Here is a 57,671-nt window from a genome sequence, read left to right as displayed (position 1 = left end):
TATGGTTTTCCTGTCTGTATTTATGGTCAATTTATTTTACGCCGTGATGGCCCCGTCCTTCACATGGTATGACCTTATCATCGTGGGAACGGATGCGGTTCTCAGCTTTATGCTGACACTCGTTTTTACGCAGGCCATTCCATTATTTACGTATCGCAAAAAGACAAGCCAGCTCAAAAATGAGGAAATTTTGTGTCTGATCATTTTACTGGCCTCTGTGATGACGGGAGCGGTAGGATGGACGATTCACTCACTGTCTGTCGATCATGTGCTATCTCGCTATTTGGTCTTGGTGTTCGCCTTGGTGGGGGGCGCTTCGCTAGGTGCTTCGGTCGGTGTGATTACCGGTTTAATTTTAAGCTTGGCCAATATGTCTGCGATTGTGCAGATGAGCTTGCTCGCATTTGCCGGTTTGCTGGCAGGGATGCTGCGTGAAGGGCGAAAAGGCGCAGTGGCGCTAGGGATGTTGCTAGGTTCCTCAATTCTGACGATCTATTTGGATGGGACCGGGGACGTGCTGACATCAACCTGGGAGAGCTGCGCGGCGATTCTATTATTCTTAATGACCCCAAAAAGTTTCTTTAAAGCGGTTTCTACCTATGTTCCTGGTACGCAGGATCACGCCAAATCCCAGCATGAGTATGCCAAAAGGGTCCGTGATCTCACTGCCGAGCGGGTAACGAAATTTTCCCGCGTATTCAGTCAGCTATCCCGCAGCTTTCACCAGATATCTGCGAGTGAGAGCGCGAAGTCGGATGGTGAAATCGAGCATTTTATGAACGCTGTGGCGGAGGGAACATGTGCCTCCTGCTTTAAGTGCGAGCAGTGCTGGGACGGAAAGTTTATGCAAACTCATCAGTATATGACGGAAATGATGAGTGCGATTGAGGAGAATCCGGATTTGGAGCCGGAGCAGATGCCGCCACAGTGGAGCAAGGCGTGCGCCAAGACGGGCGCGGTGCTGCAAGTGATGAAGCAACAGTATAGCCTCTACCAGCATAATATGCAGTGGAAACGCCAAGTATACGACAGTCGTCAGCTTGTTGCTGACCAGCTATCTGGCGTGTCACAGATTATGGAGGATTTGGCGCGGGAAATTCAGCGTGAAGGGCAAACGATGCATCGGCAGGAGGAACAAATACGAGAGGCGCTTGATCGGCTGGGCTTGTCCATACAATCCATTGAGATTATTAATCTGGATGCAGGCCAAGTAGAAATTGAGATTGTCCATGCCTATACAAGGGGATTCGACGAATGCCGGAAGATCATTGCTCCACTGCTGTCGGACATATTGGACGAGCATATTGCTGTGATGCGCGAAACGGCGGCAGATCGCCGCCAGGGATTGGCCACGGTCATGTTTGGCTCCGCCAAAACGTATGAAATTGCCACGGGAGTAGCAAGCGCTGCCAAAGGAGGGGATTTCTTCTCGGGAGACAGCTACAGCATGATGGAGCTGGGGAACGGAACCTTTGCGGTCTCTTTGAGCGATGGCATGGGCAACGGAGAGCGGGCGCAGCAAGAGAGCAGTGCGGCGCTTAATATTTTGGAGGAATTACTGCAATCCGGCATGGATGAGAAACTGGCGATCAAGTCGGTCAACTCGGTCCTGATGCTGAGATCACGCGAGGAAATGTATGCTACGGTCGATATGGCGCTGATTGATCAGTATACGGCCCGGACGACATTCATGAAAATTGGGTCAACGCCGAGCTTTATTAAAAGAGGGGAGGAGGTCATTCCCGTATCTGCTAGTAATTTGCCGATTGGCATTATACAGGATATTGAAATTGATCTGGTGTCGCTTCAATTACAGCCGGGTGATATTTTGATCATGATCACAGATGGCATATACGACTCGCCGGGTTATGCGGTAAACAAGGAAATATGGATGAAGCGCATGATTCAGGAAATTGAAAGCGATGACCCGCAGCAGTTGGCCGACTGTCTATTGGAACGAGTTATTCGCTACCAGCAAAATCAAATCTATGATGACATGACGGTAGTTGTTAGCAAAATAGATCATTTCCGCCCAGAATGGGCCACGCTTCATGTACCGGGTATGAGCTGGATGGAGCGCCCGCGTACGGTTAGCTGAATAGACATTGCCCGGGAAATTCCGCCTCCATTTTAAAAATCCGTATTCTTCGTTTGAATCGTTCCAGATTCGGCAAAGATAGAATCTATCGGAATAGATTACGAGGAAGCGGGAGGTCAAAAAGCTATGAAGCAAATTTTGATCATTACAGACGGATGCTCTAATGTGGGTGTCAGTCCGGTCATGGCGGCGGCTCAGGCTTTACAGGAAGGCATTACGGTGAACGTAGCCGGAGTCATAGATTACGGGACGATTGGTGAGCTTGGAAGTACGGAGATTCAGGAAATCGCTAAAGCGGGAGGAGGTTTTAGCCAAATTGTAGGCACGAAGCAATTGGCGCAGACCATGCAGATGATGACGCGCAAAACAGTGGTTCAAACGATTCAGCAGGCGGTTAATAGAGAGTTAACGCATATTTTGGGTGAGGGGGGCGCCCGGCATATCGGTGAACTGCCGCCGGCCAAACGGGCACAGGTGGTTGAGGTGATGGATGAACTGACAGAAACCAGCGCTTTGGAAATTGCTTTGCTCATTGATGCCAGTGCGAGCATGAAGCCCAAGCTGCCTGCCGTAGAAGACAGCATTCGGGATTTGCTGCTCAGTTTACAGTCCAGAAGCGGGCCTAGCCGTATTTCTGTCTTTCATTTTCCGGGGGGACGGATGGGTGAAGATGCGGTCATGGATATTGGTTGGACCTCTGAACTTAGCCAGGTCAAGTCGATATTCGGCCGTTTGCGGATGAAGGGGGCGACTCCAACGGGTCCAGCCATTTTACAAGTGATTGATTATTACCGATATGTTACACTAGGGGAACAGAAAGATATGGAAGAATCCTATGGCAAAGGAGAAGGGATGCTCGGTGACTACGTCGTCTGATCCCGTTCTTGCACCCGGAACGGTCATCAAGGGCAAGTGGAAGCGGAGCAGCTATGTCATTCAGCGACTGCTGGGCCGGGGGGCGAACGGAACTGTATATTTGGTAAAAGAGGCACAGGCAGATCGACAATTTGCTCTGAAAATGGGGAAGAACACGCTTGATCTGCAATCAGAGATTAACGTGCTGACCACATTGCAGTCGCAGGGAACCCAATCCGCTCTCCAGCAAAACGGACATCCATCCTTTTTGTTCGAGGTGGACGATGTATCCTTGCGTAGCGGTGGGGAAATACCCTTTTATGTCATGCGATACGTCAAGGGAGATCCGCTTCATCGTTTTGTGGCGCTCAAGGGAGCGGAATGGTATGGTGTGGCTGGAACTGGCATACTTAATCGTTTGGCTGATCTGCATCAGGCAGGATGGGTATTTGGCGATTTGAAGCCTCAAAATATTTTGGTCAATGCCTATGGAGAAGCCGAGTTGATTGATTATGGCGGGGTGTCCCTTGCGGGACGGAGCGTTAAGCAATTTACAGAATGGTATGACAGGGGATTCTGGAATGCGGGCAGTCGAAATGCCGATTCACAGTATGATCTGTTTGCCTTCGCCCTTCTAACTATTCATATATTGGAGGGCGAATCGTTAAAAGTAGCTGCGGGCAGGCTGCCACAGCTACGTAATACGGCGGAATTGACCATCATCATTCGCCGTAGCCGTGTATTACGACCCTATGCCGAATGGCTGGTGGGTGCAGTGCGTGGAGAATATCCCGATACCCGTGTGGCGGCTCGTTCCTGGTCGCGTCTGGCTTCTGCGCATGTCAGGCAATCGTCCGTGAAAAGAGGAAATCCGCGCTGGCTGGGATATGCTTTCACGCTCTCGCTTTTGCTGCTTGCCGGAGCGCTCTGGATTGCGCTAAGGTAGCGGCAGGACTTACATAAGATAACAGATGATCATCATTTTTACGGTCGGCAGAAAAGAGGGTCGTGAATGGGAACAACAAAACCGACCGGTGTTGTACAGGAAGTGCTCGCCCTCGCGCGAGATCATTCGCTGTGGAGCCCCGGAGACCGCATCGTGGTTGCTGTATCCGGAGGGCCGGATTCGGTGGCCCTTTTGCACATTTTACATGAGATATCCGTCGTACATATGCCTTTGCAGTTGATCTGTGCTCACGTCCATCATGGCTTCAGGCCGGAGGAATCGGATGCGGAGGCTGAGGAGGTACGCCACATGGCTCGGAAACTTGATGTTCCGTTTGAAATGATTCGGGTTGATGTGCCCGTTTATATGAAGGAGAGCGGCAAGGGGCCGCAGGAAGCGGCTCGCGAGCTGCGCTATGCCTTTTTGCATGATACGGCTGCAAAGTGGGCGGCACAGCATATTGCGATGGCTCATCACGGGGATGATCAGGCCGAAACCGTTCTTCTGCACTTGCTGCGCGGTAGCGGCCCGGCGGGTCTGGCGGGTATGCGGCTGACACGCAAGGAAAAAAATGTGCAACTCATTCGCCCGTTGCTACGTATGTACAAGGCTGACCTGATCGAGTTCTGCAAGTTTCATGACCTTTCCTATGTAACGGACAGCACCAATTTATTATCGAAATACCGCCGTAACGCCATTCGTATGGATGTGCTTCCTTTTTTGGGGCAATATAATGAGCAACTGACACCGTCCCTGAACCGGCTGGCCGAAACGATGGCTGAGGAAAATGATTTTATGGAGGCATCCACGCTGGCGGTGTACGAGGAACTAGTACACTTGGATAATGGCAGGCATATGTTTTCCATTGCTTCCTACCGCAAGTTATCCGTTGCTTTACAACGGAGGTTGATTAAACTAATATTAAATTATCTGCCTTCGGACAGTGAAAATTTAGATTTTCGTAAAATTGAGACCGTTCGACTGAGGCTTCTCCAGGAACGGCCGTCCACGTGGAGTTTGGACTTGGGCGGCGGTGCGGTTGGAATCCGCGAATATGACCAAGCGGTTTTGTTTAACCGTACGCAAGGCGTTATGGGCGAATGGTGCTATGGACTGGACGTATTGCCTATTTCCGGTGAGCTTGAATTGCCTGAGGCGGGTGGTGTACTTCGGTGGCGAAGAACTTCCTATTCGGATGGACCCAATCCGCCGAATGAGGAGGAAGCGTGCTTCGACGCGGATGAATTAGCCCTGCCTTTGACAATACGCTCGCGATTACCTGGAGATACCATGTATGTAATGGGATTAAACGGAAGAAAAAAGGTTAAAGATATTTTCATTGATGAAAAAATACCTCCTTCGCTGCGTCCCATTATTCCCGTCGTCTGCGACCACTCCGGAGCTATTCTCTGGATTCCGGGCGTGCGGCGTTCTGTACATGCCGCGGTGCAAAAGCACACGTCTTCGGTTATATACATGTCATGGCAAAGACAGGAGAGTCCAGGGCATCGGTAATTGCGCAGGAATGGCTTTCATAGTATAAACTTAGGAGGTTTACACCGTTGCAGAATGATATTCAGGAAGTATTAATCAGCGAAGAAGAAATTCAGAGTAAAATCAAGGAATTGGGCGCACAGCTCAGCGTGCAATACGAAGGAAAGAATCCGTTGGTGATCTGCGTGCTGAAGGGTGCGTTTATCTTTATGGCGGATTTGGTCAAAGCTATTACAGTACCATTGGAGCTTGATTTCATGGCTGTATCCAGTTACGGTGTGTCCACCAAATCATCGGGCGTCGTTAAAATTATTAAGGATTTGGACGCTTCGGTTGAAGGACGCGACGTTCTGATCGTCGAAGATATTATCGACAGTGGCCTGACGTTGACTCATTTGATTGAATTGCTTAAGAACCGTAATGCCAATTCGGTATGTGTCGTAACCTTGTTTGACAAACCTGCCCGCCGGACGGTTAATCTTGAAGCTGATTATACCGGCTTTACTCTTCCGGATGCGTTTGTTGTCGGTTATGGTCTGGATTATGCCGAGCACTACCGGAACCTCCCATACATAGGGATTTTGAAGCCGGAAATCTACACCAGCTAATCTCAGCCTCCAGTCCTAGGACTAAATAGGGTCCTTTGTTGAGAAGGGCTTATAGGCTATGGTAAAATAACTTAAGTGTTTCGAGAGGAGGTAGGGGATGAATCGGTTCATCCGGAATTCTGGTTTTTATTTGATTCTTTTTTTAGTTGTGGTGGGCATCGTTCAGTTTGTCAGCAACAGTAACGAAGCCTCCGATCTCCCTAGATATGACCAATTACGGCAAGAGGTTAAAGCTAATAATATCTCTAAAGTAACGGTCCAATTTGACGGTTACGCCTATCTTGTAACCGGTGCATATAAGAAGCAGCCGGCTAATGCCAAATCCACCAATTTTTCTGTGTATGTTCCGCCAACGGACTCTGCTTTAACCGAATTGGTTAACGCTAGTGAAACGAACGGGTTTGAATACGTACAGAAGAAAATGGAAGGCGAAAGCATTTGGCTAACGTTCTTGACTTCTATTGTTCCTTTGGTGATCATGTTCCTGTTGTTCTTCTTCCTGTTCAATCAGGCGCAGGGCGGTGGCGGCAAAGTTATGAACTTCGGCAAGAGCAAAGCCCGTCTTTATAACGAAGAGAAGAAGAAAGTTACCTTCGAAGACGTGGCAGGAGCCGACGAAGAGAAGCAAGAGCTTGTTGAAGTCGTAGAATTCTTGAAGGACCCGCGTAAGTTCGCAGCTGTGGGCGCCCGTATTCCAAAAGGTGTCCTGTTAGTGGGCCCTCCGGGTACTGGTAAAACACTCTTGGCAAGAGCTGTTGCAGGCGAAGCCGGAGTACCGTTTTTCAGCATTTCGGGTTCTGATTTTGTAGAAATGTTCGTCGGTGTCGGCGCTTCCCGTGTACGGGATCTGTTCGAAAACGCGAAAAAGAACGCACCATGTATCATTTTCATTGATGAAATTGATGCTGTCGGACGTCAACGTGGCGCTGGATTGGGTGGCGGACATGATGAACGTGAGCAGACGCTTAACCAATTGCTCGTTGAGATGGATGGATTCGGAGCGAACGAAGGTATTATCATCGTAGCTGCAACGAACCGTCCGGATATTCTGGATCCGGCATTGCTTCGTCCGGGACGTTTTGACCGTCAAATTACAGTTGATCGCCCAGACGTTAAAGGTCGCGAAGCTGTGTTGTTTGTACATGCACGCAACAAGCCATTAACTAAAGATGTTAAAATGGATGTTATCGCGAAGCGTACAACAGGCTTTACAGGCGCTGATCTGGAAAACCTGTTGAACGAAGCTGCGTTGTTGGCAGCCCGTCGTGACCGTAAAGATATTTCGATGCGAGAAGTGGATGAAGCGATCGACCGTGTTATCGTAGGTACAGAAAAACGCAGCCGCGTAATCAGTGACCGCGAGAAACGGATTGTAGCTTATCACGAAGCAGGCCATACGATTATCGGCTTCTTCTTGGAAAATGCCGACATGGTTCACAAGGTAACGATAATTCCACGTGGACGCGCAGGCGGATATGTCATCATGCTTCCGAAGGAAGATCGCATGCTGACGACCAAGCAGGAATTGCTGGACAAAATCACTGGTTTGCTGGGTGGACGTGTATCCGAGGAACTGTTCATTGGTGAAATCGGAACGGGTGCCTACAGTGACTTCCAACAAGCAACAAGTATCGCACGCAGCATGATCGTGGAATACGGTATGAGTGAGAAACTCGGTCCAATGCAGTTTGGCACTTCGCAAGGCCAGGTATTCCTTGGACGGGATATCGGTCATGAGCAGAACTACAGTGATCAGATCGCTTATCAGATTGACCAGGAGATGAACCGTTTCATCACCGAGTCTTATGAGCGTGCCAGAGAACTCCTGACCAAATATTCCAAAGAGGTTCATTTGATCGCCCAAACCTTGCTGGTTGAAGAAACTCTGGAACTTGAGCAAATTAAACGTTTGATCGAGACAGGTTCTTTGGACGGCAGCACGAATGAGGGAGAAGGTACACCGGAAAATGGTGAGCCTGTGATCGACAACATCGGAGACGTTCGTGTACGTATTCAAGGCAAGGATGACGAGCCAAAGAATACAACAGACCAACCGAATGATATTCCTAATCTGCAAAAGCCAGAGGACGGTAATAATTCGGGCAACTCTGGTGGCACTCCACCGACAACAACCTGATTATCAGGTTGACAGTTGAATAAGCGTAGATGAAAGCTCCGGAAAACCAGTAACTATTGGTTTTCCGGAGCTTTTTAAATACTGGAGAAATAGCTGAGGCGATTTGACAGACGGAGGAACGTTGTGTACATTTATTGATAAATAAACGGCTGTTTGTGTGCTTGACTATAAAAGCTTTCTGCCGCTGTAATCGACTTTCAATTCTTTTGAACATATACCGTGAGCGCATACTGTACAACCTATGGTGTGCGCTATTCTCTGTGAAACAGGTGAAGGCATGATTCCAAGATATCTGGTTGATTTTGACGTAGCGGAATTGCCCAAATTTGAAGCCGACGTGATGATTATCGGCTCCGGCATTGCGGGTTTATACACGGCCATTAAGGCTGCGGAGAATCGGCGGGTATTGCTAATTACCAAGAAGACATTGTTGGAAAGCAACACCCGGTATGCACAAGGCGGCATCGCCGCTGTCACTTCGGATGAGGATGCACCAGCTTATCATATTCAAGATACCCTGATTGCAGGTGCAGGTCTGTGTGAACCGGAAGCGGTCAGGGCGCTTGTCCATGAGGGGCCAGGCGGTGTGCAGGAATTAATACGTTTAGGGACTGCCTTTGACCGAGAGAATGGCGAGCTTGCGCTGACACAGGAAGGCGCACATAGCCATCGGCGCATCTTGCACGCAAATGGGGATGCCACTGGCTATGAAATTGTTCGTGCATTGTCAGAGAAGGTCGCTGATCATCCCGCTATCGAGGTGTGGAACGAGCATATGGTGATCGACCTGATGACCGAGCATGGCGAGTGCATCGGCGCTCTCGTTCAAAAGCCGAATGGCGAACGATTATATGTCACTGCGAATGCAACGATTTTATGCTCTGGGGGCGGCGGACAATTATTTCGATATACGACCAATCCGGATATCGCGACCGGAGACGGGGTTGCTATGGCATATCGCGCCGGGGCAGCTGTGCGGGATATGGAATTTATACAGTTTCATCCGACAGCGTTGTGCCATCCGGGTGCTCCAAGATTTCTGATTTCCGAAGCCGTGCGGGGTGAAGGGGCTGTGTTGCGCAATATTCATGGAGAGCGTTTCATGGAGCAGTATGATTCCCGACAGGAACTCGCACCAAGGGATATTGTAGCTCGTGCAATCGTTCATGAGATGGAGCGTACGCAGGCTGCGTTTGTATACCTTGATATTAAACATGAACCGTCTGAACGGATCAAGCAACGGTTTCCAACCATTTATCGGACATGCCTTTCCTATGGTCTGGATATAACGGCGGACTGGATTCCCATAGCCCCCGCTGCGCATTATATGATGGGCGGCGTCCAGACCAATTTGCATGGAGAAACCACCCTTGCACGCCTGTTCGCATGTGGTGAGGTGTCTTCCACTGGTGTACACGGGGCTAATCGTTTGGCGAGTAATTCGTTATCTGAGGCGGTCGTATTCGGCAGCAGGATTGTCGAGCGGTTACATTCTTTACCGCCGCTGGCCGGTCATACGCTGATATCCTACGATGACAACCGCGTGGACTCTCTGGCTTCGTCTATCATAGAGCAGCAGCTCAAGCTGCAAGAAACAATGGTTCATTATGCCGGAGTCCGTCGGAATGGGGAGGGGTTACAAGCAGCACTGGATCAGCTACGGGGGCAGTTGTCCGTTTTCAGCGCTGCCCTGACCAGCCGGGAAGAGATCGAATTTGCCAATTTGCTCACTTGTGGTCTGCTGGTCACGGATGGGGCGCTGCTGCGTGAGGAAAGCAGGGGAGCACATTACCGTGAGGATTTCCCTATAGCAGACGATGGCGTATGGCGCAAGCATGTCCAGCAGCGACGTGAGCAAGGGATAACGGAGGAGTACGTTCATGACATCTAACAGCGAGCATTATGGAGAATTTAGCGGGTATCAGGAAGAACTGACAGCACAAATTCGCAGTTGGCTGCGAGAAGATACAGGATCGGGTGATGTGACCACGCGCTGGACCATCGAGCCGAATCACCAATCCAAGGCGGTAATCCATGCCAAGGAGTCTGGCGTTGTTGCGGGCTTGCCCGTGGCAGAACTCGTATTTCGGGTCGTAGACCCCTCGCTGTCCTTCACTCCACTGGTGACTGATGGGCAGTGGATTGAGCAGGGAACTGTTCTGGCAGAAGTGACAGGGAGTACCCATGCGATTCTGACGGGAGAACGTTTGGCTCTAAACTTGATTCAGCGGATGTCGGGCATTGCGACGCGAACCAAATCCTTTGTTGATCAGCTTCAAGGACTCTCGACGCGCTTGGTGGACACACGGAAAACAACACCAGGGCATCGGTTGCTTGAAAAATACGCTGTTCGTGTGGGTGGCGGTTCCAACCATCGGTTTGGCTTGTATGATGCCGTTATGATTAAGGATAATCATATCAAGGGTGCGGGTGGGATTATACAGGCGGTGACCCGGGCACGTACCCATATTCCGCACACGATGACGATTGAAGTAGAGACGGAAAATATGGAACAAATTCAGGAAGCGCTGAATGCCGGAGCGGATATTATTATGCTGGATAACATGTCCGTTCAGGACATGAAGGAAGCAGTTCGTTTCATTCGGGAACAAGCTCCACATGTCAAAACGGAAGCCTCAGGCAATGTATCGCTGGATACGGTGCGTGCGATGGCTGAGAGTGGCGTAGATGTGATTTCTGTAGGCAGGCTGACGTACTCTTTTCGTAATCTGGATATCAGCCTTGACCTTAACGCAAAGAAAGATAGGTGACACCGATTGATTCTTGTAGTGGATGTGGGCAATACCAATATTGTGCTGGGGATGTATCAGGGGCGAGAGCTGCTGCATCATTACCGGATCAGCACCTCCAGACAGGCTACCGCAGATGAATATGGCGTGCTCATACATAATCTTTTTAGTATGGGCGGCGTATTGAAGGATGATATTAAAGGGGTCATTATCTCCTCAGTCGTTCCACCGCTGGTTCATGTGTTGGAGGAAATGTGCGACAAATACATAGGCAGAACACCCCTCATCGTCGGACCGGGAATCAAGACCGGTCTTAATCTGCGTTATGAAAATCCGCGGGAAGTAGGGGCTGACCGGATCGTGAACGCGGTTGCTGCTGTCGAGCGGTATGGTGGTCCTCTGGTTGTGGTCGATTTTGGAACGGCGACGACGTTTGATTGTATTGATGATAAGGGAAACTACCTGGGTGGGGTCATTGTGCCGGGTATCGGGATATCGACGGAGGCGCTGTATCAACGAGCTTCCAAGCTGCCTCGCATTGAACTGGAAAAACCCAAGAAGGTCATCGGCCGCAATACGGTTCATGCTATGCAAGCGGGGATCATTTTCGGTTATGCAGGGCAAGTGGACGGTATTGTGGAGCGCATCAAGGAGGAAATGCAGGCAGAGCCTACGGTTATTGCTACCGGAGGTCTTGCCGAGTTAATTGCCTCGGAGACACGGAGCATTCAGAAAGTGTTGCCGATGTTGACGCTGGAAGGATTGCGTATCATTTACCAACGTAACGCTGAATAAAAATAGATATAAGCTGCCGCCGAGGCCAGCCGGAGATGAAACCGGTTTGGATTGGCGGCGTTTTTCGTCTATACTGAAATATGTTACGTTTTTGAACGATTCGCGTGATCTGTAGATACAGGTTATTTATATAGCAGAAAATCATGCTTTGTAGTTATGCGGGAACACTTACTAACGAAAATAACAGCATATAGCTGCTCTGAGAATAGGAGAGGAACTCAATATGGAAAAGAAACAGGATCGACTTATTCGTGGTACAGCTATGGATGGAAGGGTCAGAGCCTTTGCGGTTCGGACAACAGAACTGGTGGAGGAACTGCGGAGAAGACATGATACGTATCCTACTGCCACCGCCGCTTTGGGACGAACGCTTACAGCGGGTGCCATTATGGGTTCTATGTTAAAAGGTAAAGAGCGACTGACCGTTCAAGTTAAAGGTGACGGTCCAATCGGACAAATCGTCGTTGATGCCAACGCTGTAGGTGAGGTGCGGGGCTATGTGTCCGAGCCGCATGTACATTTGCCGAGTAATAGTATGGGCAAACTGGATGTAGCAGGTGCTGTCGGAACAGAGGGCTTTATTCATATCATCAAGGATTTGGGGTTAAAAGAACCCTATCGGGGCAGTACCCCGATTATTTCCGGCGAGCTGGGTGAGGACTTCACCTACTATTTTGCTAAATCTGAGCAGACACCTTCAGCAGTGGGTTTAGGCGTGCTGGTGGATACCGATAACTCGGTTATCGTGGCAGGCGGATTTATTATTCAATTGCTTCCGGGCTTGGATGATGATGAGATTACGGCCATCGAAAATGCAGTCGGCTCCATTCCGCCAGTTACAGCTCTGTTGGATCAGGGTTTAGAGCTTGATGAAATGCTGCGCTGGATGCTGCCGGACGTTCGGATTCTCGACGAAATGGATATTCATTTTCAATGTGAATGCACGCGAGAGCGTGTGGAAAAAACATTGATCAGCTTGGGAGAAAGCGAATTGGAGCAGCTGATTGAGGAAGAGGGACAGGCCGAGGTCGTGTGCCATTTCTGTAATGAGGCTTATCAGTTTAATAAAGATGAATTGCAAAATCTGTTAGATCAAGCCAAAGCCTAACCGGATGGGCGGTGTGAGCGATGACTACACGGGAGAAAGGATTATGGACGGCTGTCATTATCCTGACCGTCAGTGTCGCCGCCTTGGGTGGTCTTATCATGCTTCGTGGGCTGTTAAAGCCGGGTGATGTAACCAAGGGCGACGGCGATCATACTGTGGCGGAAATGGGTCAGGAAGGCATATCGGAGGAGCAGTGGATTGCGGAGCTGAAAAAACGCTATGGAGCCACTACACTGTTACAAATGCTAAACCGCAAAGTTGTGGAGGCGGAGGCTGGGCGTCTCGGTATCAAGGTTACCCAAGAGGATTTGCAGCAGGTTTTGGAGCAGGATAGCAAAGGGTATGCTTCGAATCGCGCCTATTTTGAGGAAATGCAGCAACAGTTTGGCTTAAATCCGGATGATTTGCGGAGTGAGGCGGAATACCGGATTGGGTTGGAGAAAATAGCCACACAGGGTATTCAGGTTCAGGAAGCTGATATTGACCAGTACTGGAAGCAGCACCCGGAGGAATTTGCAGTCGGCAAGCAGATCAAGCTGGCAGCTATATACGCGACCCAAGCGGAGGAAGCTGAGATGCTGCTGGAACGGGTCAAGCAGGGAGAAAGCTTTGATACACTGCTTCAAGAACATTCCAGTCATCTTTTCGGCAAAGACAAAAGTGGACAGCTGGGATGGGTGGACGAGTATGATCCTTTTCAGCCGCAAGAGATTATGGAGGCAGCGAGAGAGCTAAGTTCCGGTGATGTTGCTGGTCCCATTGCGGTTAACGAGGGTTATGCCGTCATTTTTGTACAGGATATCCGCCTGGAAGCTCCCACGAACGAACAACAGATTCGACAGCAAATTCGTCGCTCGCTTGCACTCGCTCAAGCTGCTCCTCTGGAAGAGGTAGAGAAAAGCCTGCGTGATAAATACGGAGTACGGATTTTGCCCGGAAAAGATATGCCATCCATTTCTCTATAAACAGAGTGAGCGATTCTTGGATTGAAGGAAGCGCGATGCTGAAAATCAGAGCTTGAGGAGTCGTGTTTTTTATGGCTCGTATTGACAATGGATTTGAAGATTGTTATGATTATCGTGGAAAACCCACCTTTTTTATCGGAAATTAAAATCAGGATTGTTTAACAATGTGATTCTGCAAAAAATTAATATAACATTCAATGTCAGGGAGGAACTTATCATGGCTAAAGTCGTCAATAACGTTACCGAACTTATCGGGGAGACCCCTCTCGTCCGTCTTAACCGGATCGTACCGGAAGATAGCGCAGAAATTTATTTGAAACTGGAATACCAGAACCCGGGGTCCAGTGTAAAAGACCGCATCGCGATTAGTATGGTGGAAGAGGCCGAACGCGAAGGACTGCTCAAACCAGGCGGTACGATTATTGAAGCTACCAGCGGTAATACAGGAATCGGCTTGGCCATGGTTGCAGCCGCGAAGGGCTACAAGGCAGTAATCGTTATGCCAGAAACAATGAGTTTGGAGCGTCGCAACTTGTTGCGTGCTTACGGAGCAGAACTTGTGCTGACACCCGGATCGGAAGGCATGAACGGATCTGTTAAGAAAATGGAAGAGCTGCTGAGTGAGAATCCGGAGTATTTTGCTGCCGAGCAGTTCAAGAACAAAGCCAATATCAAAATTCACCGTGAAACGACAGGTCCTGAGATCGTGGAAGCCATTCGCTCCATTGGCGGCAGTCTGGACGGTTTTGTAGCAGGGATTGGTACAGGCGGTACTATTTCTGGTGCAGGGGAAGTGCTTAAGAAAGAATTCCCTGAAATCAAAATCGTTGCTGTAGAGCCGGCTGCTTCTCCAATCTTGGCTGGTGGTAAGCCAGGACCCCACAAAATTCAGGGAATTGGTGCCAACTTCATTCCTGAAATTTTGAACCGTGACATCTATGATGAAATTATTCATGTAGAAAACGATGAAGCTTTCGAAGTTGCGCGTACAGTAGCCAAGGAAGAAGGCATCTTGTCAGGTATTTCCTCCGGTGCGGCTGTTCATGCAGCTTTGAAACTGGCTAAAGAATTGGGCAAAGGCAAGCGCATTGTTGTCATCGTTCCAAGTAATGGTGAACGTTACCTGAGTACGCCACTGTATAATTTCGAACTGTAATTACGTTGTAATTGTGTATACTATATGTAAGGAGTCCCTCATTTCCCTGTTGTCAGGGGGGTGGGGGATTCTTTTTAAAAATTAGCATACAGAACTTTGCGCAAAGTAAGGGAAGGGGAAGCACACGCATGAAATCGACAGCTAGAGTAACGGAGGCACAGTGGCAGGCCTGGCAGAAGGAAGAATGGAGTATAATCCCATATATTGCTGAGTATCAGTTACCTGCGGACGGTTTACCGTTATCATGGCAGAAGGCATGGGAGAATTCGTCACCCTATGCCTTTTTACTGGAGAGCGCTAAAGGCGGGAGATACACCTATCTGGGCTTAAATCCGGTTGCTTTATTGGAAGGTAAAGGGGAACAGGCAGTCTGGACCGATCTAAAAAGCGGCAAGCGTGATCTCATACAAGGTCAGCCCCTGACAGTCATGAACGACTGGATCGCTCCCTACCGTGCGCCGCGCGTACCGGGTATTCCTTTTTTCACTGGAGGCTTTGCTGGTTATCTTGGCTACGATGTAGCTCGCTCACTGGAGCGCCTACCGATACAGGCAGCAGACGATACAGGCATACCGGACTATGTATGGATGCAAGTAAACGAGCTATGGATCTATGATCATGAGGAAGCCCGTATTTATTGCGCTATTCATACACCCGCACCTGTTCACTTGGATACCGTCAGTAGTAACACCGTCAATGTCGATGATGTCGCTTTGGATCAGCAGAAAGCCATACTTTCCGAATATTACGCAGAAGCTGTCCAGCGTGCAGAACGTATGCTGACCCAGTGGGAGAACATCATACAAGCCGGAGCATCTGACCCTGCTTATATTCGCCGTTGCGCAAGACTTGCCGAAGAAGAGCTGTTCGCTACTCATCATGAAGCAGAAGGCTGGAAAGCAGCTTTCAACCAAGAGGACTTTGAACACGCCGTAAAGCGCGTGCAGGAATACATTGCACAAGGTGACGTATTTCAGGTAAACCTGTCGATTCGTCAGCAACGTACGCTGGCAGCCCAACCTGAGGATATCTATGAGTGGCTTCGCCTGCTGAACCCTTCCCCTTACATGGGCCTGCTGCGTATGCCGGATTTACGAATCGTCAGCGGTTCGCCGGAATTGTTGGTTAAGCTGGAAGATGGACGCGTCAGCGCACGTCCCATTGCAGGTACGAGAAGGCGAGGACTGACACCGGAAGAGGATAGCGCTATGGCTGCCGAGCTGCTATCGAGCGAAAAAGAGCGTGCCGAGCATATTATGCTCGTCGATCTGGAACGTAATGATATCGGCCGGATTGCTGAATACGGAACGGTGCATGTGCCGGAGTTGCTGACTGTCGAGTACTATTCGCACGTGATGCATCTCGTTTCTCAAGTAGAGGGCAAGCTGGCCGCGGGTCGTACCGCTTTAGATGTGATTGCTGCTACCTTTCCGGGGGGAACCATTACCGGAGCGCCCAAGGTGCGTACTATGGAAATTATTGAAGAATTAGAGCCTGTCCGGCGTGGTCCTTATACAGGGTCCATGGGATGGATTGACTATAACGGCAATATGGAATTAAATATTATAATAAGAACACTAGCTGTCAGAGGCAGCACAGCCTATTTACAGGCAGGTGCAGGCATTGTCATTGACTCAGACCCGTACAGGGAATATCGCGAGTGCCGAAATAAGGCAAGAGCCGTCATGAAGGCAGTACAATGTGGTGAAGAAGAAGCCGCTTTGAGCAAGAGCGGTATCACAGGAGGGTGAGTCGTATGATTTTGGTGATTGATAACTATGATTCGTTTACGTACAATCTTGTTCAGTATTTGGGTGAGCTTGGCGAGGAAGTAACCGTAAGACGGAACGATGAGATTGATCTGAAAGGCATAGAAGAGTTGGCGCCAGAGCATATTCTGATTTCGCCAGGTCCATGCACGCCGAATGAGGCGGGAATATCGCTGGACGTGATTAGCTACTTTAAAGGACGGATTCCGATCTTCGGCGTTTGTCTCGGTCACCAGGCCATCGGACAGGCATTTGGCGGCCATGTCATCCGGGCTGAACGACTCATGCACGGCAAAACATCACCGATTCTCCACCATAATACATCGGTATTTGAAGGCTTGCCTTCCCCGTTCACAGCGACCCGGTATCATTCTTTGCTGGTGGAGCGCGAGAGCCTGCCTGAATGTCTGGAAATTACCGCTGAAACTGCGGAAGGTGAAATTATGGGCTTGCGGCATAAAGAGTTTGCCGTGGAAGGAGTTCAGTTCCATCCGGAGTCCATCATTACGGACCACGGACATCAACTGTTACGCAATTTCCTGAAACGCAAGGTAGGCGTCTGATTCATGAAATACATCGGAGTCAATGGCGTCCTCACGGAAGCCGCAGATGCCGTGATCCACGTAAGTGATCACGGCTTTTTGTACGGAATAGGCCTGTTTGAAACCTTCCGTACCTACAAGGGAGTTCCGTTCCTGCTTGATCGCCATTTGCACAGACTGGCAGAGGGCTGCCAGATGTTGGGCATTCCTTTTCAACGGGACAAGAACCAGCTTACCGAGCATATCCACAGTCTGATGGTCGCGAATGGTCTGAACGAAGCATATATCCGCTACACCGTGTCTGCGGGCGAAGAGATACTCGGCTTGCCGTCTGGTGACTATACGCGTCCTAACCATATTTTGTTCGCCAAGCCGTTACCCGCTACGCATATAGAAGCTGTGGGAACGACTGCCGTATCGGCGCTTCAGTTGTTGCGAACTCCGAGAAACACGCCCGAGGGCGAGATTCGTTTAAAGTCGCTCCATTATATGAATAACATTCTCGCCAAGCGAGAGCTTCAGCAGTACGTCACTGCCGTCCAGCATAAGGCTGAAGGCATGATGCTTACGGCAGACGGTTTCCTGGCAGAAGGAATGGTCAGCAACCTGTTTTTTGTCCGAAACGGTACGCTGTACACCCCAGACCTGTCCACAGGTATCCTGTCAGGGATTACACGTGGACTCATTCTAGAGCTGGCGCAAGCGAGAGGTGTCCACTGTGAGCAGGGTCTATACCGTTGGGACGAGCTGCGACTGGCTGATGAAATATTTATGACGAATTCCATACAGGAAATCCGGTCTGTGAACCTGTTGCTGGAGCCGGATGGAACGACGCACCGGTTATCCGATGCCCGGACACAGACCGGTTCCATAACCGCTCTGCTGTTACACGATTACAGAGAGAAAGCAGGGATAAATTGAATATACCGACCATTTACCGACGAAGCTATCAGATGGGCGATGCCGAGCTTACGCTCGGAAATGCCACTCAGGTGATGGGTATACTGAACGTGACTCCGGATTCATTTTCCGATGGCGGATTGCACAATAGTCTGGAGATTGCTGTTTTACATGCCTTGAAACTGGTGGAGGATGGAGCCGATATTATTGATATTGGCGGGGAGTCTACCCGGCCGGGGCATGATCCGGTAGGTGTGGAAGAAGAGCTGGCCCGTGTCATTCCGGTAGTACAGGCTATTCACCGTATTGCTCCTCACATTCCATTGTCCGTGGATACTTACAAAGCTGAAGTAGCCCGGCAGGCCCTTGAAGCGGGTGCGCATATCATCAATGATGTGTGGGGATTTAAGGCAGATCCTGACATGGCACATGTAGCTTCACAATTCGATTGTCCTGTCATTTTAATGCATAATCGTCATGACCGTAACTATAGCGATTTAATACCTGATATGATTGATGATTTAAAAGGAAGTATCGGATTGGCGCTGGATGCGGGTGTACGTGCGGAACAGATCATTTTAGATCCCGGCATCGGGTTTGCCAAAGATTACGACGAAAATATCCATGCTATGACTTCTCTGGATACGCTAAGTCAGTTGGGTTATCCGCTGTTATTAGCGACGTCACGCAAAAGATTTATCCGTACAGCGCTGGATTTGCCTGTAGATGATGTAGTTGAGGGTACAGCAGCTACTGTCGCCTTTGGCATTGCTCAAGGCTGTCAGATTGTGCGTGTACATGATGTTGCGCAAATCAAACGCACGGTACGGATGTGTGATGCGATGGTGTACGGGTCCAAAAATGCACTGAATTATGATGGTTAGAAGACGCTGCATGAATGATTTGATCCTGCGATCGCTGTTGCAACGGGATTTTTTGAATTGGTAAAGCATGTAGAGGTAAAAATCCCGTTAGGTATATGCTTACGATGTAGCTTTTCTTTGAAAAGCTTTCAGGCGAGCGCTACGCTTCTTCGGATTCAAATAATTCGCTACGCTACTGCCTGCATAAAGTCACTGCATTTTCAGAAAAAAATTTATTATAAAAAAATTTAATTAAAAAAGAGGGGCTTATTACCGATGGATAAAATGGTTTTGCATCGCATGGAGTATTATGGATATCACGGTGTTTTTCCGGAAGAGCGCAAGCTGGGACAGCGTTTCTACATTGATTTGGAACTGGAGCTTGATCTGCGTGAGGCGGGCGAGCAAGATGCATTGGACAAAACGGTTAATTACGCTGAGGTGCATTACACCGTTAAAGATATTGTAGAAAAGGAATCTTACCAATTGATTGAAGCTTTGGGCGAACGTATTGCATCTTCCTTACTGGACACTTATACTAGTGTCAATGCACTGACTGTCAAAGTCACAAAGCCGCATCCGCCGTTCGATATTCATTTTGAGGGCGTGACGGTTGAGCTTTATCGCGCAAGAAAGTAGGAACGGTACATGAACGCACATTCGACCTCTGAGGCATCAGAGGCTTATATTGCTTTAGGGGCTAATTTGGGGGATCGTGAGCATACCCTGTATGAAGCCATCACGGCGCTGGACGAACATCCGGGTATACGGGTGCTGCGTTGCTCCAGCCTGTACGAAACAGAGCCTGTCGGGTATCTGGATCAGCCTTCTTTTCTAAACATGACAGCAGCCGTATCCACAACACTTGCTCCAGAAGAACTTCTGACCTTCATGTTAGAAGTAGAGAGCCGTCTGGGTCGAGTAAGACATATTCCTAACGGTCCGCGCACCATTGATTTGGATTTGTTATGGATGGAAGCGGTGGAGCTCGCTACAACGGATTTGGAGCTTCCTCATCCCCGCATGCTGGAGCGTGCTTTTGTGCTTGTCCCATTGGCTGATATCGTTCCGAATCAAGATCCATCCGGCCTATACAGTATCGTGCATACCGCATTGAAATCATTGGATGGAAAGGACGGCATACAGTTTTGGAAAACATGCAGCTGGCACAACGGCTTCGCGCCTTTCGGAAGCTAAAAGGATTTACGCAGCAGGAGTTGGCTGAGCGAACTGGCATATCCTTGGCCGTACTGGGTGCTGTGGAACGGGGCAACCGAACAATAGAGCCTGACATGCTGAACCTTATTGCCCAAACGCTAGAAATTGAAGTCCGGGAACTGACGGAATGACGATAAGTACACCATATACAAGTATGAATAAAGGAGTGAACAGAGAATGTTGAAAATCGGCGGTATTGAAATGAAAAACCAGGTCGTCCTGGCTCCGATGGCGGGCGTGTGTAACCCTGCTTTCCGTCTGATTGCCAAGGAATTTGGCACAGGCTTGGTATGCGCAGAAATGGTTAGCGACAAGGCAATCATTCACGGTAACAAGCGCACTCGTGAGATGCTGTTCGTAGATGAGCGCGAGAAGCCGCTCAGTCTGCAAATTTTCGGGGGAGACCGTGAATCCTTGGTGGAAGCGGCGAAGGTTGTGGATCAGGAGACGAACGCAGATATTATTGACATCAATATGGGCTGCCCGGTTCCCAAGGTAACCAAATGTGATGCGGGTGCCCGCTGGCTGCTTGATCCGAATAAAATTTATGAAATGGTATCCGCAGTCGTGGAATCCGTTAGCAAACCTGTTACCGTGAAAATGCGTATTGGATGGGACAGCGAGCATATTTATGCCGTAGAGAACGCCCGCGCCGTAGAACGTGCCGGAGGGCAGGCTGTCAGCGTACATGGTCGTACACGGGAGCAATTGTATACGGGACATGCGAACTGGGATATTATAAAAGAAGTTAAAGAAGCAGTTTCCATTCCTGTAATCGGAAACGGGGACGTGGCAACACCGGAAGATGCCCGCCGGATGCTGGATTTGACCAACTGTGACGGTGTTATGATCGGACGCGGCGCTCTGGGTAATCCTTGGATGCTGTACCGTACGATTGAGTATTTGCAGACAGGTGAGCTTTTGCCTGATCCTTCAGCGGAAGAAAAAATCCGCATTGCCATTCTGCATATGGACCGTCTGGTGGCATTGAAGGGTGAAGCTGTGGCTGTCCGCGAAATGCGTAAGCATCTGGCCTGGTACCTCAAAGGACTTAGAGGCTCTGCACGTATTAAGGACGTTGTTATGGAAGAAACGAAACGTGATGATATGGTACGTATTCTGGATGGCTTTGTATCCGGACTACACACGGTAGCAAATGATGAACATTCCACAGAGGCTGTTTCTCCTGCCGCCGTTGCGCAATAAGGAAGCTGTTTCTGCCTCTGTATGTGATTGACTTTTCCAATTACTTGCCCTATAATCGTTCAGTATAAAATCTTGATGTATGCTACAAATTGTATGCAGCTCTCAAGACAACAGCAGGAAATGTTCTCATTCCCTCAGAGTGGCATATTATGTTTTGAAAGCGTGCATTCCGATGCACTTTTAAACTTTTCCCATGACAGGAGAATCGGTTAAGATGAGCGATAAAGAAGTCATTCTGACACAGGAAGGTCTTAGAAAGCTCGAAGATGAGCTTGAGAACTTGAAGTCTGTCAAACGCCGTGAAGTGGCGGAACGGATTAAGGTAGCTATCGGATACGGGGATATCAGTGAAAACTCCGAGTATGAGGATGCGAAGAATGAGCAGGCTTTCATTGAAGGCCGTGTAATTACACTGGAAAAAATGCTACGCAATGCCCGCATTATCAATAGTGATGAAATTGAAACTGATGTTGTGGGAGTAGGCGCAACCGTGACCGTTGAGGATATGGAATTCGGAGATGTTACAGAGTATGCGATCGTAGGTTCAGCCGAATCGGACCCACTACAGAATAAAATCTCCAATGAAAGTCCGCTTGGCAAGGCAATGCTTGGTAAGAAAAAAGGAACTGTTGTGGATGTTACCGTTCCAGCAGGCGTTATACAATATAAAATCGTGGATATCAAAAAATAAGACACGGACTTTGGAATTGAATGTAAAAGCTTCCTTGGGGAAGCTTTTTTTCTCACACCCGGACGGACCCCGGCCCGTCTATTCATATTGAAGGAGCTGATTTAGCACCATGTCGGATGAAACTACTAACCAGGAACCTCAAGAAAATCGTGAGGAACTAAGCGAACTGCTGCAAATTCGCCGCGCCAAATTGGACGAGCTTCGCTCGTTGGGCATTGACCCTTTTGGTCGTAAATACATACGCACAGCTGAGGCGGGTGTACTGCTAAGCAAGTATGACAGTCTGACTAAGGAAGAACTGGAAGAAAAGAATATTGAAATTAGCATTGCAGGCCGTATTATGGCCAAACGGGTTATGGGGAAAGCCAGCTTTGCCCATGTACAGGATCTCAGTGGACGTATTCAAATCTATGTTCGTCAAGATACCGTGCCGGAAGCCAAATACAAAGCATTCGGTATTTTGGATCTGGGCGACATTGTGGGGATTAAAGGCGTACTGTTCAAGACCAAAACAGGCGAGACCACCATTAAGGTGCTGGACCTTGAGGTATTGTCCAAATCGTTGTACCCATTGCCAGAAAAATATCATGGTCTGAAGGATGTTGAGCTGCGCTACCGTCAGCGCTATGTCGATCTGGTTATGAATCCGGAAGTACAAAAAACGTTCATTACACGTTCCCGTATTATTCAATCTATGCGCCGTTATCTGGACTCGCTCGGTTATTTGGAGGTTGAAACGCCAACACTTCATTCCATTGCAGGCGGGGCGGCGGCCAAGCCGTTTATTACACATCATAATGCACTGGACATGCAGCTATATATGCGTATAGCCATTGAACTTCATCTGAAACGACTGATTGTCGGCGGATTGGAGAAAGTATATGAGATCGGTCGCGTTTACCGTAATGAAGGTATTTCCACTCGCCATAACCCTGAGTTCACGATGATTGAGCTGTATGAAGCGTATGCTGACTACCAGGACATCATGCAATTGACGGAAAACATGGTGGCTCACATTGCGCAAGAAGTGCTTGGCACACAGCGTATTCATTATCAGGGCCAGGAAGTGGACCTGACGCCGCAATGGCGCAGAGTATCTATGGTTGATGCGGTTAAAGAAGTAACAGGCGTGGATTTTGGCGCACAATTGAGCAATGAAGAAGCTCATCGCCTTGCGAAAGAGCATAAAGTGCCGGTAGAGCCGCATATGACCTTTGGACATATTCTGAATGCCTTCTTCGAACAATTCGTAGAGGAAACACTTATTCAACCGACCTTTATTACCGGGCATCCGGTTGAAATCTCGCCATTGGCGAAGAGAAACGAACAAGATCCACGCTTTACGGATCGCTTCGAGTTGTTTGTTGTAGCTCGTGAGCATGCTAACGCATTCACTGAGCTGAATGATCCGATTGACCAACGTCAACGTTTTGAAGCACAATTGCTGGAACGTGAGCATGGCAATGACGAGGCTCATGAAATGGATGATGATTTTATCCGTGCCTTGGAATACGGCATGCCGCCAACAGGCGGACTGGGCATCGGCATCGACCGCTTGGTCATGTTGCTGACGGATGCTCCTTCCATTCGCGATGTACTGCTTTTCCCGCATATGCGTAACCGTACAGTAGAATAACATAACATTATGAATATAGAGGATCAGCCGGGCTTCCCGTGTCTTGTTCCTCTTTTTCATAAGAACGGATGGAGAGAAAACTTCTAATGAAACGCAGCGTCAAGCTTGCCCGGTTTGCGTCGCCTCCTTTTATATTGGTCATCGGATACTTGCTGATTATTGCATTGGGCACTTTGCTGCTGATGCTTCCTATTTCCAATCATAGTGGACATGCTCCGCATTGGATTGATTCGCTGTTTACGTCCGTTTCCGCTGCTTGTGTCACCGGATTAGTCGTAGTAGACGTTAATTCAACTTATACGATGTTTGGAGAAACGGTCATCATGGTGCTGATGCAACTGGGCGGTCTGGGTTTTATGACCCTGGCGACCTTGTTTGCATTGCTGTTGGGGCGACGGTTATCGTTGAAAGATCGGCTGCTGCTAAAGGAAGCGATTAATGCCGACAGCATGGAAGGAATTGTGCGCATTATTCGCAAGGTGCTGATTTTTTCTTTTACCATTGAGGCGATAGCTGCTGTAGTCATGGCTTTGCGGTGGATGAGGGAGATGCCTGTCGGACAAGCGATATATTATGGAATATTCCATTCGGTTTCTTTGTTTAACAATGGAGGATTTGATCTGTTCGGAAGCAGCTTCCAACAATATTCCGGAGACTTTGTATTCAATATGATTGCATCCGTGCTTGTCATTTCAGGGGGATTGGGCTTTCTTGTACTAAGTGATCTGTTCGATTTTCGCCGCACCCGGAGACTGAGTCTTCACTCCAAAATGGTGTTAAGTGTGTCGGGTGGGCTTATTGTGATTGGTGCGCTGGTCATATTTATTTTTGAGTTTACCAATGCACGAACCTTGGGCTCAATGAACTGGGAAGAAAAAGTGTACGCATCTGTCTTTCAGTCCGTTTCCACTCGATCATCGGGTACCAGCACAGTAGATATCAGCGGGTTAAGGCAGGCCAGCCAGTTTTTTATTATGTTGCTGATGATTATCGGTGCTTCTCCGGGCTCCACCGGGGGAGGAATCAAAACGACTACGTTCCTGCTGATGGTTGGCGCCCTAATTGCCGTCATGCGGGGACAGAAGGAAATTGTGTTCTTTCGCCACCGGGTTCCTAAAGATATTATGATGCGTGCGCTGACCATTATTGTATTGGCGCTATTCATCTTCTCCATTGTGGTCGTGCTGCTCTTAATGACAGAGGATGCGCCTTTTCTCTCACTTGCGTTTGAGGCTGCCTCTGCGATCGGAACGGTGGGCATGTCGGTAGGTGTGACCCCGGGACTGTCTGATGCGGGAAAGCTGATTATTTGTGTGACCATGTTCATTGGCAGAATTGGGCCGCTTACGATCGCTTATGCCATTCGTCCACGCTCCACCAAGACGCTATACCGTCGTCCCGAAGGGCATATCGTAATTGGATAGCTCAATAGTGTAAAAAGATAAAAGATGCACCCGTGCTGATTGACACGGGTGCATCTTTTTTCATTTTGCATCATCATCGTCTAATGTGCAGCATATCATGAAAAGTATCCAATTTGAGAAAATGAGGCACCATGGACTTGACAGAGACTATTTTTTTGTAGAAAAAAGGCTATTTGTTTCCTTTTATGTAATTATAGACAAGATACTAGGAATATTATGTATAATATTGTATGATAGTGGGCATGGAAGGGGGATAGCTGAGGGAAACACCAATTTCTAATTTGAAAGGAATCATCTATTATGTATTTATTCATTATTAGTGCTGAAGTTTTATTCTGGGTTTTTGTTGTTTTAGGGTTGATCGCAAGATATATGTTTGGCTTAAAGAAATTAGGCGGTCTTCTTTTACTGTGTACTCCTATTATTGATGTCCTGTTACTGATTGCGGTGTTTATCACGGTGAGCAGCGGCATGGAGATTACGACTGCTACTGGCCTGGCGGCTTGCTATCTTGGCATTACGGTGGCATTTGGTCATAGGTTAATTAAATGGGCAGATGTGCGGTTCTCTCATTGGTTTGGCAAGGGGCCGAAGCCCGAACGCAAATATGGCGCTGCTCATGCAAAAGAGGAACGGACGGGGTGGTTGCTTCACCTGTTGGGCTGGGTCATCGGCAACGCTCTGCTGTTTGTTATCATTGTGTATGTAGATGATCCACAGCGTACGGTTTCCTTGGAAGGCATTATGAGTACATGGGCAATCGTTCTGGTAATCGACTTTATTGTTTCCTTTAGCTATACTTTGGCTCCAAAGAAAAATAAGGCGTAGCCCTCAGCACACTCGGATGAAATAAGACCGATCAATCAGGATGTTCAAATCGGAAGGGACATTGATGGTAAAAAATGAAGTTGTCACTTCCGGTAGTTTGCTGAGTCCGTCGCTATTGTGGGGAGCCAAAAATAATATCTTTACACTACTCTCGCTTTGACAGTCACCTCATTTTTGCCTCTCTACCTTTTCACTCGTATGGATTCCTTCCGATTTGAACACAGACCAACAGAAGCAGTTCAGATTATTTTTTCGTGAGCTGACAGACAGCATGCATCATGTGTTCTCCTGACCTTTTTAAGAAGGAGAGTAATAAGATGATTTTATGTCTTGTAAATATTTATGAATTTTAGGTGAATTCTTGAATCTGCGTAAAACGTCGATTGTTTAACTTTGGCAACTAACATGATAATATTCCAGAAAAGATTACATATGTCTATATATGTAGGCATACGAAATTAAGTTGTTTTTTTGTCGAAAAATGTAAATAAGAAAGGTGGTTTCTGTGGCAGCACTGCTGAGTGGTAAGAACATTTTGATTATGGGCGTGGCTAATAACAGAAGTATTGCCTGGGGGACAGCTCAATCTTTAGCTGCTGAAGGAGCACAGCTCATTTTTACTTACGAAAATGAGAGGGTTGCAGAGCGGGTACTAAAGCTCGTTGAAACCATTCCGGGAGCACTGGTCTGTCCTTGTAATGTACAAAGCAATGAAGAGCTTGATGCGTTGGCGGATTTTCTAAAAGAAAAAGTAGGCGTGTTGCATGGTTATTTTCACAGTGTCGCCTATGCTAAGGCTGAGGATTTGGATGGCTTGTTCGTTGACACTTCTCGCGAGGGATTCGCCGTTGCACAAGAAATCAGTGCCTATTCTCTGGCTGCTGTATCCCGTCGAGTATATCCACTGATGACAGAGGGTGGAAGTATCGTCACCATGACGTATATTGGCGCGGAACGAGCGATCAAAAATTACAACGTTATGGGTGTGGCGAAGGCTTCACTGGAAGCCAGCATGCGCTATCTGTCGAATGATCTGGGCACATATGGCATTCGTGTAAATGCGATTTCTGCTGGTCCGATACGGACCTTGGCTGCCTATGGCATTAAGGATTTTAACACAATGCTCAAACATATTGAAGAAACTACGCCCCTACGCAAGACGGTTGATACGTCCGAAGTCGGAGATACGGCGTTATTCCTATTTTCCCATTTATCGAGAGGCATTACGGGTGAAGTTATTCATGTAGATGCTGGATACCATATTACGGGGATGTAAGGAGGGAACGTTGTGCTTATAACGCATACGGATTGCCGGATTATCTCACCTGAAGGAATTATGACTAGGGAGCGTCTGGAGCGAGACGTTACGATCTTCTCCCGGATGTTGACTCTTAGAGGAATTTCCGAAGACGGTAGAGTGATTCTGAAAGCGGCCAATTCCTATTGGTTTGTTGTGTCTCTGTTCTCCCTGTGCAATATTGCTGTTTCAGTGACTGTGGTGGACGAGCAGACTGTGCTCGATGAGGTGGCCCAAATCTATGATGAAGCGGGTGCCTGTTGCATCCTTACGGATTCCGATTTAGAACTTCCTCATGCTCTCGTTATTCTGATTCAAGATCTGATTCAAGAAGAAGCAGTACACCCGGATTGGGTGGGAGAGCCAAAGCTTGAAGCCCTCGACTTTAACAAGTGGTGCGAGAGGCCAGATGCGCTCATTCTGTATTCTTCAGGTACGACGGGAAAACCCAAGGGAATCGTGAAAGCTGGTTCAGCTTTTATGGAGAATATCAGGCATTCCATACACGCCATGAACTACCTACCGTCTGACCATATGCTCCCCGTTGTGCCTTTCTCTCATTTTTATGGAATCTCACTTATCTTCTCCTGGTGGTTAACCTCATGTTCTCTCATCATCTGCAATCCAAAAAACCTCTGGAGCATCATTGCAAGTATTACAAAAGACCGGGCGACGGTCGTAGACGCTAACCCCTCTGCTTTTTACACCTTGTTGCGTATGCTAAACCGAAAACCCGAACAACTGGAAATGGTCAAGGAAGCTCCGGTGCGCATGTGGTGCGTAGGCGGTTCCCCACTTACCCAGGACCTCGAAGAAAAATTTAACAACATATTTGGACAGCCCTTGCTGAATGGTTACGGTCTTTCTGAATTGGGCAACGTTACGCTGGGGACGCTGGAGTGTCCACAAGGTTGTGGCAAGCCGTTGCCGGGTGTGGATCTGAAAATACTAGATGCTGCTGGCGAGCAGCAGGCGGACGGCATCGTAGGCGAAGTGTGGATACGCAGTGCCGGATGCATGGAAGGCTACCTGAATCGTCCAGACCTGACGCAGTCGGTTCTTCAGGACGGCTGGTTCAAGACGGGCGATCTGGGCTACCTGGATGACGAAATGCTGTATGTCATTGGTCGCAGCGGTAAGACGTTCAACCGGATGGGCTATATGGTATCTCCGGTCTATATCGAGGATCGGATTGGTTCGCTAGGTTACCGATCCTGCGTGATTACCTTGGAGGACGAGGCGAAAGGAACATTGCTTGTTGCATTCATCGAAAGCGAATCCTCGCAGGCTTTGTCTGTACTCCGCAAAGAGATGAATCGGGTACTTCCTTCATACATGTTTCCCGATCTTTTGCTTCCGCTCGCCCATTTTCCTTTAAATCGCAATGGAAAAGTAGATCGGCTGGAGATGGAGCGCATCGCCCTGGAGAAAGTTGCTTCTCGCAAAGTATAGCAAGATATTTACCAAAACCGCATATAGGAAAGGGAGAATGTGCCATGAGTATAAATCCAGAATTGGCAGAAAACACACTGTTTTTGGAAAGGCATGAATCTATTCTGAAGTGCCTCAATTATTTGATTGAAAATCGGCAGGAAGTGATGGATATTCTCACGCAATTTTCATCCTATCGGGCCGCCAATGCAGAAATTGACTCCACGATCCTCACACTTCAAGGTGCTCTGCAAGAAGTGCAGACCTATCAGCCAAGCTGGCAACGTTCTATGGCTGTATTCATGCCTTCCAACGTCGTTTTATATTCCTATGCATTATACCTCTTGATTCCGTCCCTTTACGTTGAGAATATAGACTTTCGTCCTTCTTCTCACGTAAACGAGTACGTCAACATGCTGCATGAAAAGCTTCAGGCTGTACATGGATTACCCATTTATATTCGTAAGGTTAGCCAGAGAGTTTTCATGGAAAATTCCGTTTTGCCAGCTGATATTGTGGTGTTCACGGGTAGCTATACCAATGCGGAGAAAATCAAAAAACAGATTCGAAAAGAACAGCTCTACATCTTTTACGGACAAGGGATAAATCCTTTCATCATTGGACCTGATGCCGATCTGGAGCTGGCGGTTACCGATGTGATCCGAATGAGATTGTTCAATTCTGGATAGGACTGCCTGGGACCCGACATCATTCTGGTGCATCAAGATGTGACGGAGAATTTTAAAAACTTGCTAATTGAGCGGCTTGACCAACTGGTGTTTGGAGCCAACAATGATCCGAACGCGAGCTACTCCCCTATTTTCTATAAAGACACGCTGTATTCGGTTTCGGAATATTTTAATACGAACGATAAGTTTATTATTTACGGCGGTGGCATTGATTTCCGTACGAAAAAGATGGAGCCGACGATTGTATATAGCGAGCTAGATCAGGATTTGGAGATTATTGAGTATTTTTCACCGGTCTTCAACGTGGTTAGCTACCGAGACGACGAGCAGCTAATCAAGCGTATTTCCTCCAGCTATTTCAGTGAACGTGCGATGGGCTGCAGCTTATACGGGTCTGATCACCTGACCGACGTCCTGCGAAAGAAGCACACGCTGACCATTAATGAGACGCTTGAGGATGTGGATCAGGGCAATAAGCCCTTTGGTGGCTATGGCACGATGTCGAACTATATTTTTTACGATTTTAAGCTCGTTTCGAAGCCCATTTTGATTTCAGAAATTGTCGCAGAATATTTGTCGGAAAAGAGGAGTTTGGTATGACTGCGAGTTTATTCCCTTGGGATGCCATCATTGGCTACTTAAAAACGGCTGGAGTTCGGCATCTCTTTGGATTACCAAGTGATGATCTCAATATCGTATCGTCACTCCCTTCGTCGGGTATGGATTTTATTCTGTGCAAAGATCAGCGTAATGCTGTGTTCATGGCAGCAGGCTATGCACTCACAACCAACCAGATGTCCGTATGTGTTGTAGGTAAAGGCCCTGCGCTTAGTAATACACTCACGGGGCTGCTGGAAGCGAAGAACCTTGGTGCTCCGCTTTTACTTTTGGCGCTTGGCACCGGAGGGGACAAGCTGGGTACCCGATCCTTTCAGGAAGCCGATCAAATCTCACTCGTGAAGCCGCTTGTAAAATGGGCTTATCGTGTCGAGCATGTAGATCGGCTTGTATGGGCGATGGAGCGGGCAGCCTTTTTGGCGATCAATGGAGCACCGGGTCCTGTCTATATCGAACTACCCGAAAACCTGATGGACCAGCCTGTGTCAACAGGGTTTCAGTTTACCCCACCAGAAAAGCTGTCGTGCTCTCCGTCTCGTCGGGAGTTGGATGCATCGTGGGGAATTATTGAGAACGCCCGCAGGCCACTCATTCTAGTCGGAGGCGGAATGAAGTCAGGTACAGGTGATGTGATTGAGCGGTTTGCTAACCAACATGGAGCGGCCTTGTTCGCAACCGCCTCGGGACGGGGTGTGGTTGATGAAGACCACGAACTCTTCTGTGGTGTTGCGGGACTCTATACGGATCTTAGTCTAAGACAAATCTGGAAGGATTCTGATGTGGTGATCACGCTGGGCAGCCGCTTGGAAGAGACGGCTACTTTCGAGTGGGATATTTTGCTACAGGATACACCTTTAATTCAAGTCAATGTAAATCTGGAGGATTTTGCACACGAATACAGGGGTATCAAGGTACTTGGTGATGGATATGCAGCGGTGGAACAGTGGCTTGAACGGCGCGGGCAGAAGCCTGATGGAGTGTGGATTGAAACGATCAGGAACTGTAAAGAGAAGGCTTTTTCTAACCGGGCTATTCATCTGGAGGAGCTGAAAAAAGCTCCTGGAATCCACGTTCCAGAACTGCTGGACATGATTCAGACGGAGTTTCCTGAAAATCTGGTGCTCCTTCAAGAGAATGGATTACAGGATATGTGGTCCTATTTTTATCCATATTTCCGCTTTGCCCACGGCTCTCTTTCGATTGTTCCTAGTGATCAAACGAGTCTTGGATTCGGTGCGGCGGCTGCTCTGGGAGCAAGCGTGGCAACACAACGTCCAGTAGTGGCACTGGTAGGTGACGGTGCTTTCAATCTCTTCTGTTCGGATTTTATGACGGCGGTGGAGTATCAAATACCGTTAATCTATCTCGTACTCAATAATGGTGGCTATGGTTGGTTGCAGAATCAGATGAATTATAAGCATCTCGCAGGACAGTCCCTCCCGTTTGTTTCTGAGGCGGCTAAGACAGGAATTCAAATTCCCCAGTATGAGTTTGTGGAAAGCCTTGCAATTCGGAGTAAGGGAGAGGCACGGGAACAGCTTCAGCTTGCTTGGCAAAAGTATCAGGAGAACAAGCTTGTGGTCGTCGAGGTATATGCTGATCTTGCGGATGTGCATGAGAAAATCAGTCATGTGTATGGCGACTTTCCTCTCTACGAGCAACAGGCTTCCAAGAATTAATTTCAGCGAAGGACGTGGGTACAGTGAGAAGACGTGTTGTGGTGACAGGACAGGGAGTCGTAACGCCGGTTGGGCTTAATCTTTCAGATTTCTGGAATTCACTGTTGGAAGGAAAGAGCGGAATCGGACCTGTCACTGCTTTTGATACAGCGGACATTCCGACGAAGATTGGCGCACAGGTTACAGGCTTTGATCCGTTGCAATATATGAGCAAGAAGGAAGCTAATAAAGTAGCACAGTTTACCCAATTTGCCTTGGCGGCTGCCCGTCAGGCAGTCGAGCAATCGAAATTAGTGATTGACGAGCGGAATGCAGGCCGCGTGGGTGTTATTGTCGGCTCTGGAGCAGGAGGCCTCGACGTCATAGAGGAGAACTACAGGAAATTAACAGAGCTTGGCCCCAAAAGGGTTTCTCCTTATTTTGTTTCCTCGATGATGATTAATTCTGCGCCTGGCGAAATCTCCATTGCTATCGGAGCCAAGGGACCTTCTTTTGCTGTGGTTACGGCTTGTGCCACAGGAAGCAATGCCATTGGTGAGGCATTACGTACGATCCAGTACGGCACGGCAGATGTTGTGGTCGCTGGAGGAGCAGAAGCCAATTTTAGTCAGCTTGATTTGGCATCTTTTGCGAATATTCATGCTCTTTCCAGACGAAATGAGGAGCCGCAGAAGGCCAGTCGCCCGTTTGATGTGGACCGCGATGGATTCGTCATCGGTGGAGGAGCAGGGGTCTTGGTGCTGGAGGAGCTGGAGCATGCCTTGAACCGAGGGGCCACCATTTTGGCCGAAGTTGCAGGTTACGGATGTACAACCGATGCGTATCATATCACGGCTCCAGATCCCTCTGGCTCCGGCCCGGCAGAAGCGATTAACATCGCACTGCAGGATGGTGGCTTGACACCGCAGGAAATCGACTATGTCAATGCCCACGGTACGAGTACGCCATTTAATGATCGTATGGAGATTAATGCTATTCAAAAAGTATTCGGGGAGCATGCCCCCCGTTTGGCGATATCGTCTATTAAATCCATGACTGGTCATTTAATGGGCGGTGCAGGGGCAGTCGAATTAATTGCGACTGTGCAGAGCATGATTCACAGCAAAGTACCACCGACACTCAATTGCGACAATCCTGAAGCTCCTGAATTGAATTTTGTGCCGCATGTATATCAGGAACGCGAGGTCCGTGCGGCGATTAGCAATTCATTTGGTTTCGGGGGGCACAACGTCTGTCTTGCTGTTCGCAAGTGGGAAGGGGTATAAGCCTGTGAGCGAAGAGCTAATCCATATCCCGGATGTGCTTCCGCACAGGTACCCGTTTCTTCTGCTGGATGGCGTGACTGGGTACGAAACATCGCAATGGGCGAAGGGGTACAAGCTTGTCACCTGGAGTGAGTGGTTCATTACAGACACTAACCCATACATGCCTCCTATGTTGATTGTGGAGTCGCTTGCACAATTAGCGGCATTCGCTGCAATTGATAAAAAAGGTATTTCATACCTGACTAGCCTCAATGGAATTCGATTCCACAGCTTGGCGAAGCCTGGGGACCGAATTGATCTCTATTTTGAAGTGATCAAGCGTCGGCGGGGCTATATTCTCGGAAGCGGTCGGGCCTCCGTAGGGGATCGATTGGTGGTTGAGGCGGAAGAAATTGTTTCACTGGATCAATGACGGGGTGGAAGCGCACGTTAAACTGTCCTTTTGTCCTCCTGACTGCCAGGTGCAGCGGGAGGATATTCACATCATGGAATAGGAGTGAATGAGATGAATGACATGCAGTTATATGATTTAACAAATGCGCAGAAGCGTATATGGTATACCGAATTACTCTACCCAGATACGTCAGTGTCACAGCTTTCCGGTACAGCTAAGATGAAGGGGCATATCCATATCGCTGCCTTCATGCAGTCCATTAATTTGATTATCAAACAGTATGATGCGTTCCGCATTCGTATTACCTCAGTGGATGGAGTGCCTCAGCAGTACGTCGTTCCTTATGAAGAGAGACAGTTGGAGTGCCTGGATCTTACCCACTATGAAAGTGTATCTGAGGTGGAAGCCTTACTTGAGCAACACAAAAACAAACCCTTGCCCCTGCTGGATTCTGAGCTCTTCCAGTTTTTAATTGTGAAGATTAGCGAGGAAGAGTATTGGATTAATATCAAGATGCACCATATTATTTCTGACGGAATATCAATGGTGGTCTATGGCAATCAGCTGACAGCGTTTTACATGGAGATCATTCAAGGAAATGAACCGAAGCTGGGCGACGATTGCTCGTATATTCAATATATTGCAGATGAGAATGCATACGAACTTTCTGACAGATACCAAAAGGATAAGGCATACTGGATGGATAAATTTTCTGATTTGCCTGAGCTTACGGGTTGGAAGTCATATAATCCGTTATCTTTAAGCACCCACGCTGTTCGGGAGCATTTTACCGTACCAGAGGTGCTATATCACGGGCTACAGGCATTTTGCCAACAGAACAGGATTTCTCTGTTCCAGTTCTTCATGGGTGCGATGTATATCTACATACACAAAATGACGAATCAGCCGGATGTAGTGATTGGAACTTCGTTCGCTAACCGGGGGAACAAAAAAGAGAAGCAGAAGATAGGTATGTTCGTCAGCACGGCTGCTGCCAGAACATACGTCGAAAAGGATATGGATGTGTTGAGTTTCCTGCAGGATGTAGCCAGAGATCAGATGTCAGTCCTGCGGCATCAGAAGTATCCATATAATCAGTTAATTCAGGATCTTAGAGAAATGCATGGTAACAAGGATATTCAGCGACTTTTTGGCGTTTCAATGGAATATCGTCTTATCAATTGGGTTGATTTGGATGATGTGCGTATTTTGACGGATTATGATTTCTGCGGGGACGAAGTGAACGATTTCGTGCTTCATATCGTGGAGATCCTGGATGAAGGCGAACTGGTACTGGATGTCGATTATCGGACGGAGCTGTTTGAACGCAGTGAAGTTAAGGACATGGTTTCCCAGTTGCTTACAATCACCGAGCAGATCATTCATTCGCCTCAGCTTTCTATCGCAGAGGTAAACTTATTGGGCGAACCAGAAGAGCAATCCATTTTGGCTCTTTCGGAAGGCGCTGCAGTCGATTATCCACGTGAGAAGACCATCCATGGCTTATTCGAAGAACAAGCCGAGCGCACCCCAGATCACGTAGCCGTTCAGATGGACGAGCAGAGCATTACATACCTAGCTCTAAACGAGCAGGCTAACCAGCTTGCGAGATATTTGCGCTCCGAGGGAGTAGGGGCAGATACGCTCGTAGGGATTATGGCTGACCGTTCCTTGGAGATGATCATCGGCATGTTGGCCATTTTGAAAGCAGGCGGTGCCTATGTACCGATTGATCCCGATTATCCCGAAGAACGTATCCATTATATGTTGGAGGATTCAGGTGTCCGTCTGTTGCTCACCCAAAGCCATCTATGGGAGAGCACCGCTTTTGACGGAAAGCTTGTGAGTTTGGACGAGGCTGCAACGTATACAGGAGATGCTTCCAATCTAGAGAGTATTTCGGGACCAAGCCATCTGGCCTATGTGATCTACACGTCGGGTACGACCGGCAAGCCGAAGGGCACGCTGATTGAGCATAAAAATGTAGTTCGACTGCTCTTTAACGATAAAAATGTATTTGATTTCAGCTCTCAGGATACGTGGACACTGTTCCATTCGTTCTGCTTCGATTTCTCCGTATGGGAGATGTACGGAGCGCTTCTTTACGGAGGGAAATTGGTGATAGTTCCATCTCTCACAGCCAAGAGCCCAGCGGCTTTCCTGGAGTTGTTGAAAGACAACCAAGTCACCATTTTAAATCAGACGCCGACGTATTTTTATCAGGTGCTACAGGAAGAGTTAACGCACTCTTCGACAGAGCTTGGCCTTAGAAAAATCATTTTTGGTGGAGAGGCCTTAAGTCCGTCTCTTCTGAGGAACTGGCGGGTCAAGTATCCTGATGTGCAGCTGATTAATATGTACGGAATTACGGAAACAACGGTCCATGTCACCTACAAGGAAATCACGGAACATGAGATTGAAGCGGGGAAAAGCAATATTGGCAGAACGATCCCCACACTTAGCGCTTACATTCTCGATGAGCAAAGACGCCTGCAGCCTGTTGGGGTTCCGGGAGAGCTATACATTGCGGGGGACGGTCTTGCCCGTGGGTATTTGAATCGGCCGGATTTGACGTCTGAGAAATTCGTAGAACATCCGTATCGGGCGGGAGAGCGGCTGTACCGAACTGGGGATCTTGCTCGTTGGTTGCCTGATGGCAATATTGAATATTTGGGGCGGATCGACCATCAGGTCAAAATTCGCGGCTACCGAATTGAGCTTGGCGAGGTAGAAGCCCAAATTCTCAAGGCTCCGAACGTACGGGAAACGATTGTCCTCGCACGGGACGACGAACAGGGCCAAAAATTGCTGTGCGCCTACTATGTAGCTTCCAGTGATCTTTTGCCAGGGGAATTGAGGTCTCAGCTGGCAGCGGAACTCCCAGCTTACATGATTCCTTCTTATTTTGTCCGGCTGGAGCAAATGCCGCTTACGCCAAATGGCAAACTGGATCGCCGCGCGTTGCCGGCTCCTGAAGGCAGCGTACAATCCGGCGAGGCATATTTGGCTCCGAGAACTGCTGTGGAAGCTCAGATGGTACTCATCTGGCAAGATATCTTGGGAGTTGCCCGCGTCGGTGTCAGAGATAATTTCTTTGAAATTGGGGGTCACTCTTTGCGGGCAACAGTGCTCGTTTCACGGATTCACAAAGAATTGGGATGTAGCATTTCGCTGCGTGAGGTGTTTCAGTCACCTACGGTCGAATCCTTGGCGCAACTTGTGAAAAAACACATACCGACCATGTACGAATCCATCCCACAGGCAGCGGAAAGCGAAGCTTACCCAGTGTCCTCAGCGCAAAAGCGGTTATACGTGCTGAGACAGATGGATGGAGGAGAGCTCAGCTACAATATGCCAGGGGCCTTCATAGTGGATGGACCGTTGGATCGTACTCGGCTGGAGTCCGCGTTCCAGGCACTGATCCAGCGCCATGAATCCCTGAGAACCGGCTTTTATATGCAGGATGGAGAGCTTGTTCAGCGTGTGCATAGGAATGTGCCGTTCGCGTTGAACTACACAGAGGCTTCGGTGGTTGAGGCGGATACGCTCATTCACAGCTTTATTCGTGCCTTTGATCTGAGCCAGGCTCCATTACTGCGTGTTAGCTTGGTGAAGCTCGAGGAGGAGCGTCATCTGTTGCTGTTTGATATGCATCACATCATTTCAGATGGGGTTTCTATTCAAATATTGATAGAGGAACTTACTCATTTGTATCAAGGAGAACAGCTACCAGAGCTGCACATCCAGTACAAGGATTATGCCGTATGGCAACGGGAACAGTCAGAGAACCAATGGCAAGATCTTGAAAAATATTGGCTGCAAACCTTTGAAGGGGATTTGCCGGTATTGGATTTGCCTACAGACTTCCAACGACCTTCGGTTCGGAGCTTCGAGGGTAGCCGAATTGATTTTACATTGGATGAGTCTGGAAATAAGGCGATACAAGAGCTTGCATCCCGTACAGGTACTACACTGTATATGGTATTGCTGGCCGCTTATTCGGTACTACTGCACAAATATACAGGACAGGAGGACATCGTCGTAGGTTCTCCAGTGGCCGGAAGACCGCAGGCTGAGCTTGAGGGCATCATCGGAATGTTTGTCAACACACTGGCTTTGCGCAGCTACCCGGCGGGAGATAAGACCTTTCAGGATTATCTTCTGGAAATCAAGGAAACGGCGCTCAAGGCGTTTGAGCATCAGGATTACCCTTTTGAAAAATTGGTCGAAAAGCTGGGCGTAGGACGTGATGTCAGCCGCAATCCACTCTTTGATACCCTGTTGGTATTACAAAATACCGAGCAGGAAGAGCAGGATATGGACGGAATGCGCTTTACTCCTTACTTGATGGACACCGTCACAGCCAAATTTGACCTGTCCCTCAATATAGAGGAGAAGGGGTCAAAATTAGCCTTTGGCCTCGAGTATAGTACGGCTTTATATCGGCGTGAAAGTGTAGAGCGACTTGCAACGCACTTGCTCCGGGTTCTGCACGCAGTCGCGGCCAATCCTCAGTTGCAACTGGCCGAGATTGAAATGATCACACCGGAGGAGAAGGTACAGATCGTTGAAGTATTTAACGCGACATCGGCTCCTTATCCAAGGGACAAGACTATTCATGAGCTGTTCGCAGAGCAAGTAAAGCGTACACCGGAGCAGACGGCGCTTGTATTCGGCAACGTCCAGCTAACGTATCTTGAATTGGAAGACAAGGCGAGCAGACTGGCCCAAACACTGCGTCGCTTGGGAACGTTGAGGGAGCAGCCTGTGGCCGTGATGGGCGGACGAAGCATCGAGATGGTCATTGGTATGCTCGCCGTGCTTCAGGCAGGTGGAGCCTATGTACCGATTGATCCTGATTACCCGGAAGATCGGGTTCGTTATATGCTTGATGATTCCAACGCCAAGCTATTATTGGTGCAAAAGGGCGAGCTTATAAGTGTAGACTACGGTATACCGATTGTCGATCTTAGCAGTGAAGAAGCCTATGCAGCTGAACCTGCCCAGCCAGAGACTGCTCAGGGATCGCAGGGGCTTGCCTATGTCATCTATACATCGGGTACGACGGGTAGACCGAAGGGCGTTATGGTTGAACACCGAAACGTGGTCCGTCTGGTCAAAGAGACCAACTATGTGGAGCTGAATGAATCCACACGAATTTTGCAAACAGGAGCCGTGGCCTTTGATGCTTCTACATTCGAGATATGGGGGGCGTTGCTTAACGGTGGACAGCTTTATTTCGTAGAGAATGACGACATTCTGATTGCTGATAGGCTCAAAGCGGCTATTGCCAAGTATGGGATTACGACATTGTGGCTTACTTCGCCGCTTTTCAATCAGCTTTCCCTGCAGGATGAGTACCTGTTTAGAGGGCTAAAAACATTGTTAGTCGGCGGTGACGTACTGTCCCTATCTCATATGAACCGTGTAATCGAGGCTAATCCTGATCTTGTCCCTATCAATTGCTATGGTCCGACAGAGAATACGACCTTCTCCACCACCTACAAGATTCCGGGTCGTGCCGAAGGGGTCGTGCCGATTGGTCGCCCAATTAGTAATTCGACCGCTTATGTGGTCAATGGATCGCTTCAATTACAGCCCATTGGTGCTTGGGGTGAACTAATTGTCGGTGGTGAAGGTGTAGCGCGCGGATATCTCAATCGTCCTGATCTCACAGCAGAAAAATTTGTCCCTAGTCCTGTCAAGGACGGAGAATCATGCTACCGAACTGGCGATTTGGTACGCTGGCTTCCAGATGGGAATTTGGAGTTTAAAGGAAGAATTGATGAGCAGGTCAAAATACGCGGTTACCGCATCGAACTCCCTGAAATCGAGGCCCAACTGGCCAAGGTGGAGTCAGTAATCGACGCCGTAGTGGTCGTTCGCGCGGATGAGCTTGGAGAGAAGCAGCTTTGCGCTTATTATGTGGCGGATCGTACGCTCACGGCAGGCGAAGTACGTCTTTCCCTATCGCAGGTACTTCCGGGCTATATGATTCCATCCTACTTTATCCAGATGGATCGTATGCCATTAACGTCAAATGGAAAAGTGGACCGCAGGTCTCTGCCGGCCCCTCAAGTAGGCGCACATACAGGACGGAAGTATACAGCTCCTCGTACACCGGCTGAAGAAGCTTTGGCATCTGTCTGGCAAGGGGTACTGGGTGCCGAACAAGTGGGTATCCATGACAATTTCTTTGAATTGGGCGGAGACTCCATCAAGGCCATTCAGGTGTCGTCACGGTTACTGCAGGCCGGCTATCGGTTAGAGATGAAGCAGCTGTTCAAATCGCCAACCATTGCCGAGCTAGGCGCAGAAATACAAACAGCTGTGCATATGGCTGAACAGGGAGTTGTGCGTGGAGCGACTCGCTTGACTCCAGTCCAACAGTGGTTCTTTGGACGGAAGCAGGCAGAGCCTCATCACTTCAATCAAGCGGTTATGCTATATCGTGAACAGGGGTTTGAGGAAAAGGCCTTGCATCAGGTGCTGAGAAAACTCGCTGAGCATCATGACGCCCTTCGCATGGTTTTTCGTCAGACAGAGCATGGCTACGAAGCTTGGAATCGTGATCTTGAAGAAGGAGAGCTTTATAGCCTGTTCACCGCTGATTTACGGAATGAATCCGATCCGGTTGCAACCATTACAACGCTGTCGGATGACATTCAGCGCAGTATCCATCTGGCAGAAGGTCCTCTGCTGAAGCTAGGGCTTTTTCATTGTCAGGATGGAGACCATCTCCTGATCGTGATCCACCATTTGGTGGTAGACGGTGTATCCTGGCGGATTTTGTTTGAGGATATCGCAGCGGGTTATGAACAGGTGACTCAAGGACAAGCGTTGACATTCCCGCAGAAGACGGATTCCTTCCGTGATTGGGGAGACGCCCTTGCCCGTTATTCGGAAGGTCCTGAAATCGAGATTCATCGGGCGTATTGGAGAGGGCTGGAGGATCAGTCACTCGAACAGTTGCCGAAGGATATTGCTGTGGAAAGCCTTTTATTGCGGGATAGCGAAGTGGTAACAGCACAATGGACTGTAGAAGAAACCGATCAATTGTTGAGAAAAGCCCATCGTGCTTATCAAACAGAGACGAATGATCTGCTATTGACGGCTCTTGGCATGGCGGTATCCAAGTGGTCTGGCATTGGGAAGATTGCTGTGAATCTGGAAGGGCACGGTCGTGAGCCGATTATACCGAATATCGACATCACCCGTACCGTCGGCTGGTTTACAAGTCAATATCCAGTGATTTTAGACTTGGGAGATGACCCGGAAGTGGCAGCCTTGATCAAGTCTGTGAAAGAGGGGCTACGCCGAATTCCGAACAAAGGTATTGGCTACGGGTTGCTCAAAACGATGGCAAGTCAGTTGGATGAAGACAGCTCCAGCTTGCAGCCTGAGATTTCTTTTAACTATCTGGGGCAATTTGATCAGGATTTGCAAGGAAGCTCGTTACAGATTTCGCCTTATCCGACCGGAAGCGCCCAAAGCTTGTTAGAGGAACCAGCCTATACGCTAGATATCAATGGCATGGTGACGGATGGGGCCCTTTCTCTGACGATTACTTATAACGGAAAACAGTATAAGTCATCTACGATGGAACAACTCACTGGATATATTGAAGAAAGCCTGCGAGAACTCCTACTGCATTGTGTAACCCAAGAAAAAACCGTATTGACACCAAGCGACGTGCTTGCGAAGGGTCTAAGCATTGCCGATCTGGAGGAGCTTTCTAAGCAGACCAGCCACATAGGCGATATTGAGAATGTATATAGTCTGACACCGATGCAGAAGGGCATGCTGTTCCATGATATGTTTGAGCCGCATACAGGTGCTTATTTTGAGCAGGCTGCCTTTGACTTTAAGGGTAGCTTTGATCCGGCTGCCTTTGGACACAGTCTCGATGCCTTAGTGGAGCGTCATGCCATCCTGCGCACGAACTTTTATAGCGGATGGGGCAACGAGCCATTACAGGTTGTTTTTCGGCACAGAGGGGCCAAACTGGTGTACGAAGACGTACGGGAGATGGACGCAACGCAGCGCGAAGCTTATTTGAAGACATTTGCTGCGAAGGATAAGGAACAGGGCTTCAACCTGGCTGAAGACGAGCTTCTCCGTGTATCAATTTTACAAACAGATGAAGAGAGCTTCCGCCTCTTATGGAGCTTTCACCACATCGTCATGGATGGCTGGTGTGTTCCGTTAATTACGCAGGAGGTATTTGAACACTATTTTGCCCTCCTGGAAGGAAGAGAGCCGCAGCTGGCAGAGGTTCAGCCGTACAGTCGATATATCGAATGGCTGGAACAGCAGGATGAAGCAGTTGCGTCCAACTATTGGAGCCGATATCTGGCCGGTTACGAGCAGCAGACGCTGTTACCTCAAGTCGGTGGAGCAAGTAAGGGAGAAGGCTATGTAGCAGAAAAGCTGAATTATCCTCTCAGCAGGGAACTGACTGAGCGCCTTGAAAAGGTGGCCAGGGATGCTCATGTCACGATGAATATATTGCTGCAATCCATATGGGGCATTGCACTTCAACGCTATAACGGTAGCCGGGATGTCGTGTACGGAAGTGTAGTATCAGGCAGACCAGCAGAAATTCCGGGCATTGATCGGATGATTGGTTTGTTCATTAATACGATTCCCGTTCGTGTGAAGACGGAGGAGAATCTCCCCTTCTCCGTTCTGATGAAGCGGCAGCAGGAACAATATATGGCTTCTCATATGTATGACACCTACCCGTTGTTTGAGATTCAGGCTCAGACCGATCAGAAACAGGATTTAATCTCACATATTATGGTGTTTGAAAACTATCCCGTTGAGGACGAGGTAGAGCGTCTGGGTGGTGGCGAGGCTGACTTTGAGATTGAGGACGCCGAGCTTTTGGAGCAAACGAATTACGATTTTAATTTAATTATCCTCCCTGGCGAAGAGATGAGATTGCTTTTCCAGTACAATACACTTGTTTATGATCAAGTGACGATTGAGCAAATCAAGGGACATCTGGTTCACCTCATGGAACAAATTGTAGAGAACCCCGCTATTTCCGTGGATGCTCTAGAATTAGTCACGCCGCAGGAGAGAGAACAGATTCTGAACGTATGGGGAAATACGAAGGGCATTTACGAGCACTGTAACACGTTCCACGGGCTGTTGGAGGAACAGGCGGGACGAACGCCGGATGCGACTGCCATTTGGTTCGAGGACGAGATGCTGACCTATGCCGAGCTCAATGCAAAAGCCAATGGATTGGCGAGAAGGCTCCGTACTCAGGGAATCAAGACGGGAGATCTGGTGGGACTGATTGCTGAACGGTCGCTCGAAATGATCGTTGGAATCTACGGCATTATGAAAGCCGGGGGTGCCTATGTTCCAATCGATCCAGAGTATCCGAAAGAACGAGTCAGTTACATGCTTGAAGATTCCGGGACGAAGCTGATCCTTACACAGGCCCGTCTCTTGGAGCATCTCGGATGGACGGAAAATGTTTTGCTGCTGGATGAACCATCGACCTATGATGATGACACCTCGAATTTGGAGGATACTGCTGGCCCAGATGATCTGGCTTACGTGATCTACACTTCTGGTACGACGGGTCAGCCTAAGGGCGTATTAGTCGAGCATCGGGGACTATCAAATCTTTCGGACGTATATGGGGCACACTTCGAAGTTACACCGCAGGATCGGATCGTCCAGTTTGCAAGCCTGTCGTTCGATGCATCGGTTTCGGAAATTTTAACGGCGCTGAGCCAAGGGGCTGCTCTGTGCATCCCTTCTGCACAAGACATTTTAGATTATGCCTGGTTTGAGCAGTTCATAAACGACAAGGGGATTACGATAGCGACTCTGCCACCAGCGTACGCTATCCACCTTGAGCCGGAGCGCCTGTCGGCACTGCGATGCCTGCTTACTGCAGGATCGGCCACATCTGTCGAGTTAATTGAAAAGTGGAGAAAGCATGTACAATACTTCAATGGCTATGGCCCAACGGAGGACTCCATCTGCACCACAATCTGGTCCGTTCCGGACAGTGAGGAAGCACTGGAAGCTGTATCTATAGGCCGACCTATTGCTAACCATAGCGTGTACATCTTGGATGACCATTTTAGATTGCAGCCTGTCGGCGTAGCTGGAGAGCTATGCATTTCGGGTATCGGGTTAGCACGGGGGTATCATAACCAGCCTGAGTTAATGGATGAGAAGTTTGTGGACAATCCGTTTGCTCCAGGAGAGCGTATGTATCGGACGGGTGACCTGGTTCGCTGGTTACCGAATGGAACCATCGAGTACTTAGGTCGAATAGATCACCAAGTCAAAATTCGCGGCTATCGGATCGAGCTGGGCGAGGTAGAAGCACAAATGCTCAGAGTGCCGTCCGTTCAGGAAGTCGTGGCCATGGCTGTAGAGGGCGATGACGGCTATAAAGATCTATTCGCTTACTTCGTAGCCGCTCAGAAACTTGAGGTATCCGAGCTCCGGGCAGTTCTGTCGGAGATGGTACCCGGATATATGATCCCTTCCCGCTTTATGCAACTGGAGGACATGCCTCTGACGTCGAACGGAAAAATCGATCGAAAAGCGCTGCAGGGCGAGCGTGGATGGGCAGCGGCTTCATCGGAGGCTCCAAGGACACCTGTGGAAATCCAATTAGCCGGAGTCTGGCAAGAGGTGCTGGGTGTAGAGAGCGCGGGATTGAAGGATAATTTCTTCCATTTTGGAGGTCATTCACTGCGTGCAGCCCTGCTAGTCTCACGAATTCGCAAGGAAATGAATCGCGAGATTAGTCTGAGAGAAGTGTTCGAGTCTCCTACTATTGAAGGATTGGCTCATGCCATTGAGGGTTATACACCGCTGAATTTCGAAGAAATTCCTACAGCGGGAGCGAGAGAGCATTACCCATTGTCCTCGGCTCAAAAACGACTGTTTATTCTAAGTCAGCTGGAAGGTGGAGAGCTGAGCTACAATATGCCGGGTATCCTTACGGTTGAGGGAGCTTTGGATCGGGAACGGCTGGAGCAGGCATTCCGTCGTCTGATTCGTCGCCACGGTTCACTGCGTACCCGTTTTGTGACCGTTAACGGTGAACCTGTACAGCAAATCCTGCTGGATGTTCCGTTTACTGTGGAATATGCGGAGTTGAGCGAGGAAGAGGCAGGAGCTACCCTTCAGCAGTTTGTCCGTCCTTTCGATCTAGGTGTAGCTCCATTGCTGCGGGTCGGCCTCATTCGAATTGCACATGAGCGCCATTTACTATTGTTTGATATGCATCATATTGTCTCAGATGGGGTTTCTATGAATATTCTCATAGAAGAGTTTCTCCGCTTCTACCAAGAGGAGGACGTATTTCCTGCGCTACAGATCCAGTACACAGACTATGCTGTATGGCAACAAGAGCAGCTCGGAAGCGAGCGTCTTAAGGCCCAGGAGGCTTACTGGCTGGATGCTTTCCGGGGAAGCTTGCCAGTGCTGGATTTGCCGGGAGATGAAGTTCGTCCTGCGGTGCGAAGCTTTGCGGGCGATCGGATCGATTTCCAGATTGATTCTTCTCTGAGTGCTTCACTCCAGGAGCTGGCTACCCGAACGGGTTCCACTCTGTTTATGGTGTTGCTGGCAGCCTATACGGCGCTCCTGCACAAGTACACGGGTCAGGAAGATGTCATTGTCGGTTCACCTGTAGCAGGAAGATCCCATGCGACACTTGAAGGCCTCATCGGTATGTTCGTCGGCACAGTGGCACTGCGCACTTATCCGGAAGGAGAGAAGCCTTTCGAGACTTATTTGCAGGAAGTGAAGGAAACAGCGCTGCGGGCCTATGAAAACCAGGATTACCCGTTCGAGGAGCTGGTAGAAAAGCTGGAGCTTCAGCGTGACCTGAGCCGTAACCCGCTATTTGATACCATGTTTGTCCTGCAAAATATCGAGCAGGGAGAACAAGAAATAGAGGGATTGCGTTTCACTCCTTACGATAATGTACATCCGGCTGCCAAGTTCGACCTCACGCTGACCGTGAGTGAAGCAGACGGGGCATTGAACTGCACGCTTGAGTACGCGACTGCGATCTACAAGCAAGAGACTGCTGAGCGGATGGCAGGCCACTTTGTACAGCTTATTCGGAAAGCCATCGCCAATCCGGCACTGCCGTTGTCATCCCTTGATATCGTGACACCTCAGGAAAAATCAAAGCTGATGAAAGCGCCGGACGAAGCCAAGGCAGATTATCCTCGTGACAAGACGATCCATGCGCTGTTCGAGGAACAGGCTGCACGTACTCCGAATGCAGTGGCAGTCGTATGTGAAGATGCAGCCTTGTCCTACAGCGAGCTGAACGAGCGGGCCAATGGGCTTGCCAGAACGCTGAGGGAACGTGGTCTGCAACCAGACGGTTTGGCTGGAATCATGGCGGATCGTTCCCTTGAAATGGTGGTCGGAATTTTAGCCATCTTGAAGGCAGGCGGGGCCTATGTCCCTGTGGACCCTGAATATCCAGAGGACCGCATTCGCTTTATGCTTGAGGATTCGGGAGCCAAGCTACTGCTGACACAAGCGCATCTGGAGCAACGTGTCTCCTTCTCCGGGGACATCGTAAGACTGGACGAAGTGGCTTCCTACAAGAAGGATGTCTCAAACCTGAAGCCTGAAGCTGGACCGGAGCATCTTGCCTACGTCATCTACACATCGGGTACAACAGGCAAGCCAAAGGGAACGCTGATTGAGCATAAAAATGTAGTTCGCTTGCTCTTCAATGATAAAAATATGTTTGATTTTGGTCCTCAGGATACGTGGACACTGTTCCATTCATTCTGTTTTGACTTCTCTGTATGGGAAATGTACGGGGCATTGCTGAACGGAGGACGGTTGGTCATCGTTCCATCGCTTACTGCGAAGAGTCCGGATTGTTTCTTGCAATTGCTTAAAGATCAGAAGGTCACCGTCTTGAACCAGACGCCGACATACTTCTACCAGCTGCTACAGGAAGAGCTTGGTCATCAGGCGGCAGAACTGAGCCTCCGCATGATTATCTTCGGTGGAGAGGCATTAGCCCCGGCCCTGCTCAAGGACTGGAGAACGAAGTATCCGCAAGTGCAACTCATCAACATGTACGGCATTACCGAAACGACCGTGCATGTAACATATAAGGAAATTACAGAGCTGGAAATTGAACAGGGTCGCAGTAATATCGGCACCACGATTCCGACGCTGCGAGCGTACATTTTGGATGAACAACGCCGTCCACAGCCGATTGGCATTCCGGGTGAACTCTATGTGGCGGGCGTAGGCCTGGCGCGAGGCTATCTGAACCGACCGGAATTGACGGAAGAGAAGTTTGTCGCTCATCCGTTTGAAGCAGGCGAGCGTATGTACCGCTCGGGTGACCTGGCGCGTTGGCTGCCTGATGGCAGCCTGGAGTATTTGGGACGGATTGACCATCAGGTAAAAATCCGTGGTTACCGTATCGAGCTGGGCGAAGTGGAAGCGAAGTTGCTCCATGCTCCGTCTGTAAGGGAGGCCGTTGTGCTCGCCCGGGAGGATGGAAGTGGACAAAAAGTGCTTGTCGGCTATTTCACTGCCGATCAGATGCTGACGGTAGGCGAGTTGAGAAAAGCCTTGGCTGCCGAACTGCCGGCTTATATGATTCCATCTTACTTTATGCAATTGGAGCAGATGCCTTTGACACCCAATGGCAAGCTGGATCGCAAAGCGCTTCCGGCTCCGGAGGCCAATGTGCAGACTGGAGCGGTTTATGAACCGCCAAGGACGAAGGCTGAGGAAGCTTTGGCTTCCGTATGGCAAGGTGTGCTGGGAGCGCAGCAGGTCGGCATCCATGATCATTTCTTCGATCTGGGTGGTGACTCCATCAAGGCGATTCAAGTGTCCTCGAGATTGTTCCAAGCTGGATATAAATTAGAGATGAAGGATCTCTTTAAATATCCGACAATTGCCGAGCTAAGCCCGTATCTTCAGGCAGCCGGACGAACAGCGGAACAGGGCGAAATTAAAGGTGCAGCAGAGTTAATGCCAATTCAGCGTTGGTTCTTTGAACGTCATACAGCGGAGCCGCACCATTATAATCATGCCGTCATACTCTATCGGAAAGACGGCTTTGATGAGGCTGCACTCCGGTTGACAATGGACCAAATCGCGATCCATCATGACGCGCTGCGCATGGTTTTCCGGCTTACAGAAGCTGGATACGCAGCTTGGAACCGGGGAACGGACGAAGGCGAGCTCTACACATTGGACATTGCCGATATGAGGCAGGCGGAAGACCAGACAGCTGCGGTTCAGGCCCATGCCGATGCCATTCAGGCAAGCTTTAACTTAGAAGGTGGCCCACTGTTCAAGCTAGGTCTGTTCCATTGTGACGATGGCGATCATTTGTTGATTGTCATTCATCACCTCTTGGTTGACGGCGTATCCTGGCGCATCCTGTTTGAGGACATTGCAGCGGGGTACGAGCAGGCATTGAATGGACAAGCAATCGTCCTTCCACAAAAGACCGATTCGTATCTTGTATGGTCTGAGCAAGCGACGAAGTATGCAGCAGGGCCTGCTCTGGACAAGGAGCGTGCATACTGGCAACTGATTGAGGAGGCGTTTCTGGCCCCACTACCGAAGGATGAGAATCAGAAGCCGGGCACCATTCGGGATACTGAATCGGTTACGGTAACGTGGTCTGCGGAAGAAACGGACCTGCTGCTGCGACAAGCGAACCGGGCGTATCATACGGAGACGAATGATTTGCTCTTGACTGCTCTGGGGGCAGCAATACAGCGCTGGACAGGCATGGAGCAGATTTTGGTCAATCTTGAAGGGCATGGACGGGAAATGATTATACCGGAACTGGATATCACCCGTACCGTGGGCTGGTTCACAACCCAGTATCCGGTTCTGCTGAACCTTCAAGACGGACAGGAAGTATCAGCACGAATCAAGCGTATCAAAGAGAATTTACGCCAGATTCCGCACAAAGGAATCGGCTACGGCCTTCTGAAATATATGGCACGGGAGAAAAGTGGCGGGTTCGGCGTAGAGCCGGAGATTTCCTTCAACTATCTTGGACAGTTTGATCAGGATTTGGAGGGGAATGCCCTCAGCCTATCCACACATTCAGTCGGTAAGGCGCTCAGCGACCACACACCGCAGCAGTATGCTCTGGATGTGAATGGCATGATTGCCGAAGGCCAGCTATCACTGACGGTTACGTACAGCAGCAGGCAGTATCGCAAGGAGACGGTGAATCATTTTGCTGAATTATTACAGTCCAGCCTTAGCGAGGTCATCCGACATTGTGTGGCGCAGGAGCGTTCACAGCTTACGCCAAGTGATGTTTTGTTCCAGGGATTAACGTTGGAGCAGCTTGATCGACTTACAGCGCAGACGGCCCACATTGGAGAGATTGAAGATGTGTACAAGCTGACGCCAATGCAGAAGGGGATGCTGTTTCACAGCCTGCTGGAGCCAGACTCCTCTTCATACTTCGAGCAGGCTACGTTCGAGCTGCGAGGCAGCTTCGATGTAGATACCTTCTTCGAGAGCTTCCAGGCTTTGGTGCAACGACATGCCATACTACGTACCGGCTTTTACAACAACATCGCTGATGTACCGCTGCAAGTTGTCTTTAAGCATCGGTTAATCCCTCTGCACTACGTAGATTTGCGCGACGCATCTATGCAGGAACAAGAAGCCCGAATCAAGGCTTATATTGCTGAAGATATGGTTAAGGGGTTCAGCTTGTCAGAAGATCCGCTGATGCGAGTGACCGTCTTGCAGAAAGATCAAAGCTGTCTTGTATTGTGGAGCTTCCACCATATTGTCATGGATGGCTGGTGTATCCCGATCATTACACAGGAGCTGTTCGATTACTATTCTGCCAAGAAACAGCAATCACAGCCTGTCCTGCCGCCAGCTCAGCCCTATAGCCGTTATATCGAGTGGCTTGATGCACAGGATGATCAAGAAGCTTCAACGTATTGGAGCCAATATCTCGAGGACTATGACGGGAATACCGTATTGCCGGAAGGCAAAACGAAATCTCAAGCCAAAGAAGCGGGCTATGTTCTAAAAGAGCATGTTCTCCATCTGGGTGCATCTTTGACCGATAAAATGGATGTTGTCGCGAAGCGCAATCACGTGACCGTCAACACACTCATGCAGACAGCTTGGGGGCTGATTCTTCAACGTTATAATGCCAGCTCGGATGTCGTTTTCGGCGGCGTTGTGTCGGGTAGACCCGCTGAGATTGCAGGCATCGAAAATATGGTGGGTCTGTTCATTAATACAGTACCTATCCGTGTACAGTCATCCAAAGATGAAGCCTTTGTCGAGGTGATGAAACGTACACAGGCACAGTCATTGGCTGGTCGTGCCTACGACACCTATCCACTGTATGAGATTCAGGGGAAAACAACCCAAAAGCAGGACCTGATTTCTCATATTATGATCTTTGAAAATTATCCGCTCGACGAACAGGTGGAGCAATCGGGTAATCAAACGGAGGACAATCTCGAAGTCGCCAACTTCACCATGTTTGAACAAACCAACTATGACTTTAACCTGGTTGTGATTCCAGGAGAGGACATCAAGGTCTGCATCCGCTACAATGCTTCGGTCTACGAGCAAGAAAGCATTGCACGTATCGGAGGACACTTGTTGCAGATGCTCGATCAGGTGGCTGCTCGTCCGCAAGCGACCATACAGGAACTGGAAATTGTAACATCTGAGGAACGGATGAACCTGCTTGACTGGGGTGGCAAGGCCTATACCTATCCAAGTGATCAGGGTCTGCATACCTTGTTTGAAGAACAGGTTGTCCGTACGCCTGATAAGATTGCGGCTGTAAACGGGGACGCTCAGATCACGTATCGGGAGCTGAACGAGCAGGCGAACAGACTAGCTTTCACCTTGATAGACCAAGGACTACGGAGTGAACAAGTGGTAGGTCTGTTGGCAGATCGGTCTGTAGAGCTGCTTGTCGCTATCATGGGTGTGCTCAAAGCGGGTGGAGCCTATGTACCTATTGATCCTGAATATCCGCAGGAGCGGATTCAGTATATTCTGAAGGATTCTGGTGCTGAAATTCTGCTCACACAGAGCCACCTGACGGAGTTGGCCTCTTTTGAGGGAACGGTTATGGAATTGGATTCGCCGCATATCTACGGAACCGGGGTGGACAATCCCAATATTCCTGTTGGAGGAAACGATCTGGTCTATTTAATCTATACATCGGGTACAACAGGAAATCCAAAGGGAACCATGATTAACCACAAAGGTATCGTAAACTACATCTGGTGGGCCAATAAGGTTTATTGTGCTGGAAAACCAACGGATTTTCCGTTGTATTCATCCATTTCCTTTGATTTGACGCTAACGTCGATCTTTACTCCATTAATTAATGGAGGAGTAGTGCGGATTTACGATGGTATAGATAAAGCGGAGGTTGTTCAGCATATTTTGCGCGAAAATGCGGTGGACATTCTCAAGCTGACGCCGACTCATCTCAGCCTTATTAAAGATATGACCATCCCGGCGGAAAGTCGCATTCAGCAGCTCATTGTGGGTGGAGAGAATTTGACCACACATTTGTCGCAAACCATCACAGATCTCTTTGGCGGCAACATTAAAATCTACAATGAATACGGTCCAACCGAAACGGTCGTCGGCTGCATGATTCACCTGTACGATCCTGTGAAGGATACACGTGAATCCGTACCTATTGGATTGCCAGCAGATAACATATACATCCATATCCTGGATGAACAACTTCATCTCGTGCCATTAGGCGTGGAGGGCGAAATGTACATCGCAGGGGACGGGGTAGCCCGCGGATACCTGAACCGTCCTGAGCTTACCGCAGAAAAATTCATTAGAGACCCGTTCGCCTCGGAAGGAAATATGTATCGAACCGGGGATTTGGCCCGTCGTCTTCCTAATGGAGACATTGAGTACATTGGACGTATTGACCATCAAGTTAAAATACGGGGCTATCGTATAGAGCTTGGTGAGATTGAGGCCAAGCTGCAGGATATTCCACTTGTAGAGGAAGCTCTCGTTGTTGCGTGGGCAGATGCCCATGGACAGAAGTCTCTGTGTGCCTACTTCGTAGCTGATCGGGAGATGTCTGTCAGTGAGCTGCGGAACGAACTTTCTGGACTGCCTGCGTATATGATCCCGTCCTACTTCGTCCAACTGGACGTGATGCCTTTGACACCGAATGGCAAGCTGGACCGTAAGGCACTGCCTGAACCGAACTCGGGTGTGAAAGCGGGCGCGGCCTTTACTGCTCCGCGGACGGATGTGGAGAACATTTTGGCTTCGATCTGGCAGGGTGTGCTAGGTGTTCCGCTTGTCGGCATACATGACAATTTCTTTGAGCTTGGAGGCGACTCGATCAAATCGATTCAAGTATCATCAAGGCTTCTCCACGCAGGCTATAAACTTGAGATGAAGGATTTGTTCGGCTATCCAACCATTGCAGAGCTGGCCCAGCGCGTTAATGCAGTCAGCCGAATTGCAGATCAGAGCGAGGTACACGGAGCGGTAAGACTGGGACCTGCCCAGCGCAGATTTTTCGACGAGCAGTCGACGGACCTGCACCACTTTAATCAGTCGGTCATGTTGTATAGACGGGAAGGCTTCAATACTGATGCGCTCGCCAAGGTTGTTCGGAAAATTGCAGAACATCATGATGCACTGCGGCTGGTGTCCCGCCAAGGAGAGCGGGGATTTGAAGCCTGGAACCGCAGCTTAGGTGAGGGTGAGCTTTATAGCCTCCAGATCCACGATCTGCGGGATGAAACAGACCCGACTTCGGCAATAGAAGCAGGTGCGGAAGCCATTCAGCGCAGCATCTCTCTGGAGGATGGACCTCTCTTTATACTGGGCCTGTTCCGCTGTGCGGAAGGCGAACATCTGTTGATCGTTATTCATCATCTGGCTGTGGATGGCGTATCCTGGCGTATTCTCTTTGAGGACCTGCAGGAAGGCTACGAGCAGGCAGCACGTGGAGAAGCGGTCAAGCTTCCACAGAAGACCGATTCGTATCGTGCATGGGTTGAGGGAATCACACAATATGCCAATAGCCCGGCGGCTGAACAAGAACGCAGCTATTGGGCAGAGGTAGAAGGAGATGGCTTTGTCCCTCTTCCAAAAAACAAGGTAGAAGGCGCTCTTCTCATCAAAGACAGCGAGGCTGTCACCGTGAGATGGTCACAAGAAGAGACAGAGCAGTTCCTGAAAGAAGCGAACCGCACTTACAACACGGAAGTTAACGATCTGCTCCTGACGGCCCTCGGTATGGCTGTTCGCGAGTGGACGGGAATCGAACGTGTAGGCATCCTTCTGGAAGGGCATGGGCGGGAGCCTGTTGTGCCGGAACTGGATATCACTCGTACAATAGGCTGGTTTACAAGTCAATACCCTGTCGCTCTTGAGATGGGAGGGGAATTGGAGATCGGCGCCAGAATCAAGCACGTCAAGGAAGGCTTGCGTCGTATCCCGAACAAAGGTGTCGGATATGGTATTTTGAAATATTTAAGCGACGTTTTCGATGTCTCTCCCTTCTCGGCTGAACCGGAGATTACCTTCAACTACTTGGGGCAGTTCGACCAGGATCTTGCAGGAGGGACGATGGAGGTATCGACTTACTCAGTAGGATCTGAGGTCAGTGAGCAGATGGTGCAGCATCAGGCATTGAACATTAATGGACTGATTGCCGAAGGACAACTTCAACTTTCGGTCAGCTATAACCGTCAGCAGTTCCACGGGGAGTCCGTGGCTAAGTTTGTTGGCATCCTGAAGAACCGTCTCAGCGAAGTCATTGGACATTGCGTAAGTAAGGAAAGAACAGAACTTACACCAAGCGATGTACTCCTCAAAGATATCAGCCTGGAAAAAATCGAGGAGCTGGAAGAGCAGACACGGCATATCGGCAGCATTGAAAATATGTATAAACTAACACCGATGCAAAAAGGAATGTTGTTCCACAGCTTGCTGGAGCCTCATTCGGAAGTCTACTTTGAGCAGGCCAAATTTGAAATTCACGGAGCATTCTATCCTGAGGATTTCAAACGCAGCTTAAAATATCTGATGAAACGGCATGCCATATTGAGAACGAATTTCCATGCCGGGTGGGGCGATTTCCCTATTCAGATTGTGTTCAAAGAAAGAGCGTGTGACTTCGTATACGAGGATCTGCATGAGCTGGAAGTCGATGAAATTCAAGCGCGTCTTGCAGCTTATACTACTCAGGACAAAGCAAGAGGCTTTAATCTTGCTGAAGAAGCGTTGCTGCGTGTTGCTATTCTACGTACAGCAGAAGAGGCTTATCATCTGCTGTGGAGCTCTCATCACATCATTTTGGATGGCTGGGGTATGCCTCTTGTGCTTCAGGAAGTATTTGAAACGTATGGGGTTCTGCGTGAGCAGAGGGAGCCTGAGCTTCCCGCTGCTGCATCGTATAGCCAGTACATTCAATGGCTGGAGGAGCAAGGTGAAGAAGAGGCTTCCTCCTACTGGAGAGAGTATCTGGAAGGCTACGAGCAGCAGACGAAGCTGCCGCAGGCCATCACACAGCCATCGGCAAAAACAGATGCCTACGTGTCGGAAAAGCTTGTTTTCACGTTAGATGCAGAACTGACCGAGCGGCTGGAACAAGTGGCCAAGCAGAACCAGGTAACGATGAATACGCTGATGCAAGCAGCCTGGGGAATCGTGTTGCAACGCTACAATAGAAGCCAGGATGTCGTCTTCGGAAGTGTGGTATCGGGAAGACCTGCCGAGATTCCGGGTATCGAAAGCATGATCGGTCTCTTCATTAATACAGTTCCGGTGCGGGTTCAGGCAGAGGGAAGCGATGCGTTCTCCCATGTGATGAAAAGACAGCAGGAATTATATTTGGCAGGACATGCTTATGATTCCTATCCGCTGTATGAGATTCAAGCACAGAGCGAACAAAAGCAAGATTTGATTTCTCATATTATGGTGTTCGAAAATTACCCGGTAGAAGAGCATCTGGAAGAGAAAATTGCCAGTGAAGAGGCTGAATACAAAATTACGGATGTTCAGATGTTTGAACAGACGAATTATGATTTTAATCTTATTATACTGCCGGGCCATAATCTGGAGTTCTTGTACCGTTACAATGCCCGTGTCTATGATCGGGAGAGTGTGGAACGGATTCAAGGACACCTGATGAAAATTCTGAAAAGCGTATCTGTGCATCCTGCCATTCGTATTGATGAGCTGGAGCTGATCACGCCAGAAGAGAAATCGCAGATTATAGAGGTGTGGGGCGATACAGCAGCTCCTTATCCGCGTGAGCAGACCCTTCACGGTATATTTGAGGAAAAAGCAGCGCTCACACCGGATCGTACAGCACTTATTTACGGTGAAACAGAGCTTACCTATGGAGAACTTCATCAGCAGGCAAACCGTCTCGCCCGTACGCTACGTGCCCAAGGGGTCAGACCAGACCAACCAGTCGGCATCATGGTCGAGCGCTCGCTTGAGATGATCATTGGCATCCATGCCATTCTAAAAGCTGGCGGGGCCTACGTACCGATTGATCCGGAGTTCCCGGCAGATCGTATTCGCCACATGCTGGAGGATTCGGGAGCGAAGCTTCTGCTGACGAAGAACCATCTCAAAGATCGTTTTCCGTTCACCGGCACGATCCTGGCACTTGATGATCCGCAGGCGTATCACGCTGATAGTTCGAATCTGGAGCCAATTGCGGGACCGGAAAATCTGGCGTATATCATTTACACGTCAGGTTCAACGGGCAAGCCGAAGGGTGTAATGATTGAACACCGCTCTGCCGTCCATACGCTGAGTCAGTTGGAAGCTGAATATCCGATGTTGGCAGGCGACCGTTTCCTGCTCAAAACGACATTCACCTTTGACTTCTCCGTGCCAGAGCTGTTCTGCTGGTTCTTTGGACAGGGGACTCTCGTGATCCTGCCGCAAGGCGTGGACAAAGACCCGATGGCACTGCTAGAGGCCGTGGATACGAACCGTATCACGCATCTCAATTTGGTGCCGTCGATGCTCAGTGTGCTCGTTCAATATTTGAAAGAAAGCGGCACCCAAGGATTCCTTACTCTAAAATACCTGTTTGCCTGCGGCGAGACGCTGCCTGCCAAACTTGTAGAAGAGTATTATAAAGTATCTCCTTATGCAGCACTGGAGAATATCTATGGCCCTACCGAAGCGGCCGTATATGCGACCCGATATACAACGAGCCTTGAGACTGCGGCTCTAACACATGTACCTATCGGTAAACCATATGCTAACGTCCAAGTATGGATGATGGACAGCGCTTCTCAGGTATCACCTGTGGGGGTACCGGGAGAACTCTGCATTGCGGGCGAAGGGGTAGCGCGGGGGTATTTCAACCAGCCGGATCTGACGGCAGAGAAGTTCATTCCTCACCCGTACAAACCGGGAGCACGGATTTACCGAACGGGCGATTTGGCCCGATGGCTGCCAGACGGGAATATTGAGTATTTGGGACGGATCGATCACCAGGTAAAAATCCGGGGTTACCGCATTGAGCTGGGAGAAGTGGAAGCACAAATTTTGAAAGTGCCATCTGTGCAGGAAACGGTTGTTCTTGCACTGGCTGATTCCACTGGAAGTACTCAGCTTTGTGCATACTTTGTGGCCGAAGAAGGGCTTGCAGCGGGTGTACTACGCGAGGCACTGGCCAGTGAGCTGCCAAGCTACATGATTCCGACTGCCTTCGTACAGCTGGCACAAATGCCGCTGAATCCGAATGGCAAATTGGATCGCAAAGCGCTGCCGGCACCAGAAGCACTTCTGCGGAGCACAGCGGAGTATATCCCGCCGCGTACGCAGACAGAAGTAGAGCTAGCGCAGATCTGGTCCGAAGTACTCGGCGTGCAGGAAATTGGGGTCAAGGATCATTTCTTCGAACTTGGGGGCCATTCCCTGAAAGTATTGGGATTGATCCAAAAGATCTCAACCGGCATGGGTGTTCAGCTTCCGCTCCAACTCGTGTTTAATCTTCCGACTGTTGAGCAAATGGCCCATGAAATATCCAAGCTGCGGGCAACAGCTGCTCCTGATGAAGAAGAAATGGAAATTATCCACTTCCCAGGGAAAGGAACGCTTAAAGTGTTTTGCTTCCCTCCTCGGGTAGGCTACTCTCTGGGGTACTATGAGATGGCCAAAGAGCTGGAAGGACATTGCGAGGTGTTCGGGCTGGAATTTATTGGCGATCGTTTCCAGGGCCAAGACATGCTGGATCGATACATGGATGCCATCGTGGATATTCAAGCTGAGGGTCCATATGTCTTCCTGGGATACTCACTCGGAGGAAATCTGGCCTTCGAGGTGGCCAAAGCCATGGAAAGCCGAGGTCACCATGTCAGCGATCTTATTATGGTGGATGCTATGAGAAAGATGTCCAAGGATGAATCGACACCAGAGCAGCTTGAGGAGATTGTCGAGACGGTGCTGGACAGCATTGGGGACCAGTACAAATCATTCCTCGCCGATCCAGCTGACAGAGCGCGAGTCAAAGACAAAATGTTGATTTACTCCATCTACCGCAATGAGCTTATTAACGCAGGTGGAGTTCAGGCGAATATCCATGCCTTGGTTGCAGAGGACGATAGTATTGGTCCGGTGACATCATCAGATAAACTGCTATGGCAACAGGCAACGCTTGGTCAATACGAAGAGTATGGAGTCATCGGTACGCACGATGTGCTGCTTGATTCCGGTTATATCGGGGAAAATGCTAAAGTGCTGAGACAGATACTTGGCAAGGTCGCAGAAACCTCATCTAAAAACAAGCCCATTTTGTCCTAAGCTCAATCAAGCATAATAAGTGTTAGGCAGCAAAGGCGCCCGGATTCCTTTATATAGAAGGAACTCGGGCGTCTTTTGTTTTTTTATGCTGTCATTAACATATAAAGTCCCTAATCATCTGTGTATGCTTTAGACATGGCTGACTGAAAGTGACTGGTGTCGGTGATGAGTTCACGGATTACTTGGATGATAAGCTCCGGTTGATCATGGATAATCATATGCTCGCTCTTCTTGGCAACAATAAATTTGCTGTTTGTAGAGATGTTAAGCATCTCGCGCTGTCCAATTTGCCAACTTTGTTCGATCTGATCATTTCCACGTTTACTAATACCGAACTGAGTCAAATCTTGTTGAATGCCCCGGGCAATCACGCGTACAGGGAGGTTACCCAGATGCTGTCCCCGTATGGCATCTTCGGTAGTGCTCGCTAGATCACCCTCCTCCGCAACAGATCGGAAGTATTTAGAGGAAGCG

The 57,671-nt window shown here is 49.1% G+C and carries 33 protein-coding genes (2 of these 33 running past the window's edge); 32 read left to right on the top strand and 1 reads right to left on the bottom strand.

Going from position 1 to position 57,671, the window contains the following annotated elements; translation table 11 throughout:
* The 32 genes from spoIIE to ACQ4MX_RS14500 form a co-directional block, all read left to right on the top strand.
* A protein-coding gene (gene spoIIE / locus ACQ4MX_RS14655) for a stage II sporulation protein E (RefSeq protein WP_431085623.1) crosses the window boundary here: on the top strand, positions 1-2,098 show its 3' portion. Its footprint begins 410 nt before the window's first position; 2,098 of the gene's 2,508 nt are visible here — the last part of the coding sequence; its start codon lies off the left edge, out of view; its stop codon occupies positions 2,096-2,098.
* A gap of 126 nt (positions 2,099-2,224) precedes the next feature.
* On the top strand, positions 2,225-2,974 hold the full coding sequence (locus ACQ4MX_RS14650; protein WP_283654061.1) for a hypothetical protein: 750 nt from the start codon (positions 2,225-2,227) through the stop codon (positions 2,972-2,974).
* On the top strand, positions 2,958-3,899 hold the full coding sequence (locus tag ACQ4MX_RS14645; protein ID WP_134914524.1) for a protein kinase domain-containing protein: 942 nt from the start codon (positions 2,958-2,960) through the stop codon (positions 3,897-3,899). The genes ACQ4MX_RS14650 and ACQ4MX_RS14645 overlap by 17 nt, the downstream gene beginning before the upstream one ends.
* A gap of 66 nt (positions 3,900-3,965) precedes the next feature.
* Positions 3,966-5,414: a tRNA lysidine(34) synthetase TilS gene (gene tilS, locus ACQ4MX_RS14640; RefSeq protein ID WP_431085622.1), complete on the top strand. Its 1,449-nt coding sequence runs from the start codon at positions 3,966-3,968 to the stop codon at positions 5,412-5,414.
* Positions 5,415-5,461: 47 nt separating this feature from the next.
* On the top strand, positions 5,462-6,001 hold the full coding sequence (hpt, locus tag ACQ4MX_RS14635) for a hypoxanthine phosphoribosyltransferase (RefSeq protein WP_014279057.1): 540 nt from the start codon (positions 5,462-5,464) through the stop codon (positions 5,999-6,001).
* 97 nt (positions 6,002-6,098) lie between these two features.
* Entirely contained in the window at positions 6,099-8,138 is a 2,040-nt protein-coding gene (ftsH, locus tag ACQ4MX_RS14630; RefSeq protein ID WP_431085621.1) for an ATP-dependent zinc metalloprotease FtsH, read from the top strand.
* A gap of 277 nt (positions 8,139-8,415) precedes the next feature.
* Positions 8,416-10,029 (top strand): L-aspartate oxidase, encoded by a 1,614-nt coding sequence (gene nadB / locus ACQ4MX_RS14625; RefSeq protein WP_431085620.1) that lies wholly within the window; start codon positions 8,416-8,418, stop codon positions 10,027-10,029.
* Positions 10,019-10,909 (top strand): carboxylating nicotinate-nucleotide diphosphorylase, encoded by an 891-nt coding sequence (gene nadC, locus ACQ4MX_RS14620; protein ID WP_431085619.1) that lies wholly within the window; start codon positions 10,019-10,021, stop codon positions 10,907-10,909. Before nadB ends, nadC begins: the two co-directional genes overlap by 11 nt.
* Positions 10,910-10,915: 6 nt before the next feature.
* Positions 10,916-11,683 (top strand): type III pantothenate kinase, encoded by a 768-nt coding sequence (locus ACQ4MX_RS14615; RefSeq protein WP_431085618.1) that lies wholly within the window; start codon positions 10,916-10,918, stop codon positions 11,681-11,683.
* A 223-nt stretch (positions 11,684-11,906) separates the two neighbouring features.
* Positions 11,907-12,791 (top strand): Hsp33 family molecular chaperone HslO, encoded by an 885-nt coding sequence (hslO, locus tag ACQ4MX_RS14610; RefSeq protein ID WP_431085616.1) that lies wholly within the window; start codon positions 11,907-11,909, stop codon positions 12,789-12,791.
* 20 nt (positions 12,792-12,811) lie between these two features.
* Positions 12,812-13,756 carry a peptidyl-prolyl cis-trans isomerase gene (locus ACQ4MX_RS14605; RefSeq protein WP_431085615.1) on the top strand — a complete coding sequence of 315 codons (945 nt, stop codon included), beginning with the start codon at positions 12,812-12,814 and terminating at the stop codon, positions 13,754-13,756.
* A 217-nt stretch (positions 13,757-13,973) separates the two neighbouring features.
* Positions 13,974-14,912: a cysteine synthase A gene (gene cysK, locus ACQ4MX_RS14600; RefSeq protein ID WP_134911724.1), complete on the top strand. Its 939-nt coding sequence runs from the start codon at positions 13,974-13,976 to the stop codon at positions 14,910-14,912.
* A gap of 128 nt (positions 14,913-15,040) precedes the next feature.
* Complete coding sequence (locus ACQ4MX_RS14595; protein WP_431085614.1) at positions 15,041-16,663, top strand: anthranilate synthase component I family protein; 1,623 nt, start codon at positions 15,041-15,043, stop codon at positions 16,661-16,663.
* 5 nt (positions 16,664-16,668) lie between these two features.
* Complete coding sequence (gene pabA, locus ACQ4MX_RS14590; RefSeq protein WP_431085613.1) at positions 16,669-17,244, top strand: aminodeoxychorismate/anthranilate synthase component II; 576 nt, start codon at positions 16,669-16,671, stop codon at positions 17,242-17,244.
* Positions 17,245-17,247: 3 nt separating this feature from the next.
* Positions 17,248-18,144 carry an aminotransferase class IV gene (locus ACQ4MX_RS14585; RefSeq protein WP_431085612.1) on the top strand — a complete coding sequence of 299 codons (897 nt, stop codon included), beginning with the start codon at positions 17,248-17,250 and terminating at the stop codon, positions 18,142-18,144.
* A complete protein-coding gene (folP, locus tag ACQ4MX_RS14580) occupies positions 18,141-19,007 on the top strand; it encodes a dihydropteroate synthase (protein WP_431085611.1) in 867 nt (288 codons plus the stop codon). Before ACQ4MX_RS14585 ends, folP begins: the two co-directional genes overlap by 4 nt.
* 255 nt (positions 19,008-19,262) lie before the next feature.
* A complete protein-coding gene (gene folB, locus ACQ4MX_RS14575) occupies positions 19,263-19,625 on the top strand; it encodes a dihydroneopterin aldolase (protein ID WP_007428051.1) in 363 nt (120 codons plus the stop codon).
* 9 nt (positions 19,626-19,634) lie between these two features.
* Positions 19,635-20,183, top strand: a complete 549-nt coding sequence (gene folK, locus ACQ4MX_RS14570; protein WP_192512569.1) for a 2-amino-4-hydroxy-6-hydroxymethyldihydropteridine diphosphokinase — start codon at positions 19,635-19,637, stop codon at positions 20,181-20,183.
* A complete protein-coding gene (locus tag ACQ4MX_RS14565) occupies positions 20,135-20,335 on the top strand; it encodes a helix-turn-helix domain-containing protein (RefSeq protein ID WP_431085610.1) in 201 nt (66 codons plus the stop codon). Before folK ends, ACQ4MX_RS14565 begins: the two co-directional genes overlap by 49 nt.
* Positions 20,336-20,381: 46 nt before the next feature.
* Positions 20,382-21,410, top strand: coding sequence for a tRNA dihydrouridine synthase DusB (gene dusB, locus ACQ4MX_RS14560; protein WP_431085609.1), 1,029 nt, complete (start codon positions 20,382-20,384; stop codon positions 21,408-21,410).
* 214 nt (positions 21,411-21,624) lie between these two features.
* Positions 21,625-22,101 carry a transcription elongation factor GreA gene (gene greA / locus ACQ4MX_RS14555; protein ID WP_137061121.1) on the top strand — a complete coding sequence of 159 codons (477 nt, stop codon included), beginning with the start codon at positions 21,625-21,627 and terminating at the stop codon, positions 22,099-22,101.
* Positions 22,102-22,210: 109 nt separating this feature from the next.
* The gene (gene lysS / locus ACQ4MX_RS14550; RefSeq protein ID WP_192512571.1) at positions 22,211-23,737 is read left to right on the top strand and encodes a lysine--tRNA ligase; all 1,527 of its coding nucleotides are present in this window, start codon (positions 22,211-22,213) and stop codon (positions 23,735-23,737) included.
* An 86-nt stretch (positions 23,738-23,823) separates the two neighbouring features.
* On the top strand, positions 23,824-25,161 hold the full coding sequence (locus tag ACQ4MX_RS14545; RefSeq protein WP_431085608.1) for a TrkH family potassium uptake protein: 1,338 nt from the start codon (positions 23,824-23,826) through the stop codon (positions 25,159-25,161).
* Between the two features lie 300 nt (positions 25,162-25,461).
* A complete protein-coding gene (locus tag ACQ4MX_RS14540) occupies positions 25,462-25,989 on the top strand; it encodes a hypothetical protein (RefSeq protein ID WP_431085607.1) in 528 nt (175 codons plus the stop codon).
* Positions 25,990-26,494: 505 nt separating this feature from the next.
* On the top strand, positions 26,495-27,265 hold the full coding sequence (gene fabI / locus ACQ4MX_RS14535; RefSeq protein ID WP_431085606.1) for an enoyl-ACP reductase FabI: 771 nt from the start codon (positions 26,495-26,497) through the stop codon (positions 27,263-27,265).
* A 12-nt stretch (positions 27,266-27,277) separates the two neighbouring features.
* Positions 27,278-28,738 (top strand): AMP-binding protein, encoded by a 1,461-nt coding sequence (locus ACQ4MX_RS14530; protein WP_431085605.1) that lies wholly within the window; start codon positions 27,278-27,280, stop codon positions 28,736-28,738.
* A gap of 44 nt (positions 28,739-28,782) precedes the next feature.
* On the top strand, positions 28,783-29,406 hold the full coding sequence (locus tag ACQ4MX_RS14525; protein WP_431085604.1) for a hypothetical protein: 624 nt from the start codon (positions 28,783-28,785) through the stop codon (positions 29,404-29,406).
* 6 nt (positions 29,407-29,412) lie between these two features.
* Positions 29,413-30,006 carry an aldehyde dehydrogenase family protein gene (locus tag ACQ4MX_RS14520; RefSeq protein ID WP_431091341.1) on the top strand — a complete coding sequence of 198 codons (594 nt, stop codon included), beginning with the start codon at positions 29,413-29,415 and terminating at the stop codon, positions 30,004-30,006.
* The gene (locus tag ACQ4MX_RS14515; protein WP_431085603.1) at positions 30,003-31,703 is read left to right on the top strand and encodes a thiamine pyrophosphate-binding protein; all 1,701 of its coding nucleotides are present in this window, start codon (positions 30,003-30,005) and stop codon (positions 31,701-31,703) included. The genes ACQ4MX_RS14520 and ACQ4MX_RS14515 overlap by 4 nt, the downstream gene beginning before the upstream one ends.
* A 23-nt stretch (positions 31,704-31,726) precedes the next feature.
* Entirely contained in the window at positions 31,727-32,968 is a 1,242-nt protein-coding gene (gene fabF, locus ACQ4MX_RS14510) for a beta-ketoacyl-ACP synthase II (protein ID WP_431085602.1), read from the top strand.
* A 4-nt stretch (positions 32,969-32,972) separates the two neighbouring features.
* Positions 32,973-33,380 (top strand): 3-hydroxyacyl-ACP dehydratase FabZ family protein, encoded by a 408-nt coding sequence (locus tag ACQ4MX_RS14505; RefSeq protein ID WP_431085601.1) that lies wholly within the window; start codon positions 32,973-32,975, stop codon positions 33,378-33,380.
* A gap of 93 nt (positions 33,381-33,473) precedes the next feature.
* Positions 33,474-57,197 carry a non-ribosomal peptide synthase/polyketide synthase gene (locus tag ACQ4MX_RS14500; protein WP_431085600.1) on the top strand — a complete coding sequence of 7,908 codons (23,724 nt, stop codon included), beginning with the start codon at positions 33,474-33,476 and terminating at the stop codon, positions 57,195-57,197.
* 110 nt (positions 57,198-57,307) lie between these two features.
* On the opposite strand, the gene ACQ4MX_RS14495 is transcribed toward ACQ4MX_RS14500, so the two are convergent.
* Positions 57,308-57,671, bottom strand: partial view of an alpha/beta fold hydrolase gene (locus tag ACQ4MX_RS14495; protein ID WP_431085599.1) — the 3' portion only. Its footprint extends 671 nt past the window's final position; 364 of the gene's 1,035 nt are visible here — the last part of the coding sequence; its start codon lies beyond the right edge, outside the window; its stop codon occupies positions 57,308-57,310.

It is taken from the genome of Paenibacillus sp. 8b26, from assembly GCF_050626875.1.
Taxonomy (GTDB): Bacteria; Bacillota; Bacilli; order Paenibacillales; family Paenibacillaceae; genus Paenibacillus.
This window is presented reverse-complemented; position numbering and strand designations above follow the sequence as displayed.

Excerpts from the sequence above, each read along its gene's own strand:
- ACQ4MX_RS14650 (WP_283654061.1), top strand. The coding sequence starts at position 2,225 with ATGAAGCAAATTTTGATCATTACAGACGGATGCTCTAATGTGGGTGTC.
- tilS (WP_431085622.1), top strand. The coding sequence starts at position 3,966 with ATGGGAACAACAAAACCGACCGGTGTTGTACAGGAAGTGCTCGCCCTC.
- ftsH (WP_431085621.1), top strand. The coding sequence starts at position 6,099 with ATGAATCGGTTCATCCGGAATTCTGGTTTTTATTTGATTCTTTTTTTA.
- nadB (WP_431085620.1), top strand. The coding sequence starts at position 8,416 with ATGATTCCAAGATATCTGGTTGATTTTGACGTAGCGGAATTGCCCAAA.
- nadC (WP_431085619.1), top strand. The coding sequence starts at position 10,019 with ATGACATCTAACAGCGAGCATTATGGAGAATTTAGCGGGTATCAGGAA.
- hslO (WP_431085616.1), top strand. The coding sequence starts at position 11,907 with ATGGAAAAGAAACAGGATCGACTTATTCGTGGTACAGCTATGGATGGA.
- ACQ4MX_RS14605 (WP_431085615.1), top strand. The coding sequence starts at position 12,812 with ATGACTACACGGGAGAAAGGATTATGGACGGCTGTCATTATCCTGACC.
- cysK (WP_134911724.1), top strand. The coding sequence starts at position 13,974 with ATGGCTAAAGTCGTCAATAACGTTACCGAACTTATCGGGGAGACCCCT.
- ACQ4MX_RS14595 (WP_431085614.1), top strand. The coding sequence starts at position 15,041 with ATGAAATCGACAGCTAGAGTAACGGAGGCACAGTGGCAGGCCTGGCAG.
- pabA (WP_431085613.1), top strand. The coding sequence starts at position 16,669 with ATGATTTTGGTGATTGATAACTATGATTCGTTTACGTACAATCTTGTT.
- ACQ4MX_RS14585 (WP_431085612.1), top strand. The coding sequence starts at position 17,248 with ATGAAATACATCGGAGTCAATGGCGTCCTCACGGAAGCCGCAGATGCC.
- folB (WP_007428051.1), top strand. The coding sequence starts at position 19,263 with ATGGATAAAATGGTTTTGCATCGCATGGAGTATTATGGATATCACGGT.
- folK (WP_192512569.1), top strand. The coding sequence starts at position 19,635 with ATGAACGCACATTCGACCTCTGAGGCATCAGAGGCTTATATTGCTTTA.
- dusB (WP_431085609.1), top strand. The coding sequence starts at position 20,382 with ATGTTGAAAATCGGCGGTATTGAAATGAAAAACCAGGTCGTCCTGGCT.
- greA (WP_137061121.1), top strand. The coding sequence starts at position 21,625 with ATGAGCGATAAAGAAGTCATTCTGACACAGGAAGGTCTTAGAAAGCTC.
- lysS (WP_192512571.1), top strand. The coding sequence starts at position 22,211 with ATGTCGGATGAAACTACTAACCAGGAACCTCAAGAAAATCGTGAGGAA.
- ACQ4MX_RS14545 (WP_431085608.1), top strand. The coding sequence starts at position 23,824 with ATGAAACGCAGCGTCAAGCTTGCCCGGTTTGCGTCGCCTCCTTTTATA.
- ACQ4MX_RS14540 (WP_431085607.1), top strand. The coding sequence starts at position 25,462 with ATGTATTTATTCATTATTAGTGCTGAAGTTTTATTCTGGGTTTTTGTT.
- ACQ4MX_RS14525 (WP_431085604.1), top strand. The coding sequence starts at position 28,783 with ATGAGTATAAATCCAGAATTGGCAGAAAACACACTGTTTTTGGAAAGG.
- ACQ4MX_RS14515 (WP_431085603.1), top strand. The coding sequence starts at position 30,003 with ATGACTGCGAGTTTATTCCCTTGGGATGCCATCATTGGCTACTTAAAA.
- ACQ4MX_RS14500 (WP_431085600.1), top strand. The coding sequence starts at position 33,474 with ATGAATGACATGCAGTTATATGATTTAACAAATGCGCAGAAGCGTATA.